Origin of the sequence: Pseudomonas sp. NBRC 111138, assembly GCF_001320835.1 — a bacterium.
Lineage (GTDB): Bacteria > Pseudomonadota > Gammaproteobacteria > Pseudomonadales > Pseudomonadaceae > Aquipseudomonas > Aquipseudomonas paracarnis.
Map to the genome: position 1 here is coordinate 1 of NZ_BCBO01000082.1, position 57671 is coordinate 57671.

The window sequence follows — 57671 nt, forward strand, 5'->3', positions numbered from 1 at the left end:
CCTGGTGGATGAGCTGGGCTTCGACGCCGCCATCGACTACAAAACTGAAGACGTGCCCGCCGCCCTCAAGCGCGAGTGCCCCAAAGGCGTGGACGTGTATTTCGATAACGTCGGCGGCGATATTCTCGACGCCGTGCTCAGCCGCCTGGCGCTCAAAGCCCGCGTAGTGATTTGCGGCGCAATCAGCCAGTACAACAACAAGGAAGCGGTCAAAGGCCCGGCCAACTACCTGTCATTGCTGGTCAATCGTGCGCGCATGGAAGGCTTTGTGGTGATGGACCACGCGGCGAACTTCGCGGCGGCGGGCCAGGAAATGGCCGGCTGGATGGCCCAGGGCAAGCTCAAGAGCAAGGAAGATATTGTCGAAGGGCTGGAGACATTCCCGGAAACGCTGATGAAGCTGTTCAATGGCGAGAACTTCGGGAAGTTGGTGCTCAAAGTCAGCTGACACACCAAAAAAACAGATGTGGGAGCTGGCTTGCCTGCGATGCAAGCAACTCGGTCTCTAAGTGATACCGAGTTGATACTATCGCAGGCAAGCCAGCTCCCACATTTTTGCCGCTCTAAAAATCAGGCGATCTCGGCGACGACCGCTGCCAACGCCTTGGCAGGATCCGCCGCCTGGCTGATCGGACGGCCAATCACCAGGTAATCCGAGCCCGCATCCAGGGCCTGGCGTGGGGTCAGGATGCGGCGCTGGTCATCTTGGGCGCTGCCGGTAGGACGGATACCCGGTGTCACCAGTTGCAGCGAGGGGTGAGCGTTCTTCAGGGCCTGGGCTTCCAGGGCCGAACACACCAGGCCGTCGAGGCCGGCTTTCTGCGCCAGGGCTGCCAGGCGCAACACCTGAACCTGCGGCTCGATATCCAGGCCAATACCTGCCAGGTCTTCACGCTCCATGCTGGTGAGCACGGTTACACCGATCAACAACGGTTTTGGGCCGCTGCGCTGTTCCAGCACTTCGCGGCAGGCGCTCATCATGCGCAGGCCACCGGAGCAGTGCACATTGACCATCCACACGCCCATCTCGGCCGCGGCTTTGACGGCCATCGCCGTGGTGTTGGGGATGTCATGGAATTTCAGGTCCAGGAACACTTCGAAGCCTTTGTCACGCAGGGTGCCGACGATTTCCGCCGCGCAACTGGTGAACAGTTCCTTGCCGACCTTGACCCGGCAAAGCTTGGGGTCCAACTGGTCAGCCAGCTTCAGTGCGGCGTCACGGGTGGGGTAATCCAGGGCGACGATGATAGGAGTCTGGCAGACGGACATTGGAATGGGCTCTCAGGCAAGTCGAAATCGGCGCGGATTGTAGCGCAAGCAGCGCCGTTGCGGGATCCGATGATCGGTAAATACCGATCAAGCGCCCAATACCGGCGATTCAGGGTGATTGTTTCAGCGCCGATACATTCACGACATGCCCTCAATACGCCGTCCGGCTAGCCTCGCGCACATGACCGCCCGCCCAGCACTTCCAGCCCTGGAACTGGGCGCCTATGCTGACAGCCACAACCAGGCAGATGACCTCGCTATGCATACCCCTTGCGACCCTGTAAACGAAGCGCCAAAAGACGCGGTGATCGCCGAAGACAAGCGCTGGAACACTCGCGCGCTGATTGTCGACGACGACGTGCCGATCCGCGAACTGCTGATCGACTACCTGGCACGCTTCAATATTCTCGCCTCAGGCGTCACCGACGGCACCGCCATGCGCCAAGCCATGCAAGCGGAGACCTTCGATGTGGTGGTGCTCGACCTGATGCTGCCGGGCGAAGACGGGCTGACATTGTGCCGCTGGCTGCGCGCCGAGTCGGACATTCCGATCCTGATGCTCACTGCCCGCTGCGAACCCACCGACCGCATCATCGGCCTGGAACTGGGGGCAGACGACTATATGTCCAAGCCGTTCGAACCCCGGGAACTGGTCGCGCGTATCCAGACAATCCTGCGCCGGGTGCGTGATGACCGCACCGAACAGCGGGCCAATATCCGTTTCGACAATTGGCGCCTGAACAGCGTGCTGCGCCAGTTGGTGGCCGATGATGGCCTGGTGGTGCCGCTGTCCAACGCCGAGTTTCGTTTGTTGTGGGTGTTCATCGAACGCCCGCGCCGTGTGCTGAGCCGCGAACAGCTGTTGGACGCGGCCCGTGGGCGCTCTATCGAGGCCTTTGATCGCAGCATCGACTTGCTGGTGTCGCGCCTGCGTCAGAAGCTGGGGGATGACCCCAAGGCTCCGCAACTGATCAAGACCGTACGCGGCGAAGGCTACCTGTTCGACGCCCGGGATATCGGTTGATGCGCGCGCCCTTCAATACGCTGTTCGGGCGACTGTTCGGCCTGTTGCTGGTGGCGATTGTGCTGGCCCATGTGCTGGCGTTCTTCTGGTTCCACCACTACGGCCCGCCGCCACCGCCCCGCGCGGCGTTCGTCGAACAACCGGACGGCAGTCTCACGCCCTTGCACAAGACGCCTCGCCCCTGGTTTGGCGGCCCGGTGGTACCCCTGACATTTCAATTTATCTCGCTGATCATCGCCGCCTGGTACGGCGCCAAACTGCTGAGCCGGCCGATCCAGCGCCTGAGCGCGGCGGCCGAGCGCATGAGCGTCGACCTCGACAGCCCGCCCCTGGAGGAATCCGGCCCTCGCGAAGCGCGCCAGGCGGCCTCGACCTTCAACCTGATGCAAAAGCGCATCCGCGAACAAGTCAGCCAGCGCGCCCGCATGCTCGGCGCGGTCTCCCATGACCTGCGCACCCCCCTCTCGCGCCTCAAGCTGCGCCTGGAACAGATCGAAGACCCCAAGTTGCAAGGTCAGATGCGCCAAGACCTGGACGACATGATCGGCATGCTGGATGCCACCTTGAGCTACCTGCACGAACAGCGCACCAGCGAGACACGACATTGGCTCGACGTACAGGCATTGGTGGAATCCCTGAGTGAAAACGCTCAGGACCAAGGCCGCGACGTGAAATTTTCCGGCACCTGTACACCGTTGCAGGTACAGCCGATGGCGCTGCGCTCATGCCTGAACAATTTGATCGACAACGCCCTGCGCTATGCCGGCACCGCCCGGGTAGAACTGGCTGACAGCCGTGGCGCCCTGGTGATACGGGTGATCGACCACGGCCCGGGAATCGCCGCCGATAAGCGCGAAGCGGTGTTCGAGCCGTTCTTTCGCCTGGAGGGTTCGCGCAACCGCAATTCCGGAGGGGTCGGTTTGGGGATGACCATTGCCAGGGAGGCCGTCGAGCGACTCGGCGGCCACCTGAGCCTGGAAGATACACCGGGCGGTGGGTTGACGGCGGTGATGTGGTTGCCGAGGGTTTAAGAAGGCAGTCGCACGACCTGCACCTGTGGGAGGCCAAAAATGTAGGAGCGAGCTTGCTCGCTCCTACAGAAGGCCAGTTATGTAGTCACCGATCAGTTACACGGTTTGTCTTCACGACGCACTTGCGCCTGGCTCGCGCTCCAGTCTGTCAACAGGCTGTAGGCCACCGCCAGCAACGTCGGGCCAATAAACAGGCCGATAAACCCGAACGCTATCAACCCACCAAACACACCCAACAGCACAATCACCAACGGCAGGTTGCCGCCACGGCTGATCAGGTACGGCTTGAGCACGTTATCCACGCCGCTGATCACGAACGTGCCCCATACGCCCAGGAATACCGCGTAGGTGTAGTCGCCCTTCCAAGCCAGCCACGCCGTAGCCGGAATCCACACCAGCGGCGGCCCCATGGGAATAAGGCTGAGCAGGAAAGTCACGATACCCAGCACCAGCGCGCCCGGTACGCCAGCGATCAGAAAGCCGATCAGGGCCAGCAGCGCCTGGGCCGCAGCGGTGCCGATCACACCATTGACCACCCGCTGCACCGTGCCGGCCACCAGTTCGATGTAATAGCCAGCGCGCTCGCCAATCAGGCGCTCCAACAGGCGGTGCACAAACATCGCCAGGCGCGGCCCGTCACGGTAGAAAAAGAATACGAAGACCAGGCTCAGGGTCAGCTCAAGAATGCCGCCGCCAATTTGCGCACTGCGCGCCAACAACCAATTGCCGACCTGGCCCAGGTACGGCTTGATGCTCACCATCAGCGCCGCGCCTTGTTGATCAATGCTGTCCCAGGTCGCCACCAGGCGCTCGCCTACGAAGGGGATCGACCCCAACCAGGTCGGCGCCTCGGGCAAGCCGTCGACCTGGATGTCCTTGATGAGAGCCACCGCATCACGCACATGGTCAGCCAGGTTGAACCCAAGCCATACCAATGGCACCGCCACCAGCAACATCCACCCCAACGTCAGGATGCCAGCGGCCAGGGATTCTCGGCCGCCGAGCCAACGGGTGAGCAAACGCATCAGCGGCCAGCTGGCAAATGCCAGCACCGCGCCCCAGAACAGCGCCGACCAGAACGGCGCCATGACCCAGAAGCTGGCACCAAACAGCACCAGCAGCAGGATTTGCACCAGCAGGCGATCGTTATTGAGCATCGGGTATCTCGAAAAGAAGGCTGTAGGAAGAGAGCTTAGGCGAACGGCACGGGTCCGTTCGCCCTGTGGTGCTTAGCGTATCAGATGCAGATGCAGCCCTTGGGTTTCACCGGTGCCGGTTTCCAGACGGGCGGTGCGCACGCCCTTCTCCACCAGCGCCTGGCGCCAGGCCTCGGCCTGCGGCCCGCTCAGGCTCACGCGCAGGGTGGTGTCGAGGTTCAAGGCTCGGGATATCAAGGTCAGCCAAGTGTCGTCAGGCTCGGCGCCCAGCGCGGGAAAATCCAGCTCGCCGGTACTTTTGAGTTCACGCAGCAGGGTGGCCGAGGTGGGCAGCAGTTCGCCCAAGGGCGCGCTGGCGTCGAGTTGCTCCACATGCAGGTAGGCGCGGCGGTTACCACGTGTGATCCCGTACAGCGCGACCAGGGAATTGTCCTGCGGGGCGGCCAGGCGTAGCAGCAGGTATTCCTGTTGGCCGTCGGCGCCCACCAGCTTGGCGTTGCCAAACACTTCGTTGGCCCACAGGCTGCTTTCGCCACAATCGCGGGCCTTGCACCAGAACAACAACTGCGCACCCTTGGCCTGCAAAGCTTCGCGCGTTGCGGTAAAGGCGGCGCTGGAGCTGTGTTCGGCGGGCAATTCATAGGTGATTGCAGTGGCTGGGCCGCGTGCGATGGCCTGGCCTTCATAACGCAACTGGCCGCTGATCTTGCGGATCGCGCCCATGGGGTAAATGCGTTCCTTGTCTTCAGCGGGGCGGTAATCGACGATTTGCGCATCAACCTGACGGGCTACCGCCGGTAGATCCTGGCTGCCGGGCAGATCGGCGGCAAATACCAGGGGGCTGAAACAACAAAGGCCCAGGGCACGGATACATCCTTTACCCAGGCTCATCGGATCAGTGAGCCCTGGCCAATGTTGGTCACAGCGATATCGAGTGTGTTCATGGTTGACTCCCTTTCAATCCGCCCAGCCTCGGCAGTTGACCCCGCCAAGTCAAGGCGTGGAGAAGAACCGATTGAAACAGTCTGCAACAAGAGCCGCACCGGGCTCGTCATTCAGGTGTAAATGATGGCCGCCTGGCAGCGTGGTAACCGTGAAGGGTAGCTGAGAAAGCAATTCGGAATGTTTCGCCAGCATGCCGTCAGCCGCGACCACCAACTGGGTAGGGCACCCTACCCTTCGCACGAAAGCCATGGCTTGTTCGTCGGTCAGGCGCATCGGCGACGCCAGGGTCAGGCGGCTATCGCTGCGCCAGGTGTAACCGCCTGGTACGGGCATCAAACCGCGCTGGGCCAGGAGCTGCGCTGCTTCACGGCTGACCGCGACCACGCCTTTCATCCGCGCCTCGACCGCTCGATCAAGGCTGTTGTAGACCGGCTTGCGCTTGTCCTGCAGGCTCAATTGCGCCTGCAACGCCATGCCCAGGCGCTCGGCCGCGTTCTCGCCACTGGCGGTCGGTGGGATCACGCCGTCAATCAGGCCCAGGTGTGTCACCCGCTCCGGCAAGGCCCCGGCCAATACCAGAGAGACGATGGCGCCCAGGGAGTGGCCAAGTAATGCAAAACGTTTCCAGCCCAGTTGCTCAGCCACCTGCAGCACGTCATAGACGTAATCCCACAAGGCATAACCGGCGCCAGCCGGGCGATGCGCCGAATGCCCATGCCCCGCCATGTCCAGGGCGACGATGCGCAACCCTCGCAGCTTGGGCGCCAGGCGCGCAAAGCTGTTGGCGTTGTCCAGCCAACCATGGAGGGCAATTACCGGCAGGCCGTCCTCGGGCCCGAACAGATGCGCGGCCAGTTCGATGTGCGGCAGGCTCAGGCGTACCTCTTCGACGGGCGTACTCATGCGCAACTGCGCTCACGGGCCTGCCAGCGGGCGAACAGGGTCTTGATCAAGGCAGCAGTGTCCTGAGGGCGTTCGAGGGGAAACATATGGCCGCCGGGCATGGTGAGCATTTCGCCCATGGGCAAGCGGTCGACACCGCTGGCATGGTGACGCATCACCACCCGGCTCTGGCGGCCACGCACCACGGCCAGCGGCACCTTCAACTGGCGCACCTGGCCCGGGCTGGTGTGGGGCACGCCGCGATAGATGCTGATTTCGGTGGCTGGGTCGAACCGCAGGCGCAGGCGGTCGCCCACTTGCTGCAGGCCATGTTGCAGGTACGCGTCAAAGCAATCGGGGTCAAAGCCACGGAACAAGGTCTTGCCGGCGAAATAGCTGCGCGCGGTGTCCAGGTCGGTGAATTCTTCGCGCCGGCCAAGCGTGCGCCCAGCCGGGGTGAGGCGGTCGATAAAGCCAAAGCGCTTGGCAGCGCGGATCACCCAGCGGTCTGCGCGGGTGAGCACCGGCGAATCCAGCATCACCACGCCCCGGTACAGGTGCGGGCAGCGCATGGCCGCGTGTAAATGCAGCACGCCACCCAGGGAATGGCCCACGCCCCATACCGGCTCTGGCTGCTGCTCCAGATGATGGATCAGCTCGTCCACCAGGTTTTGCCAGTTATCATCCACCGGGAACCTGGGGTCGTGACCGTGCTGCGGCAGATGGGCCACCGCATATTCCGGAGCCAGGGCGGCAAACAGCTTGCCGTAGGTGGCCGAAGGGAAGCCATTGGCGTGGGTAAAAAACACGTGCTGCGACATACAGGTTCCATCAACAAAAACAGAGGGGGATTGTCACCATGCCCGGCCCCTACAGCAATGACTGTAACTGCCAGGAATGATGACACTCACGCCACGCCTATCGCGCCGGCGGTTGTTCACCCAGCGGCACCACGGCCATGGTCAGCCGCGAGACACAACTGGCCTTGCCCTCGTCGCTGCTCAGGCGGATGTCCCACACCTGGGTAGTGCGCCCGATATGAATAGCCTTGGCCACCGCCGTCACCCGGCCGCTGCGCACGCCGCGCAGGTGGTTGGCGTTGACCTCCAGGCCCACGCAATAGAACTTGCTTGCATCAATGCACAAGTAGGCGGCCATGGAGCCGACACTTTCGGCCAGCACCACCGAGGCCCCGCCGTGCAGCAGGCCGTAGGGCTGATGGGTGCGGTGGTCGACCACCATGCTGGCGGTAAGGGATTCGTCGTCGAAGCTTTCGAAACGAATATCCAGCATTTCACCGATGGTGTTTTTCTGGATCGCGTTGAGGTGTTCGATATTCGGTTGGGTACGCCACAGGCTCATACGATTGTCCTTGTTGGTTTTATTACGGCCCTAATCCTGCCACAAAACGGTTTCGGCGCGCGCGCTCCATGCTTGCAATTGTGGCCCGTACGTCGACTCGATCACGTTGCGTTTGATCTTCAAGGTCGGCGTGAGAAAACCGTTTTCCACCGCCCATTGGTCTTTCACCACCACCAATTGCCCCATGCGTTCGTGCTTGTCCAGGCCTGCGTTCACCTGTGCCAGCCAGCGTTCAAGACCACCGCCGAGGGCTTGGCGGTCCTCGCCGGGTGCCGACAACACGCACAGCCCTATCGGCGCACTGAGCCCCTCGCCGACCACACACACCTGTTCAATACGTGCATGTTCGGCCAGGCGGTTTTCAATCGGCGCCGGGGCTACGTATTTGCCTTTGCTGGTCTTGAAGATTTCCTTGAGACGTCCGGTCAGGCGCAGGCGACCGTCCGCGTTCTGCTCGCCCTTGTCACCCGTACGCAGGAAGCCATCTGCAGTGAGCGTATCCGCGGTTTTCTGCGGGTCCTTGAAGTAGCCCAACATGGTCGCGCCACTGTGTACCTGCACTTCGCCTGACGGGTCGATACGCACTTGCACGCCTGGGCAGGGCTGGCCGATCCAACCGAGCGTTTGCCCACCTGGGCGACACACATGGGAATAGCCGCAGTTTTCGGTCATGCCGTACACCTCCAGCACATCCAGGCCCAGGCGCTGATACCAACGCAGCAACGCCTCGGGCACCGGCGCGGCGCCGGACAGGGCAATGCGCAGCGCATCCAGCCCCAGGCCGGCGAGAATTTTATGGCCGACGCGTTTGCCGATAAAAGGCAGGCGTAACAGGGTATCGAGGCGTTTTTCCGGGATTTTGGCGTAGACGCCCAGTTGGAATTTGGTCCAGATGCGCGGCACGCCAAACAAGGCCGTCGGCCGCGCCCTGCGCAGATCGGTGAGGAAGGTTTCCAGGCTCTCGGCGAAAAAAACGGTTTGCCCGGTATAGATCGACGCCATTTCTACAAACATCCGCTCCGCCACATGGCACAGCGGCAGGTACGACAGCAACCGGTCGCCCTCCCCCAGGCCAAACAGCTCAGTACCGCCCGAGGCAGCAAACCCCAAGGCGCCGAAACTGTGCATCACCCCTTTAGGCAGGCCGGTCGTACCGGAGGTGTAGATGATAGTGGCCAGGCTGGCGGCATCCGGTAGCGGGTTGTCCTGGATCGGTGAACAGGCTTGCAGGCCCGCCCAACTGAAATCGAAAGTCTCTTCAGGAGGGCACAGCGGCAGACTGATAGTCGGCACACCCGCAGGAACGCCAGGCGCCATTGCCGACCAATCATCCAGCTTGCCGATCAGCGCCAACCGCGCCTGCGAGTGAGTCAGCACATGGGCGACTGAGTCCGCGGTGAGGTTGGGATAAAGCGGCACCGACACGTGCCCAGCCATCCAGATCGCCAGGTCGGCGATGATCCAGTGGGCGCAGTTTTTTGATATCAAGGCAATATGCGAGCCCTGGGGCAACTCCCGCGCGCGCAGCCAGTGCGCGGCGCAACGAGCCTGGTGGCCGACCTCGCCCCAGGTGAGGGCCTGCACCTCACCGCCGCCGATGGGCTGAACGAGGAAGACTTTGCGCGGGTGCCGCGCTTCACGCTCGAAGAAGACCTGCAACGGCAAACGAAAAGCGACAGGCATGGGACGCGCTCCTTTGTGATCCAAGATACAGCCAACCAAGCACTTGCTTGGTTGACTGTATAGCACAGGAGAAGGAAACGGCCTGCCGCTAACCACGATGCGAAGCGAGACGCTCTTGATCTGCTCTCGATCTTAGGCGCCCCCCCAAATCACTGGCGGATTACGGGCACACCGAGCCTGGGCGAGGTGCCGAGTGGTGGGGCAAGAGCCCTTTGGTTACTTTGGGCTGGGCCGGCATTCCGGCTTTGCCAAAGTGACCCGCCGTTCAGGGCGGAACCCTAAGTGGCCGTTACCGCAGGAATGGATATGTACTCGGTATAACGGTGTCGACTGTGACGCCGTCTTCGCGAGCAAGCCCGCTCCCACAGTGGAATCGTTGGGGCGTCAGCGAGATAGGCGTCGGCTGGCAGGCCGCCTTCGCAGGCAAGCCAGCTCCCACAATTGGATCGCGGGGCGTCAGCGAGATAGGCGCCGGCTGGCAGGCCGTCGCGGGAGCAAGCTCCCTCGCCACAGCGTTGCACGATGCCTAAGGGTTCTTCACATCCACCAGACTCATCAAGCCAGCCAGCGGAAAGTCACCCTCAAGCTCCGCCAGGCTGGCCGTGTACATCGGCTGTGGCTGGCGCTGATGCCCATGCTGCAGAAAACTGATCAGGCTACCCACCAGCGGTTGGTGGCTAACCAACAGCACGTCGTCGTCGGTGTCGAGTTTCTCCAGCACTCGCTGGACATCCCCATCGGGCGTCAACCACGGCACCGTGCAGATCTCAGGCTCAAACCCCAGCACATCGCGCACCAACTGCGCCGTCTGCTGCGCCCTAACATAAGGGCTGGCAATGATGGCGCCCAAGGGCTGGTCAATCAGGTGCGCAGCACTGCGCAATACTTCAGCACGCCCATGCTCGGTAAGGTTGCGCTCGGCGTCCGTGCGCGCATGCGCTTGGGCCTCGCCGTGACGCAGAATCCATACTTTCATAGCTTCGGCTCTTCATCACGCACCGGGTGCGGTGCCGGCGGTACGCTGTGGGCCGCTTCGCCTTCGGGGGCGCGTGGGGTTGGCCAATCGGCGAACGGCCAGGGCTTTTGTTCGGTGTGGAAGCTGCCGAAGCGGCCAATCTGCGCCAGGAACTGGCTGAGGCTGTCGCCAAAGTTCATCAGGCCCAGGTTCGGTGCGCCGTAGATCAGCCGGTAAACCAATTGCACCACCACCAGCGCACCGAGCAGGAATTGGGCTACCTGCCACACCAGCGCAAACACCAGCATCCACAGGATGCGCAAGACAATCGACTCGTATGGGGGGGCAGCTTTGGGATCGTTCATGACGCGTTCCTCAGTTGAAACCACTGGTGGAAATAAAGTCGACATCGGTCTTGGGCTCGGCCCGCATCAGCAGCTCGATGACCTGATTCAGGGTGCGCCCTTCGAACAGGATCGCATGCAGGCCGGCGACCAGCGGCATGTACACGCCCACTTCCTGGGCCTTGGCCTTCAAGACCTTGAGGGTGTTGACCCCCTCGGCCACTTCGCCCAGACGCGTCACCGCTTCCTCCAGGCTCAGCCCTTGGCCCAAGGCGAACCCGACCTGGTAGTTGCGGCTTTTGGGCGAAGAACAGGTGACGATCAAGTCCCCTACGCCCGCCAGGCCGAGGAAGGTCATCGGGTTGGCGCCCTGGTTCACCGCAAAACGTGTCATCTCGGCCAGTGCGCGGGTAATCAGCATGCTCTTGGTGTTTTCGCCCATGCCCAGGGCCACGGCCATGCCAGCAATGATCGCGTAGACGTTTTTCAAGGCCCCGCCCAATTCGACGCCGAAGCGATCGCCGCTGGCGTAGACCCGGAAGGTACGGCCGTGCAACACGGCCTGGACGCGCTCGCACAAAGCCTCGTCCTCACTGGCGACCACGGTGGCGGTCAACGCGTGCTCGGCGACTTCCCGCGCAAGGTTTGGCCCGGACAGCACGCCAATGCGCGCCTGAGGGGCGATTTCGGTGAGGATTTCACTCATCAACTTGAAGGTGTGGGCTTCGATGCCCTTGGTCAGGCTGACCAGTAACTTGCCGGCCAAGCGTTCGGCGTGTGGCGCCAGTACCGAGCGCAAGGCGCTGGAAGGCAGCGCGACAAAGCACAGGTCGCAGGCCGTGAGGGTTTCCAGCAGGTCGGTCACCGGCTCGACGGCGGGATGAATCTTGATACCTTTAAGGTAACGAGGGTTTTCGCGATGCACGCGAATGGCTTCGGCCTGCTCGGGGTCGCGCATCCACTGGCGCACCGCGTGACCGTTCTCGGCCAGCAGGTTAGCCACGGCGGTCCCAAAACTTCCGCCTCCCAGGACCGCAATAGGGCGCTGTTCAGTCATATGCAATCCGTTAATCCATACCAGTGGCGATGGCGGCATTATACGGGGCGCCCCGCTTGCGGCCAGCCCCCGTATCAATTCGCGCGAGTCAGAAAATGCCAGAGGCGTGCGAAGTAAATGCAAGTCCGACGACTGGCAAACAGCCGCACCTCGGTTAACATGGGCGGCTATCCGCAATTAACAAGGCCGTGCCGTGTATCTGGGCCCTCCTCCTCGCTCATCATTGTTGTTGGTGCTGTTGTGCGCTACCTGCTCGCATGCCGACGATCTGTTCCTCGACAGCCAGCCGCTGCCGCAGGTCTTGACCGCCACGCGTCTCAAGCAATCGGCCGCCGCCGTGCCCGGCAGCATGACGGTGATCGACAGTGAGCTGATCAAGGCCAGCGGTGCCCGGGACATCTCGGAACTGCTGCGGCTGGTCCCGGGGATGATGGTCGGCTACACCAGCGGCAACCAGGCGTCGGTGAATTACCATGGCACCAGCGCCAGTGACGCACGGCGCATGCAGGTGCTGATCGACGGTCGCTCGGTCTACCGCGCCGGCCTGGCCACGGTGGATTGGAGCGATATCCCAGTGGCCATGGAGGACATCGAGCGCATCGAGGTCTTTCGCGGCCCCAACACCGTCAGCTACGGTGCCAATGCGCTGATGGCGGTGGTGAATATCCTCACCCGCTCGCCAGCCAACAGCCACGGCTCGCGGGTAAAGGTCATCCGTGGCGAGCGTGGCATCAATGACTTCTATGCCAGCCAGGGTGTGGGCTGGGAGACCGGCGATTTGCGCTTGTCTCTGTCCGGGCAACAGGACAATGGTTTTGACAGCGACGCGGTCGGCGCCGACCGCCGTGACGGGCGTCGCCTCAACCGTTTCAGCCTGGCGGTGAGCCAGGCCTTGAACGCGCAACAAAGTCTCGATTGGCAACTGAACGTCAAGGAAGGCACCAACCAGCGCCCTTATACCTACACCCCGGTGTTTGCCGGAATTACCGAAGGCGGCACCAATTCCGATGTCACCGCCAAGGACTACGCAGGCTCCCTGCGCTGGAACTTCGACTTCAACCCCGACCACAGCCTGTATATCCAGGGCTCGGCACAGCAATGGGACCGCAAGCAAATCTGGAAAGCCTGTGACGCCAAGGCCTCGTTCAGCCCTGAACTGACCCAGTTATGGCAGCTCAACCCCAACTATGCCGAATTGCTGGCACGGCACATGGACACCTACAGCCAAGGCTCCGCCCCACCGGGTAACGCCGCCGAACAGGCCTTGGCCAACCAGGTGCTGGACCAGTGGCGCAACGGTGCCAACCAAAGCGTGTGCGGCGATATCGACCAGAGCACCCGCGAAAGCCGCTACGACGTGGAAATCCAGGACACGCTCAGCCTCTCCGACAGCCTGCGCCTGGTCAGCGGTATGAATTACCGCTATGACCGCGCCGACTCCGAAACCTACTTCAATGGCACCCTGGACGACACCACCTGGCGCCTGTTCGGCCACCTGGAATGGCGCGCCAGCGAGCACTGGCTGCTGCAAGGTGGCGCCATGTACGAAGACACTCACCTGAGCGGCAACTCGCTCACGCCGCGTGTGGCGGTCAATTACCTGATCAATCCTCGCCACGGCTTGCGCGCGGTGTACTCCGAGGCAATCCGCTCGCCGGACATGTTCGAGAACAACGTCAATTGGAGCTACCGCGTCACCAATCTCAGCTCCCCGACCTACGGGCAAAACGCCGGTCAATATTTTGTCGTGACGCGCGGCCCTGGCAACCTCGACAAAGAGTTGATGCGCTCGCGCGAACTGGGCTACAACGGCTTCTTTGCCGAGCTGGGGCTGAATGTCGACGTGAAGCTGTTCTATGACGAAATCACCGACATGATCAGCTCGCCGCTGCGCAACAACCAATACATCGCCAGCAACGCCAACAGCTCGCGTTTTAGCGGTGCCGAGTCGCAGTTCGACTGGCGCGTGAGTGACGCCGACCGCCTGCGCCTGACCTATGCTTATGTAGACGCCACCTCCAGCAACCCGCTGGACAAAGCGCAAACCGCGCGTAACAGTGGCTCGGCCGGTTGGCTGCGTGAGTGGGGCCAGGGTTGGTCCAGCGCCTTGTTCTACTATGGCGACGACGCACTCAACCAATATCGCTTCCAGCGGGTCGACCTGCGGGTGGCCAAGCGCATTGCCGTAGGCAAAGCCAATGTGGAGCTGGCGGGCATGTTGCAGCAACGCCTGGATGACCAGCCCACCACCTGGGCCGACAACAACTACGACCATCGCCACGTTCTCTACTTCAGCGCCGAGCTGGACTTCTGACATGGCCGACCAGTCACGGATGACCCTCTTGTTGGTTTCACGGTTTTGGCGCCGCGGCCTGCTGCTCGCCTGCCTGTTGCTGACAGCGCCGGCGTGGAGTGCCGACATTCTGCTGACGGCCGCCGAAGACAGCGCCGGCGTGCGCGCTTTTACCCAGGCCCTTGCCCAACAACGCCCCGAAGACCAGGTCAGCTTCACGCCACTCAAGCAGTTGCCAGCGCCCAGTCACCTGCCTGCCAGCACCCGCCTGATTCTCCTTGACCTGCCGGGTCTGGACTGGCGCCTGCAGGATGCTCAGGGGCCACCAACCCTTGTGCTGCGCATCAGCCGCCTGCAGGCCCGACAACGCCTGGGCAACTCCCACCCGGCAAAAATCAGTCTGCTATGGAGCGACCCGCCGCTGGAGCGTCAGCTGCGCCTGATCGCCAATATCCTGCCCCAGGCCCGGCGCGTCGGCGTGCTGTACGGCGTCGATAGCGAATTCCTGCTGCGCGAACTGATCCAGTTCGCCAAACCCATGGGCCTGGAAATCATGCCCCAGCCATGGGACAACACCAGCGACAGTCGCCCGCTGCAAACCCTGTTCAAAAACAGCGACGTGCTACTGGGCCTCGACGATCCGCAGCTGTACAACCCCAAGACCGTAAAAAACCTGTTGCTGAGCAGCTACGCCCAACAACTGCCGTTGGTGGGGCCCAACGCTGGGTTTGTGCGGGCCGGCAGCCTGGCCAGCACCTACAGCGATCAATCCGACTGGCTCGCGGTACTGGACCGACTGCTGGACCAGCCGCCGGCCAGTTGGCCCAGCACGCTCTACCCGCAGTACTTCAAAGTCGTGGGCAACCCACAAGTCGCGCGCTCACTGGGCATCGAACAGGTCGATGAAATCGCCGTTGCCGCCCGCCTGGCCGAAGGAGAACAACGCCCATGACCTTGCGCCGTCGTTGGGATATCAACACCCGCACCCAGCTCATTACCCTGGGCCCCGCGCTGCTGTTGACCCTGCTGCTCATCACCTTCTTCACCTTCGTGCGCATCCAGGACTTGCGCCAGGAGCTGGACCACACCGGTCAATTGATCGCCAACCAGCTGGCGCCTGCCACTGAGTACGGCGTGATTTCCGGCAACAACGATGTGCTTGAAACCCTGCTGCGTGCGACCTTGGCAACACCCCATGTGCGCTTCCTGGAGATCCAGGACAGCGCCGAGAACATCTTGGTGTATGTGGAGCAGCCGTCCGAGCGGCATGACCGTTCGCTGTCGGTGAAGGTGTTCCAGGCACCGATCCGCCTGCAACACATCCAGCTCAACAATGACTTTTTCCAGGACAACCTCAGCGAACCCAAGGCACCCCGCGCGGACTACCTGGGGCGAGTGATTGTGGGTATGTCCAACGACGCTTTCAGCCAGCGCCAGCAGGAAATCCTGTTCAAGGCAGGGGTCCTGGCGCTGTTTGCCCTGCTGTTTACCTTCCTGCTGGCGCGACGCTTGTCGGCCAGCCTGTCACAGCCGATCAGCGCCATGGGGCACGCGGTCAAGGCCATCCAGCAAGGCGATTACAAGACGCCACTGCCCATCGTCGATGACTCGGAATTGGGCGACCTCTCGCGGCATATCAACAACCTGGCCGAGGGCCTTCAACAGGCCAGTCGCGAACAGCAACAAGCCATGGCGCAGTTGATCCAGACCCGTGAAGAAGCCGAGCGGGCGAACAACGCCAAGTCGGATTTTCTGGCGATGATGAGCCACGAACTGCGCACGCCCATGAATGGCGTGCTGGGCATGCTGCAACTGCTGGAAACCACGGAGATGACCGAGGAGCAGACCGAGTACGCGGCGCTGGCGTGCGAGTCCACCGAGCATTTGCTCAAGGTGATCAATGACATCCTCGATTTTTCACGCATTGAACGCGCCGCCCTGGAACTGGAACATATTCCGTTCAACCTGGCCGATCTGATCAACAGCTGCGCCCAGGCTTTCCAGCACAGCGCCCAGCAGCGCGGGCTGAGCCTGGAACTGCCCATTCCCATGGGCATGGAGGCTCTGCGTGTGCGCGGCGACCCGACGCGGATCCGCCAGATTCTGGTGAACCTGATCGGCAATGCATTGAAATTTACCGAACATGGCAGCGTGACCGTGGAGCCCCACTGGCAAACCCTGGACCATGAGTTGGTGTGGTTCACCTGCACCGTACGCGACAGCGGTATCGGTATTTCCGCCGAACGCCTGGATTTGATGTTCGATGCATTCCAGCAGGCAGACAGCTCCATTTCCAGGCGTTACGGTGGCACGGGCCTGGGCCTGCCGATTGCGCGCACCCTGGCCGAACGTATGGGTGGCACCTTGCGCGCCCAGAGCGAAGAAGGTCGAGGCTCAGTGTTCACCTTGGAGATTCCGCTGGCCATTGACCAGCAGCATGTGCCGGTCACCGCACCTGATGCGCTTGGCAAAGCCAGCGCCGGCGATGGGCGCCACGTACTGTTGGTAGAGGACAACCCGGTCAACCGCACCGTGGTCGAAGCGATGCTGCGCAGCCTGGGCTTTGAAGTCAGCCTGGCCACGGACGGCGCCGAAGCGATCCGCAGCGCCGAGAGCCTGATTTTCACCGCTATCCTGATGGATTGTCGCCTGCCCTTGATCGACGGCTACGAAGCCACACGGCAGATTCGCCAACTGCCCGGTTGCGCCGATCTGCCGATCATCGCCCTGACGGCCAACGCCTTGCAGGGCGATCGCGAAGCCTGCCTGGAAGCCGGAATGAACGATTACCTGGCCAAGCCGTTCAAACGCACGGATTTGCAGCAAATCCTGCAGCGCTGGGTGCAATAGCGCCGCGCCATCAGCCAACTGCGACTGGCGTGAAAGACGAAAGTGCGGCAGTCTTAGGCACCCGAACGGGCTGATAAACAGGCCCGGTTTAAAATTTCAGTGAACAAGTGTACATTCAGTGCCTTGCCGCTGTGACTTTCACTACAACGCAATAGTCTATGTGTAGGCTGCCGCTATGAGGCATGAACGCTTCATTCGGTTCGGGAAGATTTGCCCTACCCTGCCGCATGGGATTATTGAGGAGCTCGCATGACCAAACAAAACGCCTTTACTCGGGAAGACCTGCTGCGCTGCAGTCGCGGTGAGCTGTTCGGCCCAGGTAACGCGCAACTGCCCGCCCCGAACATGCTGATGGTGGATCGCATCACCCATATCAGCGAAGAGGGTGGCAAGTACGGCAAAGGTGAATTGGTCGCCGAGCTGGATATCACCCCTGACCTGTGGTTCTTCGCTTGCCACTTCGAAGGCGACCCTGTGATGCCAGGTTGCCTGGGCCTTGACGCCATGTGGCAACTGGTTGGCTTCTACCTGGGCTGGCAAGGCCTGCCGGGCCGCGGTCGCGCCCTGGGTTCGGGCGAAGTGAAGTTCTTTGGCCAGGTACTGCCGAGCGCCAAGAAAGTCACCTACAACATTCAAATCAAGCGCGTCCTCAAGGGCAAGCTGAACCTGGCCATCGCCGACGGTTCGGTGACTGTCGACGGTCGCGAGATCTATACTGCCGAAGGCCTTCGGGTCGGCGTATTTACTTCCACTGACAACTTTTAAGGGTTATCCGCATGCGCCGCGTCGTTATCACTGGTCTGGGCATCGTTTCTTGCCTGGGCAATGACAAAGAGACCGTCACCGCTAACCTGCGTGCAAGTCGCCCTGGCATCCGCTTCAACCCGGAATATGCCGAAATGGGTCTGCGTAGCCAGGTTTCCGGCTCCATTGACCTGCCCCTCGAAGAACTGATCGATCGCAAGATCTATCGTTTCGTCGGCCACGCTGCCGCCTACGCCTACCTGGCCATGAAAGACGCGATCGCCGACTCCGGCCTGAGCGAAGACCAGGTTTCGAACGTACGCACCGGCCTGATCGCCGGCTCCGGCGGCGCATCGACCCTCAACCAGATGGAAGCGCTGGACATCCTGCGCGAAAAAGGCGTGAAGCGCGTCGGCCCTTATCGTGTCACGCGGACCATGGGCAGCACCGTTTCCGCCTGCCTGGCTACGCCATTCCAGATCAAGGGCGTGAACTACTCGATCTCCTCCGCATGCGCCACCAGCGCCCACTGCATCGGGACTGCCGTTGAGCAGATCCAACTGGGCAAGCAGGACATCGTATTTGCCGGCGGCGGTGAAGAAGAGCATTGGAGCCAGTCGTTCCTGTTCGACGCCATGGGCGCATTGTCCACCCAGTACAACGAAACCCCAGAAAAAGCCTCCCGCGCTTACGACGCCAAGCGTGACGGTTTCGTCATCGCCGGCGGTGGTGGCATGGTGGTGGTCGAGGAGCTGGAACACGCCCTGGCCCGTGGCGCGAAGATCTACGCGGAAATCGTTGGCTACGGCGCGACGTCCGACGGCTACGACATGGTTGCGCCAAGCGGTGAAGGCGCCATCCGCTGCATGCAGATGGCAATGTCCACCGTCGACACCCCAATCGACTACCTGAACACCCACGGCACCTCGACCCCGGTCGGCGATGCCAAGGAAATGGAAGGCGTGCGTGCGGTATTTGGCGACAATGCTCCGAAAATCAGCTCCACCAAGAGCCTGTCGGGTCACTCCCTGGGCGCCGCTGGCGTTCACGAAGCGATCTATTGCCTGCTGATGATGGAAGGCAACTTCATGGCCGGCTCGGCCAACATCGACGAGATTGATCCGGTTGTGGCCGATATGCCAATCCTGACCAAGACCGTTGAAAACGCCAAGATCGACACCGTGATGAGCAACAGCTTTGGTTTTGGTGGCACCAATGCCACCTTGGTACTCAAGCGCTGGCAGGGCAAGTAAGCTCGCAGGTTGATCACACGAAAAAGCCCCGACTGGTTCGGGGCTTTTTTTTTGCGTTTGATTTGAAACCGCGTCGCCTTCATCACAGGCAAGCCAGCTCCCACGTTCGACCGCGTTCATCCTGAAGGAATACGGTCCAGTGTGGGAGCTGGCTTGCCTGCGGCTGGGCCGCCCCGGTTCCCCGCCCTACACCGAAAACCGCGCCACCATCGAATTCAGATCCACCGCCAACCGCGACAACTCCTGACTCGCTGCACTGGTCTGGTTGGCCCCGGTCGATGTCTGGTGCGCGAGGTCCCGGATATTCATCAAGTTACGATCCACCTCCCGCGCCACCGCCGCCTGCTGCTCCGAGGCACTGGCGATCACCAGGTTGCGTTCGTTGATCAAGGTGAATGCCGAGGCAATCTCTTCCAGGGCCATGCCCGCCGATTTGGCGATATCCAGTGTGGAGCGCGCCCGAGTATTGCTCTGCTGCATCGAGCTGACAGCCTGGTCGGTGCCCTGCTGAATCCCGCTGATCATCTGCTCGATTTCCTGGGTCGACTGTTGCGTGCGATGGGCCAAGGCCCGCACCTCATCGGCTACCACCGCAAACCCGCGCCCGGCATCCCCCGCTCGCGCCGCTTCAATCGCCGCGTTCAGTGCCAGCAAGTTGGTTTGCTCGGCAATCGAGCGAATCACATCCAGCACTGTGCTGATGCCATAGACCTTTTGCGCCAGCGCTTCGACCTGGGTCACATTGGCGGTCACATCGGTCGCGAGGGCTTCAATCGACACCACCGTCTGCTGCACCTGCTCACGCCCTTGCTGGGCAATCCGGTCGGATTCGCGAGATGCCTGGGACGTGGCCACCGCATTGCTCGCCACCTCCTCCACCGCCACCGTCATCTGATTGACTGCCGTGGCCGCCTGTTCGATTTCCTGGTTCTGCTGGTGTAAACCACGGGTCGCATCCTCGGTGACGCAACTGAGCTCTTCGGAAGCCGACGCCAATTGGTTCGACGATTCTGATATGCGCCGGATAGTGTCGCGCAAGCTCTCCTGCATGCGCTTGAGCGCCTGTTGCAAGCGCGCCGGCTCGTCGCTGCCACTGAGCCTGATGTCGCCCGTCAAGTCGCCACTGGCAACGCCCTGGGCCACTTTCAACGACTGTGCCAGCGGCAGCACGATGCTGCGTGTCAGCCACACCGCCAGGCCAATCGTGACCAACGCCGTGGCGCCAATCATGGTCATCACCCAGACCCGCGACTGGCTGAACACCTGCTGTGCCAGCCGGGCGGCCTCGTTGGCGCTGGACTTGTTCAGATTGACCAAGTCACGCAGCGTCACGGCCATCTGGTCAGCCATCTGATTCATTTCGCCATTGACCACCGCAATGGCCTCCTCCAGCCGATTGGCCTTGGATAAGCCCACCACCTGCTCCTGGCGTTGCAGGTACTGCTGCTCCTCGACCTTGAAGCGATCAAACAGCACGCGCTCCTCAGGCAAGACGATCAATGCCTCGTACACGCCTTCAGCGTGGTGCAAACCGGTTTTTATTTCGGCAATTTTCTGCTCGTTCTGCGCCACCGCCTGGGGGTCGCGGTTGACCAGCAAGCGCAACGTCAGCGCCCGAATGCGCAACACATCCTGGTTCATCTCCCCCACCGCCATCACGCTGGGCAGCCAGTTGGTCTCCACCTGGTCCGACTGCTGGCGCATATTGGCCATCTGCAACAGGGCAAAGCCGCCCAAGACGAACACCATCAACGCCAGCACACCAAAGCCCAGGCCGGCGCGAGGGGCGATATTCAAACTGCGGATATTCATGCCAGGGTTCCTTCCAAAAGTACTGCATCCACCTGCAGCGGGTCTCTTGGACGTTATCGGCACCTCAGGTCATTGGCGTAAGATCAAAACGCGATATCAAGGCGCGTCGCCATCGCGATGCGGCTTGGGCAGGATGGCGAGGAAGTTGTCGCGCGCAACCTTGTGGGCAACGTCTTCGGGCAACGCATCGAGGAAAGGATCGAAACGGCGCATCTCTTTGCCCAACTTATTGAAGCGCCCCACAACATCGGAGCCGAGCATGAAGCGATCCGGGAAGCGCTCCACCAGCGCAACCCATTGCGGCCGTGGCTTGCCGGCGTCATCCAGCAGATAGGGCGTGAGCATGCTCCAGGACAGGTCGATATACAGGTTGGGGTACGCCTCAAGCAGGCGCGTCAGGGTAGGCAACAAAAAGTCCATCTGCACCTGATGACGGTGAATTTCCTTGCTGGTACCGGCATGGGCCCAGATAAAACGCGTGTGCGGGTGATTGCGTAACGGCTGCTCGACTTCCGCCAGGTACAGCGGGTTGCGCTCACGTTTGGAGGTGATGTTGGAGTGCAGCATCACCGGCAGGTCGTTTTCGGCCGCCAGGTGATAGATGCGCGTCATGGCTTCGTTATTGGCGCGCGGGGTGTCACCGGAGGTCAGGGCGGTAAGGTCATCGTGCCGGGTGAACACTTCACCGATGCCCTGCCACAGCCCTGGGTTGAGGTCGAGCATACGCTGGATGTGGGCGGCGGAGTTTTTGTCGTTGGGATTGAAACCGGCGAGGAAGGGATGAAAGTGCTGGCGTTGCTCGGGGGAAAGTTTATTGACCGCCGCCGCGACGATCACATCCGTGGCGCTGTACCAATAGGCATCGGCGTCGTCACCGGCGTAGTAGCGCGGGCGCTTGGGCTCGTCTTCGTGCCATTTCTTGGCCACGGGAATCCCGGAAATCATGACGTGCTCAATACGGTTGTCCGCCATGGCCTTGAGCAGCTTGTCCATGCCGGCGGTTTCCTGGAAAAAATCCACGTAGTGCAGGTGCGCGTCGCTGTAGGCATAGTCACGGGCCTGCACGACAAGGCTGCTGGCGGCGAGCAACAAGGCAAGACTCAGGCGGGCTCCAGACACGGTAAAACCTCAATAAGGGTTGATACGGGTAGACCTTGCGCCAGCCTTCAGGGTTCAGCATGGAAAAAACCGGAACACTGGGGTGCCAGCATGCTCTATAACTGCATGACCTTCATCCTGCGCCCTTATGAGGTTTGCCATGCCTGTTACCGTTAATACGCTGAACGCTGAAAACTTCCGTCACAGCGTGAATATCAATAATCACGAGCTGTTTACCGACCTGCCCAAGAGCCTGGGCGGTGACGATTCGGCGCCCTCCCCCCACGATTATTTCGATGCTGCGCTGGCGTCGTGCAAAGCTTTGACCGTGAGGCTCTACGCGCAGAAAAAAGATATCCCGCTGACCGGCGTGACCGTGGAGGTCACTCACGACAGCGACGAAGAGCAAAAGGGTAAATACAAACTCAACGTCAAGCTGACCCTCAAGGGCGTACTCACCGACGCCCAGCGCGATGAACTGCATCGCGTGGCCGATAAGTGCCCGGTACATAAGCTGATGACCACCGCCGAAGTCACTATCGAGACGAAATTGTCGGAAGGCGCCTTCAGCCAATAGCCCCAACTTCCCATCGAGCGGGTTATGCTCAAAGCATCCAACCCGCTCAGACTGGGATGCCCATGACCACCCTCACCGTGATTCGCCCTCGCCCCGAAGATGTAGAAGGCCAGCCTATCCTGCGGCCCCTGCCCTCGCGTGAATGCCGCAGCGTCGGTCCCTTTGTATTTTTCGACCATATGCTGCCGACCCGCTACGCACCGGGTAACGGCATGAATATCCGCCAGCATCCCCACATCGGCCTGTCCACCCTCACCTACCTGTTTGAAGGCACCTTGCAGCACAAGGACAGCCTTGGCTCGGACCAGGTGGTGCAAGCCGGCGATGTCAGCTGGATGACCGCCGGCAGCGCGATTGCCCACGTCGAGCGCACACCAGAAGCGGTCAAGGCCAGGGGTTTCAACCTGCATGGCCTGCAGGTGTGGCTGGCCTCGCCCAAGGACCACGAGACCGGGCCCGGACACTACAGCCATCACCCAGCCGCAAGTTTGCCGATAAGCGATAACCTCGGCGTGCAGGTGCGTTTGATCGCCGGTGATGGTTTTTGCCTCAGATCACCGGTGCCGGTGCTGTCGCCGACGCTGTATGCCGAAGTACAGATGCAAACCGCCACCACCCTGTTGATTCCTGATGAACATGAGGAACGCGCGGTGTATGTGCTGGAGGGTGAGGTGCAATTGGACGGTGAAGCCCTGGAGGTCAACAGCTTGGTGGTATTGCCGACTGGGCAGGAGATGACTCTGTATGCCGAGAGTGATTGCCACCTGATGGTATTTGGCGGGGCACCGCTGGATGGGCCACGGCGGATCAACTGGAATTTTGTGGCGAGCGACCCGGCTGTGATCGAGCAGGCGAGACAGCGTTGGGCGGCTGGGGATTGGCCCACTGTGCCGGGGGAGTCAGAAAGAATCGAGTTGCCTGTGAAATAGCTATCGCAGGCAAGCCAGCTCCCACATTTGATGGGTATACACATTTTAGAATGTAGGAGCTGGCTTGCCTGCGATGGCGTCCGATCAGGCGCTGAGAAATCAGCCCTTGAACACTTCATCCAACAAGTTATGCATCGACTGGAAAGCCCGTGCGGCGGTCTTGGCGTCGTACATCATCTTGCCCGGCACATTGGCATGGGGGTCGGTGAAGGAATGCACCGCGCCGCCGTAGCTGAGCAACTGCCAATCCACACCCGCCGCGTTCATTTCATCTTCGAACGCTGGCAGTTGCTCTTTGGGCACCAACGGGTCCGAGGCGCCATGCAGCACCAGCACTGAACCCTTGATGTTCTTCGCGTCTGCGGGGTTCGGTGTATCCAGAGTGCCATGGAACGACACGGCAGCCTTCAGCGGCGCGCCGGTACGGGCCAGTTCCAGGGAGCAGCAACCGCCAAAGCAGAAGCCGAAGGTGGCCAGTTTGGACGTGTCCACCGCGGCTTCAACCTGGCCTTGCAGTTGCTCGAAGGCGGTGTGCATGCGCTTGTTCAGCAACGGGCGATCATTCTTCAACGGCATCATCGCCGCGCCCGCTTCATCGCCATTTGAAGGACGTACGTTTTGCCCGTAGAGGTCGGCAATCAGCACCACGTAGCCCTTGCCAGCAACGGCCTTCGCAATCTCTTCGGCCCCCGCACTCACGCCCATCCAGTTCGGCGCCATCAGCAGTCCCGGCAACGGGCCCTTGTGGCTGGCATCGAATGCCAGACGGCTTTCATAAGACTGGCCATCAATCTGATAGACCACGGAACGTACAGTGACTTGGCTCATCATTTTCTCCAATTCAGATGGATTGACGATGCTCCCTGTAGGAGCGAGGGGGACGCCTAGTTCTTGCTCGCGAAAAACGTGAGATCACCGCGCTCATTCAGCATTTGCGCGTTATCGTTGACGTTCTTCGCGAGCAAGCTCGCTCCTACAGTAGAGCCAGAACGAAAAAACCCGCCGAAGCGGGTTTTTCTACAACGGTGTTAAACCGACAATTCAACCAACAGCTTGTTCAGTCGACGCACATACGCGGCCGGGTCCTTCAAGCTGTCGCCGGCTGCCAGGGCGGCCTGGTCGAAGAGGATGTGCGACAGGTCGCCAAACCGCTCTTCGCTCTGCTCGCCATCGAGTTTCTCGATCAGCGGGTGAGACGGGTTGAATTCGAAGATGGGCTTGGAATCCGGCACTTTCTGGCCGCTGGCTTCGAGGATCTGGCGCATCTGCATGCCCAGGTCCTGCTCGCCAATGGCCAGGATCGCAGGAGAGTCGGTCAGGCGGTGGGAAACCCGTACTTCACTCACCGCTTCGCCCAGGGAAGCCTTGATGCGCTCAACCAGGCCCTCTTTGGACTTGGCGACTTCTTCGGCTTCTTTCTTCTCTTCTTCGGAGTCCAGGTTACCCAGGTCCAGGTCACCACGGGCCACGTCGACGAAGGTTTTGCCGTCGAACTCGGTGAGGTAGCTCATCAGCCACTCATCGATACGGTCGGTCAGCAGCAGCACTTCGATGCCTTTCTTGCGGAAGACTTCCAGGTGCGGGCTGTTCTTGACCTGGGCGTAGGTTTCGCCGGTCAGGTAGTAGATCTTGTCCTGACCTTCCTTGGCACGTGCCAGGTAGTCAGCCAGGGACACAACCTGCTCGCCGTCTTCGCCTTGAGTCGAGGCAAAACGCAGCAAACCGGCGATTTTTTCCTTGTTGGCAAAATCTTCCGCCGGGCCTTCTTTCATGACCTGGCCGAAGTTTTTCCAGAAGCTCTTGTATTGCTCAGGCTCGTTCTTCGCCAGCTTTTCCAGCATGTCGAGTACGCGCTTGGTCAGCGCCGACTTCATGGAGTCGATGATCGGGTCTTTCTGCAGGATTTCCCGCGACACGTTCAGCGACAGGTCGTTGGAGTCGACCACACCTTTGATAAAGCGCAGGTACAGCGGCAGGAAGGATTCCGCCTGGTCCATTACGAACACGCGCTGCACGTACAGCTTCAGGCCTTTTGGCGCCTCGCGCTGGTACAGGTCGAACGGAGCACGGGCCGGTACGTAGAGCAGCGAGCTGTATTCGAGCTTGCCTTCAACCTTGTTGTGGCTCCAGCTCAGCGGGTTCTCGTAGTCGTGCCCGATGTGCTTGTAGAACTCCTGGTATTCCTCGTCCTTGATCTCGGTACGCGGACGGGTCCACAGGGCGCTGGCGCGGTTGACGGTTTCCCACTCCACCGCAGGGGCTTCTTCGCCTTCGGCAACGGTCTGTTCCTTGGGCAACTCGATCGGCAACGCGATGTGGTCGGAGTACTTCTTGATGATGTTGCGCAGACGCCAGCCATCGGCGAATTCGTCTTCACCGGCTTTCAGGTGCAGCACGATGCGCGTACCACGGTCAGCCTTGTCGATAGTGGCGATTTCAAATTCGCCCTCGCCCTTGGAAGCCCAGTGCACGCCTTCGCTGGCGTCAAGGCCGGCGCGGCGGCTGAATACTTCAACCTTGTCGGCGACGATGAAGGCCGAATAGAAGCCCACGCCGAATTGGCCGATCAGGTGAGAGTCTTTTTTCTGGTCGCCCGACAGGTTCTTCATGAAATCTGCGGTGCCGGACTTGGCGATGGTCCCCAGGTGGGTGATCGCATCGTCACGGCTCATGCCGATACCGTTGTCTTCGAGGGTGACGGTCTTGGCGTCTTTGTCGTAGCTCACACGGATCTTGAGTTCCGCGCCGCCTTCCAGCAACTCGGGCTTGGACAGGGCTTCGAAACGTAATTTATCGACAGCGTCAGAGGCGTTCGAGATCAATTCGCGAAGGAAAATTTCCTTGTTGGAATACAGCGAATGGATCATGAGGTGCAGCAGTTGCTTCACCTCGGTCTGGAAGCCCAGGGTTTCCTTTTGAGTTTCCACACTCATGGTCATCAAACTCCAATTGGATGGCAGTGGCCGCGCCCTTGAGGGTTGGCGGCGGGTTGTCATCAAAGTTGGGGACTAAGACCAGGATTTCAAGGGCGGACCAATTCCTCAATTTTGAAATGTGCCCGGGCAGTGGCAATCGGTTCGGCCGGCGTGCTCTGCCAAGCGGTAATCGCCACGTTGGCCACGCGCCGGCCCTGGCGCCATACCTGACACTTGGCATAGGTGTCCCGAAACTGGCCGGCGCGCAGGTAATCCAGGGAGAAGTCGATGATTTTCGGCAGGCCCGGAGCGCCAGTGAACACCAGCAGGTGCATGGCGGCTGCCAGCTCCATGAAGCCGGCGATCACCCCGCCATGCAACGCTGGCAATATGGGGTTACCAATATTGTCCTTGCTGGCCGGCAGGCGAAACAGCAACTCATCCCCCAGGCGAGTGCATTCGATGCCGATCAGCCTGGCATAGGGCACCAGCTCGAGCATCGCATCGTAGTTGCCACGGTCGAGGGCTTGCTCCAGGCGCGTCTTGAACCGATGCGTCATGCCTGTTCTCCCTTGATGACAGTGCCCAAGCCTTGAGTGCCTTTGAGGCGCTTGCCCATGCGCATGAACGTGCCTACCACATGGGCGATAGGTTGTTGCGGGTCATCCTGATAGGCAACGCCACGGGTGAAGATCACGTCGGTGGTGACCCGGTAGCATTGCGCGAAGCCATACACCGGCTTATGGGGTTCGGCGGGATGCATGTAGTCGATACGCAGGTCCAGGGTGGGGCACACCTCGAACTCGGGCAATACGCACAGGGTCGCCATGCCGCAAGCGGTGTCCATCAAGGAGGTCAGCGCGCCGCCGTGGATCACCCCGGTCAGGGGATCACCGACAATATGCGGCCCATAAGGCAGTACGAGGGTCATGCCCTCCTCGCTGGCTTCATGCACCGCCACACCCAGCACCTGGCAATGGCGCAGGGCCGAAACGAAGCGCACGGCACGCTCCAACAAAGGGTTTACGGTCATTGTTTTTAGACTCTTATTAGTGTGAATTCGGCGGATTGGAATGACTGGGTAAAGTTCCTGTACGAAACATGCTATATATCTGTGGGACATAAGGAACTAATGCTGGCCCCTTGGGTTCGAAAGGCCAGTAGATATCTTCAATAAGGAGAAACACCCCATGCGTAAGACATTAGCTATTTCCATGATGCTGGCCGCTGCTCTCGGTCTGGCTGCCTGCGACAAGAAATCCGAAGACAAAGCCCAAGACGCTGCTGCACATGCTGAGCAAGCTCAGCAAGATATGGCTAAAGCACAGGATAAAGTGAACGACGCTGCGAAAGAAAACGCCGAAGCTGCCAAAGCTCAGGCCGAATCGAACGAAGCTGCTGCAAAAGAAGCTGCACCTGCCGCACCTGCAGAACCTGCCAAGCAGTAATCGCAGGGTTTGAAGCTGTATTGCAGCAAAAAGAAAGCCCGCTGACTAAGCGGGCTTTTCTTTGTCTGCGATTTACTGCCAGCGCTACGATGCGCCCTCTTTTACAGCGTCGACTGCTGGTATATCGGTCGGGGTATACACCATCACCTGCAATACATCGGAATGGAACTCGCGGCGGTACAGCACCAGCACCACCCCGCTGCTCATCAACATGAACAACCAGGGGCTGACAAACCAGGCCAGCATGGTCATGCCGAAGTAATACGCACGCAGGCCAAAGTTGAACTGGTTGGCCGCCATCGAAATCACCCGCGCCGCCCGCAAGGCAAATGCATTGCGCTCCTGCTCCGACACATGTCGTTCACCAATCATCGGCGCCGAGCCCACCAGCACCGCCGCGAAGTTGTACTGGCGCATGCACCAGCTGAAAGTAAAAAACGCATAGACAAATACCAGGGCCAGGCACAGCAACTTGACCTCCGACATGCCCTGGGACGCCTGCTGCACCATCGGAATGTCTGCCAGCAACGACACCGCCCGCTCCGAAGCACCGAGCACGGTCAGGATACCCGCAAGGATGATCAAGGTACTGGAGGCAAAGAACGAGGCATTACGCTCCAGGTTGCCGATCACGCTGGCGTCGGCGATACGGTTATCGCGCAGCAGCATGCGGCGCATCCAGTCTTCACGGTACAGGTGCAACACGCTGGCCAGGCAGGCCGTGTCCCGAGCCTTCCACGTTGCGTAACGGGTGTAGCCGCCCCAGCAGAGGATGAACCAAAGAGCGGCAAGCAGGTGGACTTGATTGGTTTCGACGAACGACATGCGGGTCCTTCTAAATGTGAGCCCGGTGAGTTGTGCAACAAATATCAAAACCCCGGCCGTACTACCTGTCTTTTATGAGAATTCCTGTTTCCAGATGTACATGAGCTGGGCCTTGGAACCAATAGAACGCCTCCACTCACTTAGTTGGCCCCAGGGCACGAAGCCTTGATCATTTCTCAGGCGGAAGGAACTGCATATCTATCCTTAGGATGTTAAATGCGCTCAACGTCTCTCTCCGTCAGCCAAACACCTGCACCGCAAGCGATCCAACTGTCCGTGGGCACAGCCTCTGAATCGACAACGCAACACCCGCCTTTATCGCATCACCCTCAGCCCAAGCCGTGGGGACTGGACTCGGATGATCGGATCAAAATCCAGGTAGCCGGCATAAAGCCGGTCGTTGCCAATGATACAGGGCCGAACGCAGTCGCCGCGCAATCCCAATTGTTTGAGCAGCATCAGGCATACAACCAGAAAATCATTGATTTACTCAGTCAGCAGATGACATTCCAACGCTTTACCCAGGCTCAGTTGAAAAAAGCCTTTCCCCAGCTCACATCAATCGACCCGAACATTATCCACGTCAACACCTATCGAAAACAGCCGCCGGCAGAGCCCGTGCTGATTTCCACGCAAACCTTATCGGAGGCATTGCTCGAAAAGGTCGCGCAAGTCCACATAAACGCCGTCACTGGCACGCCCAACACTGAAGAACACAGTGCCAACATACAAACGGGCTTTTACATTGACGGACCTGCGGGTGCTCCCCAAACCAGGCTGGAGCATCAGGGTTCCCTGCTGACGCTTGCACAGGATATCGCAACCCGCTTTTCAGGCGCGCTCAGTAGCTACTGGAAAAGATCACCCAAAGGCTCCCTCAAGCAGCCATCACGTTCAGCCCAACTGCTCGCCCTGCACCGGCAAATGCTTTCCACCGAGGCAGCCCTGCGGGTTGAAGACGGAACCCTGAGCGAGGCTGGCAAAAAGTTGATCGACTTCGCCTTTCAGTACCCCACCCTTGAAGCACGCGAGCGCGAACTTCCCGCAGGGGATCGGCCTGGGGTGTATCCGATCCGGATAGATGACAACTCCGCCAACGGCGCATTTTTAGCCGGTTGTTTTCTTATCACTCGCAGCGACGGCTCGTCGGCCGAGGCACCTTACACCGCAAGTGACACCCGTAATATCGGGCTGGATGACACCACCGGGCCTGTAGTGCTTTATACCCCCGGGGACGGTTTCGAGGAGTTCGCGAGCCCTGGCAAAGCCCGCGAAGCATTGATGCAGAGAATCGATAATGATGACGAGAAGGCCAACCTGCTACTCAAAAGTCTACCGGTGTCGGTAGAGCACAGTCGAAACCCTCCGTGGGGTGATGATTTAATGCTGGGATTCGCCCCCGTCTGCGGCGACGTAGTGGCACAAACCTTTCCCCAGTTGTTGCAGCGACAGGCTGACGAGGTCAATGAAACCATGCAGGCCGGGTTCGCCCAAGCGCAAGCCGAAGCTGGCTCCTCTCGCACACCGTCGTTGCTCTCTGCCCAAACTGTCGAAACCATCAATGATGCAGCGGATCTTTCACTGCATTTCGATGGCAGTAATGCCCTGCTCGCACGCAATGAGCAACTGCACAACAAACTGCAGCCACAATGGCTTAAAGAACTGACTCCCCAACAAGAAACGAGCTATAGGGAGCTGGAGGAAGCACAGGATACAAGCCTTACGCACTTGCAAGCGCTATTGGCAAACATCCCGGCCCCCAACATTTTCGCCAAACAGTTGCTGGCCCAGGCGTTGAAAGCCAAGCTGCCGGACCGCTACCGGCACGAGGAAATAGACCCTGACCACGTGATGGTTCAGATGACCACACAGCAGTCGAGCAATCGCGGCCTTTTAGGTTCCGCAAACGCACCAAAGCCGAAGATCCACACCCGATCGCTTACCGACCTGACGCTCATGAACACAACGCCATGGCATGAACGCTCGCCGACGAGCACCTGGGCCGCTCGCGTCGTAAGTGCCAATGGAAAATACCTGCTGACCCTGGATAAGCCGTTTCTCGAGGACCTGATCAGCCAAACCGATGTGGGCGGCAAATACCTCAAACTACTGGATGACAAACTCAGCCCCACTGCCACCTCCGACGAAGCCAGGGTGCTGCCCGACGCGTGGAAAAACCATCTGAAGGCAAGGATGGCCAAGGACGCGTTCATCACCAGCCTGGATCCCGACGCCTATCTGAACAGGCAAAAAATCGCCGAACAATGGATCGAAGCGACGCTTGAGCATAGCGACTCCACCACCTGGCCAATCGTGAATGGTGCGTCCATCGTCTCGCATAGAGTGGTCCTGAACGGCAAACCCGTCCAGGGCATGATGGTCATCAAACCGACCAACCACCCCTCGCTGGTGCTGTACAGCCCGGATGCTCCCGACGGACGTCCTTTCAGAGAAATTGTGGACGAGGATCAACTTAACACGCTGCTGAACACGTCCGAGTGGATGTCCTACATGGATCAGCGGGTATCACCTGTTGATCGATACAATATTCACGACACCCTGTTTTTGCCTCAGCTCGGCACGTGGCTCAAGAAATTCGCGGCCGACCATGAAGCGGGCATCCGGCTGAAGCCGTTCAAAGGTAGCATCACTGAAAACCTGTACATGCAGGAGGTGGGGTTACTCAGAGGGAGAGCGTCGGTTGGGATGACAACCAGCGCAGAGATATCGGCCCGATCCACAGCCAACAAATTAATGTTCGCCGCAGACATAGCCCAATTCGTTCTAAGCCTCATCCCGGTCAACGCTGGTATGTCAGCCACCAACAGGCTCTCCAAGGCTGCGCTAAGAACGTTGCGTACACCCGGACAAAGCCTGCCCAAGCTCCTCACCCAACCGGGACGCTGGGGGGCGGTGTACAACGACTTCGCCATGGCTGCGTCGGGTATCCCTTTACTCAAAAGGACCCCGTTGCGCCCAGTGTTCAGAAGCCCTGGGCGCACGCTCCAACAGCGACTGACAATCACGGCAGGTACAAACGGTACGCCAAGCGGTCACGTCGTACCGGTTCCGGGTACGTCGATATCGGCCGGCCGCCCCTCAAGCATCCCGACTCAATTGCCGAACCCGGCCCACCCTGTACAGAACCGTGGGGACCTCGCCGCGCACGCACTGGATAATCAGCTACTGGCAGGAAAACCGCTCAGCGCCACCGGGCCACAACAAGTCGGTGAAAAATGGTTGATCCGTTACACCGATAACTCAGACGTGAGCAGGGTCTATCAAATAAGCCCAGCGTTCAAATTCGAATCAGGATTTGTAAACGTTATAAACCCCGAGACAAAGCGTCGGGTGGCTACGCTTTTGAACAAAGGGAACGGCGAATGGGTGCTAACCGGTTTGCCGGGAGGCGCCAAACTACCTCAAACGCTAGCCCCCCTACCGCAGCCTCATTCTGCCTCCTCGGCGGAAAACCTAGTGCCTGCAAGCAGCTCCACCACCTCCGGCAGTTCGCGAATAGAGCCGCCCATTCGAAAGCCACTTGCAGTGCTGGTCAATACCAGGGCTCGTGACCTGAACGCCGAACTGCATCTGGCCGGAGCGGCATTGAACCCCCGAGCGGCCCGAGCGGAACTGGTTCGCATCACAAAGCCGGATGACCTGAAGGTTGTATTGAAACCCGATACAGTCAGCAAGTTCGTCTTCACTCAAGACAACCAACTGATCATCGGTACTATCGACAAAAGTGCACCGCCAAAATGGTTATCACATCCTGCCATCGCGGAAATCGGTGCTGGCAGTGGCCAATCAGAAAAGGTAGTCAGCGCAGGCTATATAAGGAAAGACGCCTTCGGGAAATTCCACCTTTCCGATGTCTCTGGACACTATCTACCCAAAAAAAGCGATTTAAGGCCCGCCCAGGAATATTTGAGGAACATGGGAGTGGATTCGACAAAGAGCAAGTTCCCGATACCCTGAAACAGGCAGCCTGGCTTGGCACTGCGTACAAAAAAGCCCCGGATCATTTGATCCGGGGCTTTTTAATTGCAGCGTATAAGTCAGAGGTTTTAAGCGATCGCTTCGCTGCGCTTGCCCAGCATACGGTCAATCACCACAGCCACCACCAACGTCATCAACGATGGTACCAGCCACGCCAAACCTTGCTCGCTCAGCGGCAAGTTGGCCAACTGTGTAGGCATCCAACCCGCCAGGCCCGCGCCCTTGAGCGCGTCGATGCAGCCAAAGATGAACGACACCAGCATCACCGGGCCGACGATACGGCCCTGTTCCTGCCAGAACCCTTTGCAGAAGCTCAAGGCCACCAACACGATGCACGGCGGGTAGATCGCGGTCAGCACCGGGATCGAGAAGGCAATGAGTTTGGTCAAGCCCAGGTTGGACACAAACAGCGAGAACAGTGCCAGGATCACCACCAGGGTCTTGTAGGACAGCGGCAGGATCTTGCTGAAGTACTCGGCGCAGGCACAGGTCAGGCCCACGGCGGTCACCAGGCATGCCAGGGAAATCAGCACGGCGAGGAAACCACTACCCAAGGAGCCGAACGTGTATTGCACATAGGCATGCAGTACCGCCGCGCCATTGCTGGCACCCGCGGCCACGGCATGGCTGCCCGAACCCAGACGGAACAGGCTGACGTACACCAGTGCCAGGCCCACGCCGGCAATTAGCCCGGCAATGATCGCGTAACGGGTGATCAGCTTGGGCGACTCGACGCCACGGGAGCGGATAGCGTTGACGATCACAATGCCGAACACCAGGGCGCCCAGGGTATCCATGGTCAGGTAACCATTGATAAAGCCTTGGGAGAACGGCGCGGCAACGTATTCCGGCGTGGCAACCCCCACCTCACCGGCGGGCAAGGCAAACGCAGCGATACCGAGGATAGCCAGGGCGATGATCTTCAGCGGCGCCAGGAAACGGCCCACGGTGTCCAGCAGTCGCCCTGGATACAGGGAGACAAAGAACACCACCAGGAAATACACCGAGCTGTAGAGGAACAACGCCAACGGGCTTTCACCGGTCAAGGGCGCCAGGCCCACTTCAAACGATACTGTTGCGGTGCGTGGGGTCGCAAACAGCGGGCCCACTGCCAGGTAGGCCGCTGCCGCCAGCAGGCCACCGGCAATCTTGCCAATTGGGCTGCTCAGCGCGTCCATGCCACCACCGACCTTGGCCAGGGCGATCACGGTGACCACCGGCAAACCGACTGCGGTGATCAGGAAGCCCAGCGCCGCCATCCACACATGCGGCCCGGACTGCAAACCCACGATAGGCGGGAAGATGATGTTGCCGGCGCCCACGAACAGGGCAAAGGTCATAAAGCCCAGCGCCAGGATATCCTGGCTTTTCAACACTTTCATTTGAGGAAATACCACACTACTGAATCGGAATTTAGAGAGGGCTTCCCTATGGATGAGGGAAATGCTACCGGCCCTTGTGGGGACCGACCGGTCTAGCGCGCAGCTTCCTTTTGGGACGCGGACGCATAAAGAGGCGGCTAGAGTACAGAATCAGGCTGACAAACGCACTGTTGCGGGGCGAACTGTCCGATAAGCGACATTTGAATGTCGCGTTTTCATACTTAATTGGGCAACACAGAACCCTGTGGGAGCTGGCTTGCCTGCGATGGCATCGACTCGGTTTGGCTGATGCACCCAGTTGTCTGTATCGCAGGCAAGCCAGCTCCCACATTGAACCGAGCACAATCGTCAATCTGGCTATATCCAGAATGCACAAAGGCCACCCGAAGGTGGCCTTTGTGTGGTGAAGCGTCAGCTAAGCGCGAGGCTTACTTGACAGCCCAACCGGTCAGCTCGGCCAGGGCCTTGCCGATGTCTGCCAGCGAACGCACGGTTTTAACGCCTGCGTCTTGCAGTGCAGCGAACTTCTCGTCTGCAGTGCCTTTGCCGCCAGAGATGATTGCGCCAGCATGGCCCATGCGCTTGCCCGCAGGGGCAGTCACACCAGCGATGTAGGAAACAACCGGCTTGGTCACGTGTGCCTTGATGTAGGCAGCCGCTTCTTCTTCAGCCGAACCGCCGATCTCACCGATCATCACGATCGCTTCGGTCTTCGGGTCTTCCTGGAACAGCTTCAGGATGTCGATGAAGTTGGAGCCTGGGATCGGGTCACCGCCGATGCCGACGCAAGTCGACTGACCGAAACCGGCGTCAGTGGTCTGCTTTACAGCTTCGTAGGTCAGGGTGCCGGAACGGGAAACGATACCGACTTTACCTGGCAAGTGAATGTGACCTGGCATGATGCCGATCTTGCATTCGCCTGGGGTGATCACGCCTGGGCAGTTAGGGCCGATCAGGACTACACCCAGCTCGTCGCACTTAACTTTAGCGTCCAGCATGTCCAGGGTAGGAATGCCTTCGGTGATGCAGACGATCAGCTTGATGCCGCCGAAGGCCGCTTCCAGGATCGAGTCCTTGCAGAAAGGAGCTGGAACGTAGATCACGCTGGCAGTGGCGCCAGTGGCTTCTACCGCTTCTTTCACGGTGTTGAACACGGGCAGGCCCAGGTGCTCGGTGCCGCCTTTGCCTGGTGTTACGCCGCCAACCATCTGGGTGCCGTATTCGATGGCTTGCTGGGTGTGGAAACTACCTTGCGAACCGGTAATACCCTGGCAGATAACTTTGGTGTCTTTATTGATCAGGACGCTCATTACTTGCCCTCCGCAGCTTTGACAACTTGTTGAGCAGCGTCGGTCAGGCTGGTAGCCGCGATGATGTTCAAACCGCTTTCTGCCAGTACTTTAGCGCCCAGTTCAGCGTTGTTACCTTCAAGGCGAACAACAACCGGGATTTTAACGCCGACTTCTTTCACTGCACCGATGATGCCTTCGGCAATCATGTCGCAACGAACGATGCCGCCGAAGATGTTGACCAGTACTGCGGCGACATTGGAGTCGGACAGGATGATCTTGAACGCTTCGGTAACGCGTTCCTTGGTAGCGCCACCACCTACGTCGAGGAAGTTGGCTGGCTTGCCGCCATGCAGGTTGACGATGTCCATGGTACCCATGGCCAGGCCGGCACCGTTGACCATGCAGCCGATGTTACCTTCCAGGGCTACGTAGTTCAGTTCGAACTTGGCAGCGTGCGCTTCGCGCGGATCGTCTTGCGACGGATCGTGGAAAGTCTTCAGCTTAGGCTGACGGTACATGGCGTTGGCGTCGATGTTGATCTTGGCATCGAGGCAGTGCAGATCGCCGTCAGCCTTGATCACCAGCGGGTTCACTTCCAGCAGGGCCAGATCGTGATCCTGGAACAGTTTGGCCAGACCTACGAAGATCTTGGCGAACTGGGCAACTTGCTTGCCTTCCAGGCCCAGCTGGAAAGCCAGCTCGCGACCCTGGAATGGCTGAGCGCCAACCAGTGGATCGATAGTGGCCTTCAGAATTTTTTCTGGGGTTTCGTGAGCGATTTTCTCGATGTCCACGCCACCTTCGGTGGAAGCCATGAACACGATGCGACGGCTCGAACGGTCAACGACAGCGCCCAGGTACAGCTCTTTAGCGATATCAGTGCACGATTCAACCAGGATCTTGGTGACTGGTTGGCCATTGGCATCAGTCTGGTAAGTCACCAGACGCTTGCCCAGCCACTGCTGTGCGAAGGCCTTGGCGTCTTCTTTGCTGCGAACCAGCTTGACGCCGCCCGCTTTACCGCGACCACCGGCGTGGACCTGGGCTTTGACAACCCACTCGCTGCCGCCGATTTTGTCGCAAGCTTCTGCTGCTGCTTCCGGGGTGTCTACTGCGTAGCCCTTGGAAACTGGCAGGCCGTATTCAGCGAACAGCTGCTTACCCTGATACTCGTGAAGATTCATGCTTTTTACCGTCTTCGTTAGGTACTGCGCATTCGGCGCTGCGCTCATTATGAGTGCCGCGCCACCTGTGACTGCTGCTTGCGCAACTTGCGGGGCTTATGGCCCGTAAAGCTGCGCAAGGCTGCGTCCAGCGGATATTCCGCGGTGAGTCTTGCGCGCAAGGCTCACGACGGGCAACTCCGCCGTGGTTTCTTATTATCTCGCTTAGCGCTTCTTGCGGTTGGCGATGTGGATGGCGCCGCCATTCACTGCCAACGCTGCTTCGTGCAACGCTTCGGACAGGGTCGGATGGGAGAAGACCATCATGCCCAAGTCCTCGGCACTGGTGCCGAATTCCATGCCGATCGCGCCTTGCTGAACCAGTTCTGCAGCGCTTGGGCCAATCACGTGGACGCCCAAAACGCGGTCAGTCTTGGCATCAGCGATGACTTTGACAAAACCACCGGTGTCGTTGGCTGCCATGGCACGGCCAGAAGCGGCAAACGGGAAGGTGCCGACGTTAACTTCAACGCCTTCAGCTTTCAACTGCTGTTCGTTCTTGCCGACCCATGCAATTTCCGGGTGGGTGTAGATAACCGATGGGATCAGGTCGTAGTTCATCTGGGTCTTGTGACCCTTGATGCGCTCGACAACCATGATGCCTTCTTCGGAAGCCTTGTGGGCCAGCATCATGCCACGAACCACGTCACCAATGGCATAGACGCCAGGCACAGTGGTAGCGCAATGATCGTCAACGTGGATGAAACCACGCTCGTCGATGTTCACGCCGCTGTCGGAAGCCAACAGGTCATTGGTCACTGGGCGGCGACCAACGGCAACGATCAGCTTGTCGAAGGTGATCGTCTGCTCGCCGTCTTTATCGGTGTAGGTCACCACGACTTCTTCGCCGTTGACCTTGGAACCGGTAACACGGGCGCCAAGCTTGATGTCCAGACCTTGTTTGGTCAGGGTTTTCAGCGCTTCCTTGGAGACTGCAGTGTCAGCCGCCAGCAGGAACGTGTCCAGGGCTTCCAGCACGGTGACTTCAGCGCCAAGGCGCGACCATACCGAGCCCAGCTCCAGACCGATGACGCCAGCGCCGATCACGCCCAGGCGCTTAGGCACAGCCTGGAATTCCAGGGCGCCGGTCGAATCAACGATCACGCTGTTATCAACAGGAGCAGGCGGAATGTCGATTGGACGCGAACCTGGCGCCAGGATCACGTTTTCGGCTTCGATGACTTCAACCGAACCGTCTGGCTTGGTGACTTCAACTTTCTTGCCGGCCAGCAGCTTGCCGTGGCCTTGAATCGAAGTAACGCCGTTGGCCTTGAACAAGGTCGCAACGCCGGAAGTCAGGCCTTTGACGATGTTGGCTTTACGGCCGACCATTGCTGGTACGTCCATGGTCACGCCAGCATGGTTGATGCCGTGGATCGCGAAGCCGTCTTGGGCTTCGTGGAATTTCCAGGAGCTGTCCAGCAGCGCCTTGGACGGAATGCAACCCACGTTCAGGCAAGTACCGCCCAGCGCCAGTTTGCCTTCCTTGTCGGTGTATTTTTCGATGCAAGCAGTGGAGAGGCCCAGTTGCGCAGCCTTGATGGCGGCAACATAGCCGCCAGGGCCTGCACCAATCACTACAACGTCAAATTTCTGTGTCATGAAAATAGATCCTCTATTTGCGACAAGCTTCTAGCCACACGTTGCAAGCCAAGCTGCTTTTTCCTACAGCTTGTAGCTCGCAACGTGCGACTGCTTCTATCAGATGTCCAGGAGCAGGCGAGCAGGGTCTTCCAGCAGGTTCTTGATGGTCACCAGGAACGTCACGGCTTCTTTACCGTCGATCAGGCGGTGATCGTAAGACAATGCCAGGTACATCATTGGGCGGATCACGACCTGGCCGTTGATGGCCATCGGACGCTGGATGATGTTGTGCATGCCCAGGATCGCGGCTTGCGGTGGGTTGACGATCGGCGTCGACATCATCGAACCGAAGGTACCACCGTTGGTGATGGTGAAGGTACCGCCGGTCATCTCGTCGATGGTCAGCTTGCCGTCACGGGCTTTCTTGCCGAAGCCAGCGATGCCGCCTTCGATTTCGGCCAGGCTCATCAGCTCGGCGTTACGCAGGACTGGAACCACCAGGCCACGGTCGCTGGAGACGGCAACGCCGATATCTGCGTAGCCGTGGTAAACGATGTCGCCGCCGTCGATGGAAGCGTTGACTGCCGGGAAGCGCTTCAGCGCTTCGGTGGCCGCTTTCACGAAGAACGACATGAAGCCCAGGCGCACGCCGTTGTGGGACTTCTCGAACAGGTCCTTGTACTTCGAACGCAGGGCCATGACTTCGGTCATGTCGACTTCGTTGAAGGTGGTCAGCATCGCCATGTTCGACTGAGCTTCAACCAGGCGCTTGGCCACGGTGGCACGTACGCGAGTCATCGGTACGCGCTTCTCGGTGCGGTCGCCAGCGGCAAACACAGGCGCAGCGGCAGCAGGCGCTGCAGCCTTGGCAGGTGCGGCAGCCGGAGCGTTCTTCTTGGCTTCAACTGCGGCAACCACGTCTTCCTTGGTCACACGGCCATCTTTGCCGGTGCCCTTGATGGAAGCCAGGTTGATGCCGTTTTCTTCAGCCAGTTGACGCGCAGCCGGAGCAGCGATTGGATCTTCGCCACCGGCTGCCGGCGCAGCGGCAGGCGCCGAAGCAGCCGGTGCAGGCGCTGCAGCAGCGCTGCCCTCTTCGATCGAGCCCAGTACCTGGTTCGACAGAACGGTAGCGCCCTCTTCAGCAACGATCGCGCCCAGCACGCCGTCAGCTTCGGCCAATACTTCCAGAACGACTTTGTCGGTCTCGATGTCGACGATCAGGTCGTCACGCTTGACGGCCTCGCCTGGTTTCTTGTGCCAAGTGGCAACGGTGCCATCGGCAACCGATTCCGGGAATGACGGGGCTTTGATTTCGATAGCCATTATCTGTAGGTCCTTAAAATTCGGTTTCAGTCAGCGCGAAGGCGTTAAACAGTGAAAGCATCTTGCAGCAGTTTTTCCTGCTGCTCGGCGTGCATCGACGCGTAACCACAGGCAGGTGCAGCAGAAGCATCACGACCGGCATACTCAAGGACCAAAGCCTTGTTGTGGTTGCCGATGCTGCGACGCAGATGATGCTGGCTGCTGTACCAGGCGCCCTGGTTCATCGGTTCTTCCTGACACCACACTACGTTCGTGAGGTTGGTGTAAGGCGCGATGATCTCCATGAGGTCATCTTCCGGGAACGGATAAAGCTGCTCGATACGCACGATGGCGATGTCTTCGCGGCCTTCGGCACGGCGTTTTTCCAACAGATCGTAGTAGACCTTGCCGCTGCACAGGATCAGGCGAGTGACCTTGGCGGCGTCCAGCGTATCGATCTCTGGAATCACGGTCTGGAACGAACCTTGGGCCAGATCTTCCAGGGTCGAAACGGCCAGCTTGTGACGCAACAGCGACTTCGGCGTCAGCACCACCAGCGGCTTGCGCAGCGGACGGATCACCTGGCGACGCAGCAAGTGGTAGATCTGCGCCGGGGTCGTCGGCACGCACACCTGAATGTTGTGCTCGGCGCACAATTGCAGGTAACGCTCCAGACGGGCCGAGGAGTGCTCAGGGCCCTGACCTTCATAACCGTGTGGCAGCAGCATGGTCAGACCGCACAGACGGCCCCACTTGTGCTCGCCGCTGGTGATGAACTGGTCGATAACCACCTGGGCACCGTTGGCGAAGTCGCCGAACTGGGCTTCCCAGATCACCAGCGCGTTCGGCGTGGTGGTCGAGTAACCGTATTCGAACGCCAGTACGGCTTCTTCGGACAGGAACGAATCGTACAGGTCGAAACGTGGCTGGCCTTCGTAAAGGTTCTGCAACGGGATGTAGGTGCCCGCGTCTTTCTGGTTGTGCAATACAGCATGACGGTGCGAGAACGTACCGCGGCCGATGTCCTGGCCGGTCATGCGGATCGGGTGACCTTCGAACGCCAGGGTCGCGTACGCCATGGTTTCGGCGTAACCCCAGTTGATCGGCAGGCCGCCAACTTGCATCTTCTGACGGTCTTCGTAGATCTTCGCAACCTGGCGCTGTACGACGAAGCCTTCGGGAATTTCCAGCAGCTTGGCGGACAGTTCCTGCAACGTCTTCAAATCGAACGAGGTATCGTGACGGGCAGTCCAGGTGTGACCTAGGTACGGGCGCCAGTCAACGAACAGCTCTTTGTTCGGCTCCTTGACCAGGCTTTTCACTACATGCAGGCCGTTGTCCAGCGCGTTGCGGTATTCGTCGACTTTCGCCTGAACACGCGCATCGTCAACCACGCCGGCCTTGGTCAGGCTTTCGGCGTACAGCTCACGGGTGGTGCGCTGCTTGGTGATCTGCTGGTACATCAACGGCTGGGTGCCGCTTGGCTCGTCCGCTTCGTTGTGACCGCGACGGCGGTAGCAAACCAGGTCGATGACCACGTCACGCTTGAACTGCATGCGGTAGTCGACAGCCAGTTGGGTCACGAACAGCACGGCTTCCGGATCATCGCCATTCACATGGAGGATCGGCGCCTGGATCATCTTGGCAACGTCGGTGGCGTACTCGGTGGAGCGCGCATCCAACGGGTTGCTGATGGTGAAGCCCACCTGGTTGTTGATGACGATGTGAACGGTACCGCCGGTCTTGAAGCCGCGAGTCTGCGACATCTGGAACGTTTCCAGGACCACGCCTTGACCGGCGAATGCCGCGTCACCGTGGATGGAAATCGGCAGCACTTTCTCACCGGTGGCGTCGTTACGACGATCCTGGCGAGCACGCACCGAACCCTCGACCACTGGCGAAACGATTTCCAGGTGGGAGGGGTTGAATGCCATGGCCAGGTGAACTTCACCGCCGGTGGTCATCACGTTGGACGAGAAGCCCTGGTGGTATTTAACGTCACCGGAACCCAACTCGACCTTCTTCTTGCCTTCGAACTCGTCGAACAGCTCACGCGGGTTCTTGCCGAAGGTGTTGACCAACACGTTCAGGCGACCACGGTGAGCCATGCCGATCACGATTTCCTTGGTGCCATAGGAACCGGAACGCTGGATCAGCTCGTCGAGCATCGGAATCAGGCTTTCGCCGCCTTCCAGGCCGAAACGCTTGGTGCCTGGGTATTTGGTGCCCAGGTATTTTTCGAGGCCTTCGGCCGCGGTCACACGCTCCAGCAGGTGGCCGCGCACATCGGCGGACAATACCGGACGGCCACGCACGCCTTCCAGGCGGTGCTGGAACCACTGGCGCTGCTCGGAATCAGTGATGTGCGTGAATTCAGCGCCGATGGTGCGGCAATATGTCTGCTGCAACGCTTCGTGAATTTCGCGTAGGCTCGCTTCCTCTTTGCCGATGAACAGGTCGCCGGCACGGAAGGTCGTATCAAGATCGGCATTGGTCAAGCCGTAATGATTGATCGACAGGTCTGCAGGTGCAGGACGCTGCCACAGCCCCAGCGGGTCAAGCTGGGCTGCCTGGTGGCCACGCATACGGTAGGCCTGGATCAGTCGCAGTACTTCAACTTGCTTCTTCTCGTGCTCACTGCTCACGCTGCCGGCGGAAACCGGTTGGGCGCGGCGCTGGTTCTTTGCCAGCAGCACGAACTGATCGCGAATTGTTGCGTGCGATACATCGGTGGCAGCGTTGCCGTCTGAAGACAACGTCTGAAATTTGGTGCGCCATTCTTCTGGCACAGCGTTAGGGTCGTGCAGGTAGAGCTCATAAAGCTCTTCCACATAGGCAGCGTTACCACCTGAAAGATAGCCGCTGTTCCACATGCGCTGCATCACGCTTTCTTGCATGCTTGGTCACCCTCGATTTGGGGACACCACCGGCGAAAACACCGAGTCTGCTTGCAAAAGGCCAAGTGCAGCGACCAAAACAAGCCACTTAGGATCACGCTGATAGTTCGGGTACCAACCCGAATGCCCCTGCTTGTCTCATTTCTTCAAAATAAGAGCCGCGGCTTTGTAAGTCGCTGCTCAAGTTAAAACTACGGCGCCGGTTGAAGCCTGCGCCGTAGCATTTACGGGCACAACGGTCCTGCTTTTACTACAACGTCAGTTACACGCCGCTCTGCAGCAGCATGTTACGGATGTGACCAATGGCCTTAGTCGGGTTCAGGCCTTTAGGACATACGTTGACGCAGTTCATGATCCCGCGGCAGCGGAATACGCTGAACGGGTCATCCAGCGAAGCCAGACGCTCGGACGTCTTGGTGTCGCGGCTGTCTGCCAGGAAGCGGTAGGCTTGCAGCAGCGCAGCTGGACCCAGGAACTTGTCCGGGTTCCACCAGAAGGACGGGCAGGATGTCGAGCAGCAAGCGCACAGGATGCACTCGTACAGGCCATCGAGCTTTTCACGTTCTTCCGGGGACTGCAGACGCTCGATGGCCGGAGCCGGCGTGTCGTTCTGCAGGAACGGCTTAACTTTCTCGTATTGCTTGTAGAAGATGCTCATATCGACGACCAGGTCACGGATAACCGGCAAACCTGGCAGCGGACGAACGATCAGCTTGTTGCCTTTGACCACGGCGGACAGCGGCGTGATGCACGCCAGGCCGTTTTTGCCGTTGATGTTCATGCCGTCGGAACCGCACACACCTTCACGGCAAGAGCGACGATAGGAGAAACCCTCGTCCTGCTCTTTGATCAGTGCCAGTACATCCAGCACCATCAGGTCTTTACCACCGGTATCGACCTGGAATTCCTGCATGAACGGCGCAGCGTCCTGATCAGGGTTGTAGCGATAAACACTGACTTTCAACATGGCAGCCACCCTTAGTAAGTCCGAATCTTCGGTTCAAACGTCGGTACCGTCTTCGGCGAGAAGTTCACGGCACGCTTGGTTACGCGCTTGTCACCCGGGAAGTACAGGGTGTGGCACAACCAGTTTTCGTCGTCGCGATCTTCGAAGTCTTCACGAGCGTGAGCACCACGGGATTCTTTACGAACCTCGGCGGCGATCGCCGTCGCTTCAGCCACTTCCAGCAGGTTTTGCAGCTCAAGGGCTTCGATACGAGCGGTGTTGAACGCCTGGCTCTTATCGTTGATCTTGACGTTGGCGATGCGCGTGCGCAGGTCGGCCAGCTGGGCAATACCCTTCTGCATGTATTCGCCGGTACGGAACACACCGAAGTAGTTCTGCATGCAGCTTTGCAGCTCGCGACGCAGGGTTGCTACGTCTTCGCCATCAGTGCGCTCGTTCAGAGCGTTCAGACGCGCCAGGGCAGCTTCGATGTTGGCGTCGGTGGCGTCATCGTATTCGATGCCGTCAGTCAGCGCCTTTTCCAGGTGCAGGCCGGCCGCGCGACCGAATACCACCAGGTCAAGCAGCGAGTTGCCGCCCAGGCGGTTGGCACCGTGAACCGATACGCAAGCCACTTCGCCTACCGCGAACAGACCATGGATGATCTCGTCCTCGCCTTCGGCGTTCTGGGTGATTGCCTGGCCATGAATGTTGGTCGGCACGCCGCCCATCATATAGTGGCAAGTTGGAACCACCGGAACCGGCGCAACTACCGGGTCAACGTGGGCAAAGGTCTTGGACAGCTCGCAGATACCAGGCAGGCGGCTGTGCAGCACTTCTTCGCCCAGGTGATCGAGCTTGAGCAGTACGTGGTCGCCATTCGGGCCACAGCCGTTACCGGCGATGATCTCTTTAACCATCGAACGAGCCACAACGTCACGACCCGCCAAGTCTTTGGCGTTCGGAGCATAACGCTCCATGAAACGCTCGCCGTGCTTGTTGATCAGGTAACCACCTTCACCACGGCAACCTTCGGTCACCAGTACACCGGCGCCGGCGATGCCGGTCGGGTGGAACTGCCACATTTCGATGTCTTGTACCGGTACGCCAGCACGCAGGGCCATGCCGACGCCGTCACCGGTGTTGATCAGGGCATTGGTGGTCGACGCGTAGATACGACCTGCACCACCGGTCGCCAGCACAGTAGCCTTGGCGCGGATGTAGGTGGTTTCACCGGTTTCGATGCAGATGGCGATCACACCGACGAACTCGCCTTGTGCGTTCTTGACCAGGTCTACCGCGTAGTACTCGTTCAGGAACGTGGTACCGGCTTTCAGGTTGCCCTGATAAAGGGTGTGCAGCAGCGCGTGACCGGTACGGTCGGACGCAGCGCAGGTACGGGCAGCCTGCCCGCCTTTACCGTAGTCCTTCGACTGGCCGCCGAATGGACGCTGGTAGATACGGCCTTGCTCGGTACGGGAGAACGGCAGACCCATGTGGTCCAGCTCGAACACCGCGGCCGGGCCTTCCTGACACATGTATTCGATAGCGTCCTGGTCACCGATGTAGTCGGAACCCTTGACGGTATCGTACATGTGCCAGCGCCAGTCATCGTTCGGGTCGGCGGAGGCAATGGCGCAGGTGATGCCACCTTGGGCCGATACGGTGTGCGAGCGCGTCGGGAACACCTTGGTGATCACGGCAGTCTTGTGACCGCCCTGGGCCAGCTGCAGCGCAGCGCGCATGCCAGCACCGCCGCCACCAATAATGATGGCGTCGAATGAAATAGTTGGAATGTTAGCCATGAATCAGATACCCCAAAGAATCTGCACACCCCAGACGAAGTAAGCGAACATCGCAACGCCGCATACTGCCTGGAAGAGGAAACGTACTGCAGTCGCGGACTTGCCCAGCGCCATCGGCGTCAGGTAGTCAGTCGCGATGGTCCACATGCCGACCCAGGCGTGAGCGCCCAGGGCTACAAGGGCCAGCAGACTGAAGATTCGCATCGCATTGTGGGAAAACAGGCCGTGCCATTGCTCATAGCCGATGCCCGGGTTTGCGACGAGGTATCCGATCAGGAAAATGAAATAAGCCGCGAGAACGACCGCAGACACACGCTGTGCCATCCAGTCATAGAGGCCCGAACGCGACAGATTCGTTACGCTGGTTACCATATCCAAACTCCTGCCAGAACGATCAGCACCACGGAAATGGCGACGATGATTTTCGAGCCCAGGCGGCCGCCTTCCAGCGTCTCACCGATGCCCATGTCCATGATCAAGTGGCGCACACCGGCTACCAGGTGATACAGAAGAGAGGACAGGAGGCCCCATGCTACGAACTTGGCCAGCGGGCTGGTCAAGCATGCCTTCACCTCGGCGTATCCTTCCTCGGAACCCAGGGATTTGCTCAATGCATAAAGCATGATGCCCAAGCCCAGGAACAGGATGATGCCGGAAACACGGTGCAGGAACGACGTAACGCCGGTGATGGGGAGTTTGATGGTCCTTAGGTCTAGGTTTACAGGTCGTTGGCTATTCACGGCTTTTTTTCACACTGAAGAGCCCCTAACAATCAGGGCAAAGTTGTTGGGGAGTGCGACTGGTCAGGTAAGCACCACCCAGGGAGTGCGACCCCCAATGAAAGCAAGCCCAAAAGCCCTTGGCGGTCGGTGGCCGAGTATAGACAGTTAGGTTACTAATGACAACGCGCACACCTCACCCTAATAGCTGATTGCGCTGGCGGGATAAAAGGCGTAAATGGCAGTCAATTTCGACGAAAAAGTACGGTTAAAGCCTTCTGGCGCAAGACTTTAGGCAAATTGACATCTGGATTTATATCAATATAGTGGTGCGGGCCCTGCGTGGGGGGTCTGTCTGATGATTTGAAGCATAAATAGGAGGCCACATGGCTGACAAAAAAGCGCAGTTGATCATCGAGGGCGCAGCCCCCGTCGAGCTGCCCATTTTAACCGGCACCGTTGGTCCCGATGTTATCGACGTACGGGGCCTGACGGCCACGGGCCGTTTTACTTTCGACCCAGGCTTCATGTCGACCGCTTCCTGCGAGTCGAAGATCACCTATATCGATGGTGATAATGGCATTCTGCTTCATCGCGGCTACCCGATCGAGCAACTGGCTGAAAAGTCGGACTATCTGGAAACCTGCTACCTGCTGCTAAATGGCGAATTGCCAACAGCCGAGCAGAAAGCCCAGTTCGTCAGCACCGTGAAGAACCACACCATGGTTCACGAGCAGTTGAAGACCTTCTTCAACGGCTTCCGTCGCGACGCCCACCCGATGGCCGTCATGTGCGGTGTAGTAGGCGCCCTGTCGGCCTTCTATCACGACTCCCTGGACATCAATAACCCGCAGCATCGCGAAATTTCCGCGATCCGCCTGGTTGCCAAGATGCCTACCCTGGCCGCAATGGTTTACAAGTACTCCATGGGCCAACCCATGATGTACCCGCGCAACGACCTGACGTACGCGGAAAACTTCCTGCACATGATGTTCAACACCCCGTGCGAGATCAAACCGATCAGCCCGGTGCTCGCCAAGGCCATGGACCGGATCTTCATCCTCCACGCCGACCACGAGCAGAACGCTTCCACCTCTACCGTGCGCCTGGCGGGCTCTTCGGGTGCCAACCCGTTCGCCTGTATTGCCGCCGGTATCGCCGCACTGTGGGGCCCTGCCCACGGCGGTGCGAACGAAGCCGTATTGACCATGCTCGATGAAATCGGCGATGTGTCCAACATCGACACCTTCATCGCCAAGGCCAAGGACAAGAACGATCCGTTCAAGTTGATGGGCTTCGGTCACCGGGTCTACAAGAACCGCGACCCGCGCGCTACTGTCATGAAGCAGACCTGCGACGAAGTGTTGAAGGAACTGGGCATCAAGAACGATCCGCAACTCGAACTGGCCATGCGCCTGGAAGAGATCGCCCTGACCGACCCGTACTTCATCGAACGCTCGCTGTACCCGAACGTCGACTTCTACTCGGGGATCATCCTCAAGGCGATCGGCATTCCAACCAGCATGTTCACCGTGATCTTCGCCCTGGCGCGGACCGTGGGCTGGATCTCCCACTGGAAAGAAATGCTCTCCAGCCCGTACAAGATTGGCCGCCCGCGCCAGCTGTACACCGGCTACGAGTCGCGTGACATCACCAAGCTGGAAGACCGCAAGTAAGCATTCAACTGCTTAGCTGCATTGAGAACGGCCTCCCTTAGTGGAGGCCGTTTTTGTTGGTGTGACCTGATCTACCGTCATCGCAGGCAAGCCAGCTCCCACATTGGACCGCATTCCAACAAAAGGACACGGCCCAGCGTGGGAGCCGGGCTCGCCCGCGATGAGGCCAGCCCAGGCGACACAAAAAAGCCAAGCAAAAAAATACCCCGGCCTTGCGACCGGGGTATCTCTTATGCAACTGACGACTTAGTGATTAACCGCCCCACTCGCCCCCAGGCCAGTCTGCGAACGCACAAACTGTGGGAAGTACAGCGCACGCTCTTTCTCTGCCGCCGCCGACTTGTCGGTGATGGAGAAGAACCAGATGCCGACGAACGCAATGATCATCGAGAACAGCGCCGGGTACTCGTACGGGAAGATCGCCTTTTCATGATGCAGGATCGACACCCAGATGGTCGGACCGAGGATCATCAGGCCTACGGCGCTGATCAAGCCCAGCCAACCGCCAATCATGGCACCACGGGTGGTGAGGTTTTTCCAGTACATGGAAAGCAGCAGCACCGGGAAGTTACAGCTGGCAGCGATAGAGAACGCCAGCCCGACCATGAACGCAATGTTCTGGCTTTCGAACAGGATACCCAGGCCGATGGCCAATACACCCAAGGCTACGGTGGTGATCTTCGACACGCGAATCTCATCTTTCTCGTTGGCTTTGCCTTTCTTGATCACGCTGGCATACAGGTCATGGGACACCGCCGAAGCACCCGCCAGGGTCAAGCCGGCAACCACCGCCAGGATGGTGGCAAACGCCACGGCCGAGATGAAGCCCAGGAAGATACTGCCACCCACCGCGTTGGCCAGGTGCACCGCCGCCATGTTATTACCACCGAGCAAGGCGCCCGCTGCATCCTTGAACGCCGGGTTGGTGCTGACCAGCAGGATCGCACCGAAACCGATGATGAAGGTCAGGATATAGAAGTAGCCGATGAAGCCGGTTGCGTACAGTACGCTCTTACGCGCTTCCTTGGCGTCGCTCACCGTGAAGAAGCGCATCAGGATGTGCGGCAGGCCAGCGGTACCGAACATCAGTGCCAGGCCCAGGGAGAACGCCGAAATCGGGTCTTTCACCAGGCCGCCGGGGCTCATGATCGCTTCACCTTTGGGGTGAACCTTGATCGCCTCGGAGAACAGCATGTTGAAGTCGAAGTTGACGTGCTTCATCACCATCAGCGCCATGAACGAGGCACCGGACAGCAACAGTACCGCCTTGATGATCTGCACCCAGGTGGTCGCCAACATGCCGCCGAACAGCACGTACAGGCACATCAGGATACCCACCAGGATCACCGCCACATGGTAATCAAGGCCAAACAGTAGCTGGATCAGCTTGCCCGCGCCAACCATCTGCGCGATCAGGTAGAACGCCACCACCACCAGCGAGCCACACGCCGACAGGCTGCGGATCTGGGTTTGCCCCAGGCGATAGGACGCCACGTCGGCAAAGGTGTATTTGCCCAGGTTACGCAAGCGCTCGGCGATCAAGAACAGAATGATCGGCCAGCCCACAAGGAAGCCGATCGAGTAGATCAAGCCGTCGTAGCCGGAGGTGAATACCAACGCGGAAATCCCCAGGAAGGACGCCGCCGACATGTAGTCACCGGCAATCGCCAGACCGTTCTGGAAACCGGTGATCTTGCCGCCCGCCGCATAGTAGTCCGCCGCCGACTTGTTGCGCTTGGACGCCCAATAAGTGATGCACAGGGTGGCGCCGACAAACGCGACGAACATCACAATGGCCGAGACGTTCAGCGGTTGCTTGTGCACTTCACCGGTCAGTGCGTCCGCCGCCCAAACGGCCGGAGCCAACAGCGAAGCACCGAATAGAGCCAATAGACGCCGGATCATTGCGCAGCCTCCTTGAGAATCGCATTGTTCAGGTCGTCAAATTCGCCGTTGGCCCGACGCACGTAGATGCCGGTGAGAATGAAGGCCGACACAATCAGCCCGACGCCCAGGGGAATGCCCCAGGTAATCGAGGAACCAGGGCTGATCTTGGCCCCCAGCACTTGTGGCCCGTAGGCAATCAACAGGATGAAAGCGGAGTAAAGCCCTAGCATGATCGCCGAGAGAATCCAGGCGAACCTTTCCCTTTTCCTGACCAGCTCCTTGAAACGCGGGCTGTTTTGAATCGAGAGGTAAATGCTGTCGTTCATTGTTTTTATCCTCGCAGCACAGCTTTTTATTATTTTGGAACGTATCCACTGTATGCGGCTGCGCAATGGGTTCCAGACGACCTTAGTAGTAGATCGAGCTTAGCGAGGATTTGTAAAAAGTGTAGGAGCGAGCTTGCTCGCGAAAAACGTCAACGATAACGCGTTCATTCTGGATGATCGCGGTGCCTGTGCGTTCTTCGCGAGCAAGCTCGCTCCTACAATTGGGGCGGGGTTATTTAGCAGTCCATTCGGCGACGCGCTCGGGGTGCTTGGCTACCCAGTCCTTGGCCGCGGCGTCCGGCTTGGCGCCTTCTTGAATCGCCAGCATGACTTCACCGATTTCATCCTTGGAGGCCCACTGGAATTTCTTCAGGAAGGCTGCGACTTCCGGCGCTTTCTTCTCCAGGCCCTTGCTGCCGATGCTGTTGACGGTTTCAGCAGCACCATAAATCCCTTTTGGGTCGTCCAGGAAACGCAGTTTCCACTTGGCGAACATCCAGTGCGGTACCCAACCGGTGACCGCAATCGACTCCTGCTTGTCTTCGGCGCGGGTCAGTTCGGCAATCATCGCCGCACCCGAGCTGGCTTGCAGTTTGTAGTCCAGGCCATATTGTTTGATAGCTTCGTCGGTCTTGAGCATTACGCCCGAACCGGCGTCGATGCCGACGATCTTGTTTTTGAAGGTGGTATCGGTCTTGAGGTCTTCAATGGACTTGGCCTTGACGTATTCAGGCACGATCAGGCCGATCTTGGCGTCTTTGAAGTTGGGGCCGTAGTCGACCACCTTGTCCTTGTTCTTGGTCCAGTATTCACCGTGGGTTACAGGTAGCCAGGCGGAAAGCATGGCATCGAGTTTGCCGGTGGCGACGCCCTGCCACATGATCCCGGTGGCAACCGCTTGCAGTTTTACGTCGTAGCCGAGCTTTTGCTTGATCACCTCTGCCGCCACGTGAGTAGTGGCCACGCTGTCGGACCAGCCGTCCACGTAGCCGATGCTCAGGGTCTTGCTGTCGGCACTGGCCAGTGTGGAGCCCATCGCAACTACCAGAGTGGCAGCTGCGCCCAAGAGTCGTCGCATCTTCATAGTACTTCCCCGAAAGTGCTGCGCCCGACGGATGCCGAGCGACGTCAAACTGTTGTTATAGGGTGCACCGCGCCCCCTTCACGCGCATCGATCCGGTTGCTGAGGCATCAGTGGAGTACTGACAGTTTTATCTTCAACCTGCGTAGGCATTTGCCCTGCTCTGTCAGCGACCTTGGTTGAGCAGGAAACGACATCACATCGCCAGCAGGATGCTTTGTAGGCGTTATCGCCAGAATCCCGCCCGAAGTTTGCATGTCAAAATTATGCAGCCCCACAGGGCTGCGGCAAATCCGGGTAAGATGCGCGCCTTTGCTCCCCCAGATAAGCCGACCATGCCCGCGACTGCCCGCTTCCCTGCCCTGCCCTATTTCTTCGCCTTGATCCTCGGCGTGCTTGCCCTTGTCGGCTATTGGTACGGCCTCGGCCGGCCCGTGGTGTTGCCAGACGTCGCCAGCGCCAGCCATAAGCTGCAATGTGCGTCCTACACACCGTTCGACAAAGACCAATCCCCATTCGATCAACCGTTCGCGTTGCGCCCCGAGCGCATGGACGCCGACCTCGCGCTACTGGCTACGCGCTTTGAATGCATTCGCACCTACTCCATGACCGGCCTGGAGGCCCTGCCGGACATGGCGCGCAAGCATGGGTTGAAAGTGATGGCCGGGGCCTGGGTCAGCAGCGACCCCGTGGCGACCGAAAAAGAGATCAACGAGTTGATCGCGGCGGCCAACGCCAGCCCGGACGTGGTGACCTCGGTGATCGTCGGCAACGAAGCCCTGCTGCGCAAGGAAGTCACCGCCAAGCAACTGGTGGCGCTGATCCATCAGGTTAAAAGCCAGATCAAGCAGCCCGTCACCTATGCCGATGTCTGGGAGTTCTGGTTGCAACACCCGGAAATCGAGCCTGCGGTGGACTTCCTGACCATTCACCTGTTGCCGTATTGGGAAGATGAGCCGTCCGGCATCGACCAGGCGCTCAAGCACGTGGGCGATGTGCGCCAGACCTTCGGCCATAAATTCGCGCCCAAGGACATCGTGATCGGCGAAACCGGCTGGCCCAGCGAAGGTCGGCAGCGCGAAACCGCCGTGCCCAGCCGGGTCAATGAGGCCAGGTTCATGCGCGGCTTCGTGGCCATGGCCGAAGCCAATGGCTGGCGCTACAACCTGATCGAAGCCTTTGACCAGCCATGGAAACGTGCGAGTGAAGGGGCTGTGGGTGGTTACTGGGGGCTGTTCGATGCAGACCGTCAGGACAAAGGTATCCTCGCCGGCCCGGTGACCAATGTGCCGTACTGGCGGCTGTGGCTGGGCGTCGGCGGGCTCATCCTGCTGGGCACCCTGGTGCTCGGCGGCCGCGTTCGCAGCACTCGCTCTGCGTTAATACTGCCGTTGCTAGGGGCCGTCGCAGCGTGCTCCATCGGCAGTTGGGCCGAACTGACCCGCGTTACCGCGCGTTTCAACGATGAATGGCTATGGGCAGGCTTGCTGGTGGTCTTGAACCTGCTGGTGCTGGCTCATGCCGCCCTGGCCCTCAGCGCCCGGCAAGGCTGGCGTGAGCGCGGGTTCAACTGGCTGGAGCAGCGCGCCGGCTGGTTGATGGCAATTGCCGGGTTTGCCGGTGCGGTGATGATGCTGGCGCTGGTGTTTGACCCGCGCTATCGCAGCTTTCCAAGCGCAGCGCTGGTGTTGCCGGCCCTGGTGTACCTGATACGCCCGGTGACCGGGCCACGTCGGGAGATTGCGTTGCTGGCCTTTATCATCGGTGCCGGCGTTGCGCCGCAGTTGTACCGTGAAGGGCTGTTGAATCAGCAGGCCTGGGGTTGGGCAGTGGTCAGCGTGCTGATGGTTGCGGCTTTGTGGCGTTGCTTGCGAGTGCGCAAGGCGTAACACCGCTATCGCAGGCAAGCCAGCTCCCACAGTTGCCCGTGCTCACAGATAGAAATGTGTGAACACAATCAACTGTGGGAGCTGGCTTGCCTGCGATGAGGCCACATCAGGCGCCGCGAGGCTTCCTGACCAACCGCAACCCCGCAATCACCACCGCGAACACCGCAAACGTCGTGTTGTACAGCGCCAGCGCCGGCAACCCGAACACCAACCCCACCACCGCCAACGCCCACCCCGCACGCCCCGGTACAAAAAAGCCCAGCACCGAAGTGATCAACGCCGCCCACCCCAGCAGCTTGAAATGAATCATCAAACCCAGGTTCGAACGCACCTGGCATTCCCAGCGGCTGGCCTCATCAGCGCAGATGCCAACCCATTGCCCATCCTCCATGAAGCCATAGCGTGCGGCATAACTGGCGGCCAGCCATAACGGCAGGGCAATAAGCAGCAGTATCAACGGCAAACGACGGGACATGGGGCACTCCGATAGGCAAAAACGGCGCCCAGCTTAATCCCACGGCGGCCGTTAGCAAGGTGTTCGCGCAGATATCTGTTCAACAATGCGTGGCAAAGTGTATCGTCTGGCTACTATTACCCCGATTCCGACGTTTTTTCCGACTTTTCGTGCCGAGTGCTGGCACTTCGGTGACAAGGCGGTGGTCATAGCCTGCGAACTTCATTCAGCCCGTTCCTCTTAGGGATTAAGTCATGCTCCGTTCCTTGCGCTGTGCTGCCTTGCTGGGCAGCCTATTTTTGAGTGCGTCAGCACTGGCCGTCGATATCGACCAGGCCAGCTATGGCTACCCTTTGACCAACCCGTTCGAAGCGACCATTGCCACCACACCTCCCGATCTGCGGCCAACCCTGCCGACCGACGACGAGATCACCCAGTCCGACTACACCCTGACGATGCGCCCCGAGCGCGAGTTCAGCCTGCCGGACAATTTCTGGGCGGTGAAGAAACTCACCTACCGCATTGCCAAGCAGGACCGTGCTGCGCCGTTGATCTTCCTGATCGCCGGCACCGGCGCACGCTTTGACAGCAGCATCAACGAATACCTGAAAAAGCTGTATTACCAGGCCGGCTACCATGTGGTGCAGCTGTCTTCGCCGACCAGCTTCGACTTCATCAGCGCCGCTTCGCGCTTCGCCACCCCGGGCATCACCCAGGAAGACGCCGAAGACATGTACCGCGTGATGCAAGCCGTACGCGCGCAGAACGCCTCGTTGCCCGTGACCGATTTCTACCTCACCGGCTACAGCCTGGGCGCCCTGGATGCGGCGTTTGTCAGCAAGCTGGATGAGACCCGCCGCAGCTTCAACTTCAAGAAAGTGCTGCTGCTCAACCCACCGGTCAACCTCTACACCTCGATCACCAACCTCGACAAGCTGGTACAGACCGAGGTCAAGGGCATCAACAACAGCACCACCTTCTATGAGTTGGTGCTGAGCAAACTGACGCGTTACTTCCAGCAGAAAGGCTACATCGACCTCAACGATGCCTTGCTCTATGACTTCCAGCAGTCCAAGCAGCACCTGACCAACGAACAGATGGCCATGCTGATCGGCACCTCGTTCCGCTTCTCGGCCGCCGATATTGCCTTCACTTCGGACTTGATCAACCGACGTGGCCTGATTATTCCGCCCAAGTACCCGATTACCGAAGGCACCAGCCTCACGCCGTTCCTCAAGCGTGCCCTGCAGTGTGACTTCGACTGCTACCTCACCGAACAAGTGATCCCGATGTGGCGCGCGCGTTCCGATGGCGGCAGCCTGCTGCAACTGATCGACCAGGTCAGCCTCTACGCCCTCAAGGACTACCTGCGCGACAGCCCGAAAATCGCCGTGATGCATAACGCCGACGACGTGATCCTCGGCCCTGGCGACCTGGGCTTCCTGCGTAAAACTTTCGGCGATCGCTTGACCGTCTACCCGCTGGGCGGCCACTGCGGCAACCTTAATTACCGCGTCAACGCCGACGCCATGCTGGAGTTCTTCCGTGGCTAAATATCTTCTGCTGCTTGCCGCACTGATGTGCGCAGGCGTGGCCAATGCCGACAACAGCAAGGCCCAAGAACCCGTCAAGGTCGATGCCGACGGCTTCAAGGAGCCGCTGACCAAGCTCAAGTTCAACCCAGGCCTGGACCAGCGCGAATTCGAGCGTTCCACGCTCACCGCGCTCAACGTCTACGACCCACTGGAGTCGTGGAACCGCCGCGTGTACCACTTCAACTATCGCTTCGACCAGTGGGTGTTCCTGCCGGTGGTGAACGGTTACCGCTATGTCACGCCGAGCTTTCTGCGCACCGGCGTGAGCAACTTCTTCAACAACCTGGGCGATGTGCCCAACCTGATGAACAGCTTGTTGCAGCTCAAGGGCCACCGCTCGCTGGAAACCACCGGGCGCCTGCTGGTCAACACCACCATTGGCATCGCGGGCCTGTGGGACCCGGCCACCGCCATGGGCCTGCCGCGCCAGAGCGAAGACTTCGGCCAGACCCTGGGCTTCTACGGTGTACCGGGTGGCGCCTACCTGATGCTGCCGATTTTCGGGCCGTCGAACCTGCGTGATACCGGCGGCCTGCTGGTGGACTACAGCGCCGAATCGCAGATCAACTTCCTCAACGTGTCTGAAGTCAGCTCCAACCATCCGGAAGTCTGGGCCCTGCGCGCCGTCGACAAGCGCTACCAGACCAGCTTCCGCTACGGCCAGATGAACTCGCCGTTCGAGTATGAGAAGGTGCGGTATATCTACACCGAATCGCGCAAGTTGCAGATCGCCGAGTAAACAGCAGCGATAAAAAAAGGCCATTCGATTGAATGGCCTTTTTTATGCCTGCGGTTTCACCCTCGCAGTGCTTTCCAACCTTTACCTGCCACGCTGACCACTGCCAGGACGACAGCGCCGGCAATGATCCCCGCCACCGCATTGAGCAGCGTTGGCATCAGCCACGCCAACGCGCCGGTGCTCTGGCTCACGGTTTCGATCCAGTGATGCACCACGGGCACGCCATGGGTGAGGATACCGCCACCAACCATGAACATCGCCGCCGTGCCGATCACCGACAAGCTCTTCATCATGTAGGGCGCCGCACTCAGGATGGCGCCGCCAATACTGCGTGCTATCTGACCCGGTTTCTGCGTCAGCCACAGCCCCAGGTCGTCGAGTTTGACGATACCGGCGACCAAGCCGTAAACGCCAATGGTCATGACAATGGCGATACCCGACAGCACGATCACCTGTTGAGTCAGCTGCGCATCGGCAACGATGCCAAGGGTGATGGCGATGATTTCCGCTGAAAGGATGAAGTCGGTACGGATCGCGCCCTTGATCTTGTCCTTTTCAAAGGCCACCAGATCGGTTGCCGGGTCGGCCACAGCCTCTGCCAACTGCGCGTGCTGGGCCTGGTCTTCAGCCTTGCTGTGCAGGAATTTGTGCGCGAGCTTCTCAAAACCTTCGAAACACAGGTAAGCGCCGCCCAGCATCAACAAGGGGGTCACCGCCCAGGGAGCGAAGGCGCTGATCAGTAACGCGGTGGGCACCAGTATCAACTTGTTGAGAAACGAGCCCTTGGCCACCGCCCACACCACGGGAATTTCCCGCTCAGCGCGCACGCCGGAGACCTGCTGGGCGTTCAGTGCAAGGTCATCGCCCAGCACGCCCGATGTCTTCTTGGCGGCCATTTTTGTCATCAGCGCGACGTCATCGAGTACCGCCGCGATATCGTCGATCAACACCAACAAGCTGCTTCCTGCCATGAACCGGACTTCCGTTAGAGAGAGATGACGCGAGCATAGCGCGGCGCAAAGCGTTGCGGGCAGATTGTTGAGGCCCGCGGATGGCCGGTGCTACCATGCGCAACCGCCTGTCATGGCAAGGAAACGTCTGGTTTATGAGCAGCATTCGCGAGCGCAACAAAGAAAAGATCCTGCGGGCGGCGAGCGAGGAGTTTGCCGACAAGGGCTTCGCCGCGACCAAAACCAGCGACATCGCCGCCAAGGCCGGGCTGCCCAAGCCCAACGTCTATTACTACTTCAAGTCCAAGGACAACCTTTACCGCGAGGTGCTCGAAAGCATTATCGAGCCAATCCTGGCGGCTTCCACGCCCTTCAACGCCGAGGGTGACCCCAAGGAAGTGTTGAGCAACTACATCCGCTCCAAAATCCGCATCTCCCGCGACCTGCCGTTTGCCTCCAAGGTGTTCGCCAGCGAAATCATGCACGGCGCCCCACACCTGAGCGCCGAGCAGGTGGAACAACTCAATGCCCAGGCCAAGCACAATATCGACTGCATTCAGAGCTGGGTTGACCGCGGCCTGATTGCGAAGATCGAGCCCAATCACCTGATGTTCAGTATCTGGGCGGCGACCCAGACCTATGCCGATTTCGACTGGCAGATCTCGGCGGTGACCGGCAAGGCCAAGCTGGATGAGGCCGATTATGAAGCGGCGGCGCAGACGATTATTCGGTTGGTGCTCAAGGGGTGTGAGCCGGATTGATAGACCGCGGCGAGGCTATCGCAGGCAAGCCAGCTCCCACACGGATTTGCGCCGGACACAAAATGTAAAATGGTCACAATCCCCTGTGGGAGCGGGCTTGCCCGCGATAGCGCCCATCCAGACACATCCTGCTAAAAGCCCGCCGATCAGCCTTCGCCCCTCAGTCTAGCCTCTCAGAACACCATCTGAAGAGAGGCCACGGAATGCCTGATTTACCTGCTTCAAAACGCCTGCGCATCGGCCGCTATAACGAGTCCAACCGCATTTACCTGCTCACCACCAACACCCTTGAACGCGAGCCCATCTTCAGCGACTTCAGACTCGGCCGCCTGGTCGTACAACAATTCAGGATCGCCCAATATAAAGGGCTCGCAACATCATTGGCCTGGGTGGTAATGCCTGACCATTTCCATTGGCTTGTTTCTCTGGAGAAAGGTTCACTTGCCGACTTGATGCGACAAGTTAAATCCAAGAGCACCCGAGTGGTGAATGCGGTGGCTGGCCGTCAAGGTCGCCTCTGGCAACCGGGCTTTCATGACTATGCCGTGCGTCGAGAGGAAAGCCTTGAGGGGATTGCACGTTACATCGTAGCCAGTCCACTCAGGGCCGGGCTGGTAAAGAAGTTTGGTGACTATCCGCTGTGGGATGCCATTTGGGTTTGACTGGAGACCGAGTCGACTGCATCGCAGGCAAGCCAGCTCCCACACT

50 protein-coding genes are annotated in these 57671 nt (G+C 59.5%); 18 read left to right on the forward strand and 32 right to left on the reverse strand.

Annotation, left to right across the window (positions count from 1 at the left end):
• Nucleotides 1-448: NADP-dependent oxidoreductase (locus APH41_RS15750; RefSeq protein WP_156359059.1), on the forward strand; the 448-nt coding region annotated here is incomplete at its 5' end.
• Nucleotides 449-570: 122 nt separating this feature from the next.
• Here APH41_RS15750 and pyrF read toward each other — a convergent pair.
• Nucleotides 571-1269 (reverse strand): orotidine-5'-phosphate decarboxylase, encoded by a 699-nt coding sequence (pyrF, locus tag APH41_RS15755; protein WP_003190068.1) that lies wholly within the window; start codon nucleotides 1267-1269, stop codon nucleotides 571-573.
• Between the two features lie 259 nt (nucleotides 1270-1528).
• Here pyrF and APH41_RS15760 point away from each other — a divergent pair, with 259 nt between their 5' ends.
• Nucleotides 1529-2293, forward strand: coding sequence for a response regulator (locus APH41_RS15760; RefSeq protein WP_034127268.1), 765 nt, complete (start codon nucleotides 1529-1531; stop codon nucleotides 2291-2293).
• Nucleotides 2293-3324, forward strand: a complete 1032-nt coding sequence (locus APH41_RS15765) for a HAMP domain-containing sensor histidine kinase (protein WP_054920054.1) — start codon at nucleotides 2293-2295, stop codon at nucleotides 3322-3324. The genes APH41_RS15760 and APH41_RS15765 overlap by 1 nt, the downstream gene beginning before the upstream one ends.
• Before the next feature lie 92 nt (nucleotides 3325-3416).
• Here APH41_RS15765 and APH41_RS15770 read toward each other — a convergent pair whose 3' ends face one another.
• The 9 genes from APH41_RS15770 to APH41_RS15810 form a co-directional block, all read right to left on the reverse strand.
• Entirely contained in the window at nucleotides 3417-4481 is a 1065-nt protein-coding gene (locus APH41_RS15770; protein ID WP_003190063.1) for an AI-2E family transporter, read from the reverse strand.
• Between the two features lie 72 nt (nucleotides 4482-4553).
• Entirely contained in the window at nucleotides 4554-5372 is an 819-nt protein-coding gene (locus APH41_RS15775) for a DUF4892 domain-containing protein (RefSeq protein WP_054920057.1), read from the reverse strand.
• 102 nt (nucleotides 5373-5474) lie between these two features.
• Nucleotides 5475-6329, reverse strand: coding sequence for an alpha/beta hydrolase (locus APH41_RS15780; RefSeq protein WP_054920059.1), 855 nt, complete (start codon nucleotides 6327-6329; stop codon nucleotides 5475-5477).
• Nucleotides 6326-7129, reverse strand: a complete 804-nt coding sequence (locus tag APH41_RS15785; protein WP_044273029.1) for an alpha/beta fold hydrolase — start codon at nucleotides 7127-7129, stop codon at nucleotides 6326-6328. Before APH41_RS15785 ends, APH41_RS15780 begins: the two co-directional genes overlap by 4 nt.
• Nucleotides 7130-7226: 97 nt before the next feature.
• Nucleotides 7227-7670, reverse strand: coding sequence for a hotdog fold thioesterase (locus tag APH41_RS15790; protein WP_014717751.1), 444 nt, complete (start codon nucleotides 7668-7670; stop codon nucleotides 7227-7229).
• Between the two features lie 30 nt (nucleotides 7671-7700).
• Nucleotides 7701-9353 (reverse strand): AMP-binding protein, encoded by a 1653-nt coding sequence (locus tag APH41_RS15795; RefSeq protein WP_054920061.1) that lies wholly within the window; start codon nucleotides 9351-9353, stop codon nucleotides 7701-7703.
• A 526-nt stretch (nucleotides 9354-9879) separates the two neighbouring features.
• The gene (sixA, locus tag APH41_RS15800; protein WP_054920063.1) at nucleotides 9880-10329 is read right to left on the reverse strand and encodes a phosphohistidine phosphatase SixA; all 450 of its coding nucleotides are present in this window, start codon (nucleotides 10327-10329) and stop codon (nucleotides 9880-9882) included.
• On the reverse strand, nucleotides 10326-10673 hold the full coding sequence (locus APH41_RS15805; protein ID WP_054899024.1) for a DUF4389 domain-containing protein: 348 nt from the start codon (nucleotides 10671-10673) through the stop codon (nucleotides 10326-10328). Before APH41_RS15805 ends, sixA begins: the two co-directional genes overlap by 4 nt.
• A 10-nt stretch (nucleotides 10674-10683) precedes the next feature.
• A complete protein-coding gene (locus APH41_RS15810) occupies nucleotides 10684-11709 on the reverse strand; it encodes an NAD(P)H-dependent glycerol-3-phosphate dehydrogenase (RefSeq protein ID WP_034127205.1) in 1026 nt (341 codons plus the stop codon).
• A gap of 193 nt (nucleotides 11710-11902) precedes the next feature.
• On the opposite strand from APH41_RS15810, the gene APH41_RS15815 reads away from it, so the two are divergent.
• The 5 genes from APH41_RS15815 to fabB all read left to right on the forward strand — a co-directional run bounded on the left by APH41_RS15815 (nucleotide 11903) and on the right by fabB (nucleotide 18849).
• Nucleotides 11903-14023, forward strand: a complete 2121-nt coding sequence (locus APH41_RS15815) for a TonB-dependent siderophore receptor (RefSeq protein WP_082430461.1) — start codon at nucleotides 11903-11905, stop codon at nucleotides 14021-14023.
• A 1-nt stretch (nucleotide 14024) separates the two neighbouring features.
• Nucleotides 14025-14954 (forward strand): ABC transporter substrate-binding protein, encoded by a 930-nt coding sequence (locus APH41_RS15820; protein WP_054899023.1) that lies wholly within the window; start codon nucleotides 14025-14027, stop codon nucleotides 14952-14954.
• Nucleotides 14951-16852, forward strand: a complete 1902-nt coding sequence (locus APH41_RS15825) for an ATP-binding protein (RefSeq protein ID WP_054920066.1) — start codon at nucleotides 14951-14953, stop codon at nucleotides 16850-16852. The genes APH41_RS15820 and APH41_RS15825 overlap by 4 nt, the downstream gene beginning before the upstream one ends.
• 249 nt (nucleotides 16853-17101) lie before the next feature.
• Nucleotides 17102-17617 (forward strand): 3-hydroxyacyl-[acyl-carrier-protein] dehydratase FabA, encoded by a 516-nt coding sequence (fabA, locus tag APH41_RS15830; RefSeq protein ID WP_003190035.1) that lies wholly within the window; start codon nucleotides 17102-17104, stop codon nucleotides 17615-17617.
• 11 nt (nucleotides 17618-17628) lie between these two features.
• The gene (gene fabB, locus APH41_RS15835) at nucleotides 17629-18849 is read left to right on the forward strand and encodes a beta-ketoacyl-ACP synthase I (protein WP_054920068.1); all 1221 of its coding nucleotides are present in this window, start codon (nucleotides 17629-17631) and stop codon (nucleotides 18847-18849) included.
• A gap of 186 nt (nucleotides 18850-19035) precedes the next feature.
• On the opposite strand, the gene APH41_RS15840 is transcribed toward fabB, so the two are convergent.
• Nucleotides 19036-20661 carry a methyl-accepting chemotaxis protein gene (locus APH41_RS15840; RefSeq protein WP_054920071.1) on the reverse strand — a complete coding sequence of 542 codons (1626 nt, stop codon included), beginning with the start codon at nucleotides 20659-20661 and terminating at the stop codon, nucleotides 19036-19038.
• A gap of 96 nt (nucleotides 20662-20757) precedes the next feature.
• Nucleotides 20758-21780, reverse strand: coding sequence for an amidohydrolase family protein (locus tag APH41_RS15845; protein WP_054899021.1), 1023 nt, complete (start codon nucleotides 21778-21780; stop codon nucleotides 20758-20760).
• 139 nt (nucleotides 21781-21919) lie between these two features.
• On the opposite strand from APH41_RS15845, the gene APH41_RS15850 reads away from it, so the two are divergent.
• Entirely contained in the window at nucleotides 21920-22336 is a 417-nt protein-coding gene (locus APH41_RS15850) for an OsmC family protein (protein ID WP_034127200.1), read from the forward strand.
• Between the two features lie 62 nt (nucleotides 22337-22398).
• Nucleotides 22399-23265 (forward strand): pirin family protein, encoded by an 867-nt coding sequence (locus tag APH41_RS15855; protein ID WP_054920074.1) that lies wholly within the window; start codon nucleotides 22399-22401, stop codon nucleotides 23263-23265.
• Nucleotides 23266-23364: 99 nt separating this feature from the next.
• On the opposite strand, the gene APH41_RS15860 is transcribed toward APH41_RS15855, so the two are convergent.
• The 4 genes from APH41_RS15860 to APH41_RS15875 all read right to left on the reverse strand — a co-directional run bounded on the left by APH41_RS15860 (nucleotide 23365) and on the right by APH41_RS15875 (nucleotide 27213).
• On the reverse strand, nucleotides 23365-24093 hold the full coding sequence (locus APH41_RS15860) for a dienelactone hydrolase family protein (RefSeq protein ID WP_054920076.1): 729 nt from the start codon (nucleotides 24091-24093) through the stop codon (nucleotides 23365-23367).
• A gap of 200 nt (nucleotides 24094-24293) precedes the next feature.
• Nucleotides 24294-26198, reverse strand: a complete 1905-nt coding sequence (htpG, locus tag APH41_RS15865; RefSeq protein ID WP_014717738.1) for a molecular chaperone HtpG — start codon at nucleotides 26196-26198, stop codon at nucleotides 24294-24296.
• 89 nt (nucleotides 26199-26287) lie between these two features.
• Nucleotides 26288-26740 (reverse strand): PaaI family thioesterase, encoded by a 453-nt coding sequence (locus tag APH41_RS15870; protein WP_054920079.1) that lies wholly within the window; start codon nucleotides 26738-26740, stop codon nucleotides 26288-26290.
• A complete protein-coding gene (locus tag APH41_RS15875; RefSeq protein ID WP_014717736.1) occupies nucleotides 26737-27213 on the reverse strand; it encodes a PaaI family thioesterase in 477 nt (158 codons plus the stop codon). Before APH41_RS15875 ends, APH41_RS15870 begins: the two co-directional genes overlap by 4 nt.
• Nucleotides 27214-27370: 157 nt before the next feature.
• Between APH41_RS15875 and APH41_RS15880 the strand changes: the two genes are divergently transcribed.
• Entirely contained in the window at nucleotides 27371-27628 is a 258-nt protein-coding gene (locus tag APH41_RS15880) for a hypothetical protein (protein ID WP_034127196.1), read from the forward strand.
• A gap of 84 nt (nucleotides 27629-27712) precedes the next feature.
• Here APH41_RS15880 and APH41_RS15885 read toward each other — a convergent pair whose 3' ends face one another.
• A complete protein-coding gene (locus APH41_RS15885; RefSeq protein ID WP_054920081.1) occupies nucleotides 27713-28453 on the reverse strand; it encodes a DUF599 domain-containing protein in 741 nt (246 codons plus the stop codon).
• A 216-nt stretch (nucleotides 28454-28669) separates the two neighbouring features.
• Between APH41_RS15885 and APH41_RS15890 the strand changes: the two genes are divergently transcribed.
• On the forward strand, nucleotides 28670-32431 hold the full coding sequence (locus tag APH41_RS15890) for a dermonecrotic toxin domain-containing protein (protein WP_054920084.1): 3762 nt from the start codon (nucleotides 28670-28672) through the stop codon (nucleotides 32429-32431).
• A gap of 89 nt (nucleotides 32432-32520) precedes the next feature.
• Here the strand turns inward: APH41_RS15890 and brnQ are convergent, their stop codons facing one another.
• From brnQ to sdhC, 10 genes are all read right to left on the reverse strand, one after another.
• Entirely contained in the window at nucleotides 32521-33834 is a 1314-nt protein-coding gene (brnQ, locus tag APH41_RS15895; protein ID WP_054920086.1) for a branched-chain amino acid transport system II carrier protein, read from the reverse strand.
• 428 nt (nucleotides 33835-34262) lie between these two features.
• Complete coding sequence (gene sucD, locus APH41_RS15900; protein ID WP_003190013.1) at nucleotides 34263-35144, reverse strand: succinate--CoA ligase subunit alpha; 882 nt, start codon at nucleotides 35142-35144, stop codon at nucleotides 34263-34265.
• Nucleotides 35144-36310 carry an ADP-forming succinate--CoA ligase subunit beta gene (gene sucC, locus APH41_RS15905; protein WP_003190011.1) on the reverse strand — a complete coding sequence of 389 codons (1167 nt, stop codon included), beginning with the start codon at nucleotides 36308-36310 and terminating at the stop codon, nucleotides 35144-35146. Before sucC ends, sucD begins: the two co-directional genes overlap by 1 nt.
• A gap of 204 nt (nucleotides 36311-36514) precedes the next feature.
• Nucleotides 36515-37951 (reverse strand): dihydrolipoyl dehydrogenase, encoded by a 1437-nt coding sequence (gene lpdA / locus APH41_RS15910; protein WP_054920089.1) that lies wholly within the window; start codon nucleotides 37949-37951, stop codon nucleotides 36515-36517.
• A 99-nt stretch (nucleotides 37952-38050) separates the two neighbouring features.
• Complete coding sequence (odhB, locus tag APH41_RS15915; protein WP_054920091.1) at nucleotides 38051-39259, reverse strand: 2-oxoglutarate dehydrogenase complex dihydrolipoyllysine-residue succinyltransferase; 1209 nt, start codon at nucleotides 39257-39259, stop codon at nucleotides 38051-38053.
• 44 nt (nucleotides 39260-39303) lie between these two features.
• Nucleotides 39304-42135: a 2-oxoglutarate dehydrogenase E1 component gene (locus tag APH41_RS15920; protein WP_054920093.1), complete on the reverse strand. Its 2832-nt coding sequence runs from the start codon at nucleotides 42133-42135 to the stop codon at nucleotides 39304-39306.
• A gap of 262 nt (nucleotides 42136-42397) precedes the next feature.
• On the reverse strand, nucleotides 42398-43102 hold the full coding sequence (locus APH41_RS15925; protein ID WP_003172807.1) for a succinate dehydrogenase iron-sulfur subunit: 705 nt from the start codon (nucleotides 43100-43102) through the stop codon (nucleotides 42398-42400).
• Nucleotides 43103-43113: 11 nt separating this feature from the next.
• Nucleotides 43114-44886 carry a succinate dehydrogenase flavoprotein subunit gene (sdhA, locus tag APH41_RS15930; RefSeq protein WP_054920095.1) on the reverse strand — a complete coding sequence of 591 codons (1773 nt, stop codon included), beginning with the start codon at nucleotides 44884-44886 and terminating at the stop codon, nucleotides 43114-43116.
• A 3-nt stretch (nucleotides 44887-44889) separates the two neighbouring features.
• Nucleotides 44890-45258 carry a succinate dehydrogenase, hydrophobic membrane anchor protein gene (gene sdhD / locus APH41_RS15935; RefSeq protein WP_003172805.1) on the reverse strand — a complete coding sequence of 123 codons (369 nt, stop codon included), beginning with the start codon at nucleotides 45256-45258 and terminating at the stop codon, nucleotides 44890-44892.
• On the reverse strand, nucleotides 45252-45626 hold the full coding sequence (sdhC, locus tag APH41_RS15940; protein ID WP_014717729.1) for a succinate dehydrogenase, cytochrome b556 subunit: 375 nt from the start codon (nucleotides 45624-45626) through the stop codon (nucleotides 45252-45254). The genes sdhD and sdhC overlap by 7 nt, the downstream gene beginning before the upstream one ends.
• Before the next feature lie 365 nt (nucleotides 45627-45991).
• Between sdhC and gltA the strand changes: the two genes are divergently transcribed.
• A complete protein-coding gene (gene gltA / locus APH41_RS15945; RefSeq protein ID WP_014717728.1) occupies nucleotides 45992-47281 on the forward strand; it encodes a citrate synthase in 1290 nt (429 codons plus the stop codon).
• Nucleotides 47282-47527: 246 nt separating this feature from the next.
• On the opposite strand, the gene APH41_RS15950 is transcribed toward gltA, so the two are convergent.
• The 3 genes from APH41_RS15950 to APH41_RS15960 form a co-directional block, all read right to left on the reverse strand.
• Entirely contained in the window at nucleotides 47528-49186 is a 1659-nt protein-coding gene (locus tag APH41_RS15950) for a cation acetate symporter (RefSeq protein ID WP_032892639.1), read from the reverse strand.
• Entirely contained in the window at nucleotides 49183-49494 is a 312-nt protein-coding gene (locus tag APH41_RS15955) for a DUF485 domain-containing protein (RefSeq protein WP_003190001.1), read from the reverse strand. Before APH41_RS15955 ends, APH41_RS15950 begins: the two co-directional genes overlap by 4 nt.
• Before the next feature lie 232 nt (nucleotides 49495-49726).
• Nucleotides 49727-50578, reverse strand: coding sequence for a glycine betaine ABC transporter substrate-binding protein (locus APH41_RS15960; protein ID WP_003233255.1), 852 nt, complete (start codon nucleotides 50576-50578; stop codon nucleotides 49727-49729).
• A gap of 332 nt (nucleotides 50579-50910) precedes the next feature.
• Here APH41_RS15960 and APH41_RS15965 point away from each other — a divergent pair, with 332 nt between their 5' ends.
• Nucleotides 50911-52464: a glycosyl hydrolase family 17 protein gene (locus APH41_RS15965; protein WP_034127189.1), complete on the forward strand. Its 1554-nt coding sequence runs from the start codon at nucleotides 50911-50913 to the stop codon at nucleotides 52462-52464.
• A gap of 106 nt (nucleotides 52465-52570) precedes the next feature.
• Here APH41_RS15965 and APH41_RS15970 read toward each other — a convergent pair whose 3' ends face one another.
• Nucleotides 52571-52939, reverse strand: coding sequence for a hypothetical protein (locus APH41_RS15970; RefSeq protein WP_014717724.1), 369 nt, complete (start codon nucleotides 52937-52939; stop codon nucleotides 52571-52573).
• 233 nt (nucleotides 52940-53172) lie between these two features.
• Here APH41_RS15970 and APH41_RS15975 point away from each other — a divergent pair, with 233 nt between their 5' ends.
• Together APH41_RS15975 and APH41_RS15980 are read left to right on the forward strand one after the other, a co-directional pair.
• Complete coding sequence (locus APH41_RS15975) at nucleotides 53173-54471, forward strand: serine/threonine protein kinase (protein ID WP_032892643.1); 1299 nt, start codon at nucleotides 53173-53175, stop codon at nucleotides 54469-54471.
• Nucleotides 54464-55252: a VacJ family lipoprotein gene (locus APH41_RS15980; protein WP_003189993.1), complete on the forward strand. Its 789-nt coding sequence runs from the start codon at nucleotides 54464-54466 to the stop codon at nucleotides 55250-55252. The genes APH41_RS15975 and APH41_RS15980 overlap by 8 nt, the downstream gene beginning before the upstream one ends.
• 56 nt (nucleotides 55253-55308) lie before the next feature.
• Here APH41_RS15980 and APH41_RS15985 read toward each other — a convergent pair whose 3' ends face one another.
• The gene (locus tag APH41_RS15985; protein ID WP_054920097.1) at nucleotides 55309-56223 is read right to left on the reverse strand and encodes a DUF808 domain-containing protein; all 915 of its coding nucleotides are present in this window, start codon (nucleotides 56221-56223) and stop codon (nucleotides 55309-55311) included.
• Nucleotides 56224-56357: 134 nt separating this feature from the next.
• Here APH41_RS15985 and APH41_RS15990 point away from each other — a divergent pair, with 134 nt between their 5' ends.
• Nucleotides 56358-56963: a TetR/AcrR family transcriptional regulator gene (locus tag APH41_RS15990; RefSeq protein WP_054920114.1), complete on the forward strand. Its 606-nt coding sequence runs from the start codon at nucleotides 56358-56360 to the stop codon at nucleotides 56961-56963.
• A 203-nt stretch (nucleotides 56964-57166) separates the two neighbouring features.
• The gene (locus APH41_RS15995; RefSeq protein WP_054920101.1) at nucleotides 57167-57625 is read left to right on the forward strand and encodes a transposase; all 459 of its coding nucleotides are present in this window, start codon (nucleotides 57167-57169) and stop codon (nucleotides 57623-57625) included.
• Nucleotides 57626-57671: the final 46 nt, after the last annotated feature.

Excerpts from the sequence above, each read along its gene's own strand:
- APH41_RS15880 (WP_034127196.1), top strand. The coding sequence starts at position 27,371 with ATGCGTAAGACATTAGCTATTTCCATGATGCTGGCCGCTGCTCTCGGT.
- APH41_RS15760 (WP_034127268.1), top strand. The coding sequence starts at position 1,529 with ATGCATACCCCTTGCGACCCTGTAAACGAAGCGCCAAAAGACGCGGTG.
- APH41_RS15875 (WP_014717736.1), bottom strand. The coding sequence starts at position 27,213 with ATGACCGTAAACCCTTTGTTGGAGCGTGCCGTGCGCTTCGTTTCGGCC.
- APH41_RS15775 (WP_054920057.1), bottom strand. The coding sequence starts at position 5,372 with ATGAGCCTGGGTAAAGGATGTATCCGTGCCCTGGGCCTTTGTTGTTTC.
- htpG (WP_014717738.1), bottom strand. The coding sequence starts at position 26,198 with ATGAGTGTGGAAACTCAAAAGGAAACCCTGGGCTTCCAGACCGAGGTG.
- APH41_RS15995 (WP_054920101.1), top strand. The coding sequence starts at position 57,167 with ATGCCTGATTTACCTGCTTCAAAACGCCTGCGCATCGGCCGCTATAAC.
- APH41_RS15890 (WP_054920084.1), top strand. The coding sequence starts at position 28,670 with ATGCGCTCAACGTCTCTCTCCGTCAGCCAAACACCTGCACCGCAAGCG.
- APH41_RS15770 (WP_003190063.1), bottom strand. The coding sequence starts at position 4,481 with ATGCTCAATAACGATCGCCTGCTGGTGCAAATCCTGCTGCTGGTGCTG.
- APH41_RS15825 (WP_054920066.1), top strand. The coding sequence starts at position 14,951 with ATGACCTTGCGCCGTCGTTGGGATATCAACACCCGCACCCAGCTCATT.
- APH41_RS15810 (WP_034127205.1), bottom strand. The coding sequence starts at position 11,709 with ATGACTGAACAGCGCCCTATTGCGGTCCTGGGAGGCGGAAGTTTTGGG.
- sixA (WP_054920063.1), bottom strand. The coding sequence starts at position 10,329 with ATGAAAGTATGGATTCTGCGTCACGGCGAGGCCCAAGCGCATGCGCGC.
- APH41_RS15920 (WP_054920093.1), bottom strand. The coding sequence starts at position 42,135 with ATGCAAGAAAGCGTGATGCAGCGCATGTGGAACAGCGGCTATCTTTCA.
- APH41_RS15975 (WP_032892643.1), top strand. The coding sequence starts at position 53,173 with ATGCTCCGTTCCTTGCGCTGTGCTGCCTTGCTGGGCAGCCTATTTTTG.
- APH41_RS15780 (WP_054920059.1), bottom strand. The coding sequence starts at position 6,329 with ATGAGTACGCCCGTCGAAGAGGTACGCCTGAGCCTGCCGCACATCGAA.
- APH41_RS15950 (WP_032892639.1), bottom strand. The coding sequence starts at position 49,186 with ATGATCCGGCGTCTATTGGCTCTATTCGGTGCTTCGCTGTTGGCTCCG.
- pyrF (WP_003190068.1), bottom strand. The coding sequence starts at position 1,269 with ATGTCCGTCTGCCAGACTCCTATCATCGTCGCCCTGGATTACCCCACC.
- APH41_RS15870 (WP_054920079.1), bottom strand. The coding sequence starts at position 26,740 with ATGACGCATCGGTTCAAGACGCGCCTGGAGCAAGCCCTCGACCGTGGC.
- APH41_RS15885 (WP_054920081.1), bottom strand. The coding sequence starts at position 28,453 with ATGTCGTTCGTCGAAACCAATCAAGTCCACCTGCTTGCCGCTCTTTGG.
- sdhD (WP_003172805.1), bottom strand. The coding sequence starts at position 45,258 with ATGGTAACCAGCGTAACGAATCTGTCGCGTTCGGGCCTCTATGACTGG.
- APH41_RS15790 (WP_014717751.1), bottom strand. The coding sequence starts at position 7,670 with ATGAGCCTGTGGCGTACCCAACCGAATATCGAACACCTCAACGCGATC.
- fabB (WP_054920068.1), top strand. The coding sequence starts at position 17,629 with ATGCGCCGCGTCGTTATCACTGGTCTGGGCATCGTTTCTTGCCTGGGC.
- sdhA (WP_054920095.1), bottom strand. The coding sequence starts at position 44,886 with ATGGCTAACATTCCAACTATTTCATTCGACGCCATCATTATTGGTGGC.
- lpdA (WP_054920089.1), bottom strand. The coding sequence starts at position 37,951 with ATGACACAGAAATTTGACGTTGTAGTGATTGGTGCAGGCCCTGGCGGC.
- APH41_RS15970 (WP_014717724.1), bottom strand. The coding sequence starts at position 52,939 with ATGTCCCGTCGTTTGCCGTTGATACTGCTGCTTATTGCCCTGCCGTTA.
- APH41_RS15990 (WP_054920114.1), top strand. The coding sequence starts at position 56,358 with ATGAGCAGCATTCGCGAGCGCAACAAAGAAAAGATCCTGCGGGCGGCG.
- APH41_RS15925 (WP_003172807.1), bottom strand. The coding sequence starts at position 43,102 with ATGTTGAAAGTCAGTGTTTATCGCTACAACCCTGATCAGGACGCTGCG.
- brnQ (WP_054920086.1), bottom strand. The coding sequence starts at position 33,834 with ATGAAAGTGTTGAAAAGCCAGGATATCCTGGCGCTGGGCTTTATGACC.
- APH41_RS15795 (WP_054920061.1), bottom strand. The coding sequence starts at position 9,353 with ATGCCTGTCGCTTTTCGTTTGCCGTTGCAGGTCTTCTTCGAGCGTGAA.
- APH41_RS15765 (WP_054920054.1), top strand. The coding sequence starts at position 2,293 with ATGCGCGCGCCCTTCAATACGCTGTTCGGGCGACTGTTCGGCCTGTTG.
- APH41_RS15960 (WP_003233255.1), bottom strand. The coding sequence starts at position 50,578 with ATGAAGATGCGACGACTCTTGGGCGCAGCTGCCACTCTGGTAGTTGCG.
- fabA (WP_003190035.1), top strand. The coding sequence starts at position 17,102 with ATGACCAAACAAAACGCCTTTACTCGGGAAGACCTGCTGCGCTGCAGT.
- gltA (WP_014717728.1), top strand. The coding sequence starts at position 45,992 with ATGGCTGACAAAAAAGCGCAGTTGATCATCGAGGGCGCAGCCCCCGTC.
- sucC (WP_003190011.1), bottom strand. The coding sequence starts at position 36,310 with ATGAATCTTCACGAGTATCAGGGTAAGCAGCTGTTCGCTGAATACGGC.
- APH41_RS15785 (WP_044273029.1), bottom strand. The coding sequence starts at position 7,129 with ATGTCGCAGCACGTGTTTTTTACCCACGCCAATGGCTTCCCTTCGGCC.
- APH41_RS15955 (WP_003190001.1), bottom strand. The coding sequence starts at position 49,494 with ATGAACGACAGCATTTACCTCTCGATTCAAAACAGCCCGCGTTTCAAG.
- APH41_RS15985 (WP_054920097.1), bottom strand. The coding sequence starts at position 56,223 with ATGGCAGGAAGCAGCTTGTTGGTGTTGATCGACGATATCGCGGCGGTA.
- APH41_RS15840 (WP_054920071.1), bottom strand. The coding sequence starts at position 20,661 with ATGAATATCCGCAGTTTGAATATCGCCCCTCGCGCCGGCCTGGGCTTT.
- APH41_RS15850 (WP_034127200.1), top strand. The coding sequence starts at position 21,920 with ATGCCTGTTACCGTTAATACGCTGAACGCTGAAAACTTCCGTCACAGC.
- APH41_RS15805 (WP_054899024.1), bottom strand. The coding sequence starts at position 10,673 with ATGAACGATCCCAAAGCTGCCCCCCCATACGAGTCGATTGTCTTGCGC.
- APH41_RS15860 (WP_054920076.1), bottom strand. The coding sequence starts at position 24,093 with ATGAGCCAAGTCACTGTACGTTCCGTGGTCTATCAGATTGATGGCCAG.
- APH41_RS15820 (WP_054899023.1), top strand. The coding sequence starts at position 14,025 with ATGGCCGACCAGTCACGGATGACCCTCTTGTTGGTTTCACGGTTTTGG.
- APH41_RS15965 (WP_034127189.1), top strand. The coding sequence starts at position 50,911 with ATGCCCGCGACTGCCCGCTTCCCTGCCCTGCCCTATTTCTTCGCCTTG.
- odhB (WP_054920091.1), bottom strand. The coding sequence starts at position 39,259 with ATGGCTATCGAAATCAAAGCCCCGTCATTCCCGGAATCGGTTGCCGAT.
- sucD (WP_003190013.1), bottom strand. The coding sequence starts at position 35,144 with ATGAGCGTCCTGATCAATAAAGACACCAAAGTTATCTGCCAGGGTATT.
- APH41_RS15855 (WP_054920074.1), top strand. The coding sequence starts at position 22,399 with ATGACCACCCTCACCGTGATTCGCCCTCGCCCCGAAGATGTAGAAGGC.